Origin of the sequence: Pseudodonghicola xiamenensis DSM 18339 (assembly GCF_000429365.1) — a bacterium.
GTDB lineage: Bacteria > Pseudomonadota > Alphaproteobacteria > Rhodobacterales > Rhodobacteraceae > Pseudodonghicola > Pseudodonghicola xiamenensis.
Map to the genome: position 1 here is coordinate 1 of NZ_AUBS01000028.1, position 55632 is coordinate 55632.

At 63.7% G+C, this 55632-nt stretch carries 59 protein-coding genes (1 of these 59 only partly in view); 39 read left to right on the plus strand and 20 right to left on the minus strand.

The window, feature by feature from the left end:
• The 3 genes from G455_RS25720 to parC form a co-directional block, all read right to left on the minus strand.
• The coding region (locus tag G455_RS25720; protein ID WP_143163231.1) for a GTP-binding protein at positions 1 to 94 on the minus strand (94 nt) is incomplete at its 3' end.
• Positions 95 to 222: 128 nt separating this feature from the next.
• Complete coding sequence (locus G455_RS24480) at positions 223 to 867, minus strand: hypothetical protein (protein ID WP_229861824.1); 645 nt, start codon at positions 865 to 867, stop codon at positions 223 to 225.
• A gap of 84 nt (positions 868 to 951) precedes the next feature.
• Positions 952 to 3300, minus strand: coding sequence for a DNA topoisomerase IV subunit A (gene parC / locus G455_RS0117010; RefSeq protein ID WP_028094792.1), 2349 nt, complete (start codon positions 3298 to 3300; stop codon positions 952 to 954).
• A gap of 194 nt (positions 3301 to 3494) precedes the next feature.
• Here parC and G455_RS0117015 point away from each other — a divergent pair, with 194 nt between their 5' ends.
• The 6 genes from G455_RS0117015 to G455_RS0117040 all read left to right on the plus strand — a co-directional run bounded on the left by G455_RS0117015 (position 3495) and on the right by G455_RS0117040 (position 7814).
• Positions 3495 to 4055 carry an SH3 domain-containing protein gene (locus tag G455_RS0117015; protein ID WP_028094793.1) on the plus strand — a complete coding sequence of 187 codons (561 nt, stop codon included), beginning with the start codon at positions 3495 to 3497 and terminating at the stop codon, positions 4053 to 4055.
• A 198-nt stretch (positions 4056 to 4253) separates the two neighbouring features.
• A complete protein-coding gene (locus G455_RS0117020; RefSeq protein WP_028094794.1) occupies positions 4254 to 5081 on the plus strand; it encodes an SDR family NAD(P)-dependent oxidoreductase in 828 nt (275 codons plus the stop codon).
• A gap of 68 nt (positions 5082 to 5149) precedes the next feature.
• Entirely contained in the window at positions 5150 to 5356 is a 207-nt protein-coding gene (locus G455_RS0117025; RefSeq protein WP_028094795.1) for a twin transmembrane helix small protein, read from the plus strand.
• Positions 5357 to 5359: 3 nt separating this feature from the next.
• Positions 5360 to 5935, plus strand: coding sequence for a cob(I)yrinic acid a,c-diamide adenosyltransferase (locus G455_RS0117030; protein ID WP_028094796.1), 576 nt, complete (start codon positions 5360 to 5362; stop codon positions 5933 to 5935).
• Positions 5936 to 6129: 194 nt separating this feature from the next.
• The gene (locus G455_RS0117035) at positions 6130 to 6888 is read left to right on the plus strand and encodes an electron transfer flavoprotein subunit beta/FixA family protein (protein WP_028094797.1); all 759 of its coding nucleotides are present in this window, start codon (positions 6130 to 6132) and stop codon (positions 6886 to 6888) included.
• Positions 6888 to 7814 (plus strand): electron transfer flavoprotein subunit alpha/FixB family protein, encoded by a 927-nt coding sequence (locus tag G455_RS0117040; protein ID WP_028094798.1) that lies wholly within the window; start codon positions 6888 to 6890, stop codon positions 7812 to 7814. The genes G455_RS0117035 and G455_RS0117040 overlap by 1 nt, the downstream gene beginning before the upstream one ends.
• Before the next feature lie 97 nt (positions 7815 to 7911).
• Here G455_RS0117040 and G455_RS0117045 read toward each other — a convergent pair whose 3' ends face one another.
• Complete coding sequence (locus tag G455_RS0117045) at positions 7912 to 8742, minus strand: DUF6473 family protein (protein ID WP_028094799.1); 831 nt, start codon at positions 8740 to 8742, stop codon at positions 7912 to 7914.
• 177 nt (positions 8743 to 8919) lie between these two features.
• Between G455_RS0117045 and G455_RS0117050 the strand changes: the two genes are divergently transcribed.
• Positions 8920 to 9795 (plus strand): 3-hydroxybutyryl-CoA dehydrogenase, encoded by an 876-nt coding sequence (locus G455_RS0117050; RefSeq protein ID WP_028094800.1) that lies wholly within the window; start codon positions 8920 to 8922, stop codon positions 9793 to 9795.
• Between the two features lie 148 nt (positions 9796 to 9943).
• Here the strand turns inward: G455_RS0117050 and G455_RS0117055 are convergent, their stop codons facing one another.
• The 7 genes from G455_RS0117055 to G455_RS0117085 are packed head-to-tail and all read right to left on the minus strand — an operon-like array spanning position 9944 to position 15359.
• Entirely contained in the window at positions 9944 to 10858 is a 915-nt protein-coding gene (locus G455_RS0117055) for a lysophospholipid acyltransferase family protein (protein ID WP_028094801.1), read from the minus strand.
• 44 nt (positions 10859 to 10902) lie between these two features.
• Positions 10903 to 11172 (minus strand): HPr family phosphocarrier protein, encoded by a 270-nt coding sequence (locus G455_RS0117060; RefSeq protein ID WP_028094802.1) that lies wholly within the window; start codon positions 11170 to 11172, stop codon positions 10903 to 10905.
• An 8-nt stretch (positions 11173 to 11180) separates the two neighbouring features.
• A complete protein-coding gene (locus G455_RS0117065; RefSeq protein ID WP_028094803.1) occupies positions 11181 to 11579 on the minus strand; it encodes a PTS sugar transporter subunit IIA in 399 nt (132 codons plus the stop codon).
• Positions 11580 to 11586: 7 nt separating this feature from the next.
• Complete coding sequence (gene rapZ / locus G455_RS0117070) at positions 11587 to 12471, minus strand: RNase adapter RapZ (protein ID WP_028094804.1); 885 nt, start codon at positions 12469 to 12471, stop codon at positions 11587 to 11589.
• A complete protein-coding gene (locus G455_RS0117075; protein ID WP_028094805.1) occupies positions 12468 to 12899 on the minus strand; it encodes an HPr kinase/phosphorylase in 432 nt (143 codons plus the stop codon). Before G455_RS0117075 ends, rapZ begins: the two co-directional genes overlap by 4 nt.
• Before the next feature lie 3 nt (positions 12900 to 12902).
• Positions 12903 to 14609: a sensor histidine kinase gene (locus G455_RS0117080; protein WP_028094806.1), complete on the minus strand. Its 1707-nt coding sequence runs from the start codon at positions 14607 to 14609 to the stop codon at positions 12903 to 12905.
• Between the two features lie 48 nt (positions 14610 to 14657).
• Positions 14658 to 15359, minus strand: a complete 702-nt coding sequence (locus G455_RS0117085; RefSeq protein WP_028094807.1) for a response regulator transcription factor — start codon at positions 15357 to 15359, stop codon at positions 14658 to 14660.
• Positions 15360 to 15698: 339 nt separating this feature from the next.
• Here G455_RS0117085 and G455_RS0117090 point away from each other — a divergent pair, with 339 nt between their 5' ends.
• The gene (locus G455_RS0117090; RefSeq protein WP_028094808.1) at positions 15699 to 17297 is read left to right on the plus strand and encodes a phosphoenolpyruvate carboxykinase; all 1599 of its coding nucleotides are present in this window, start codon (positions 15699 to 15701) and stop codon (positions 17295 to 17297) included.
• 147 nt (positions 17298 to 17444) lie between these two features.
• Here G455_RS0117090 and dgt read toward each other — a convergent pair whose 3' ends face one another.
• Together dgt and G455_RS0117100 are read right to left on the minus strand one after the other, a co-directional pair.
• Positions 17445 to 18776 (minus strand): dGTP triphosphohydrolase, encoded by a 1332-nt coding sequence (dgt, locus tag G455_RS0117095; protein ID WP_028094809.1) that lies wholly within the window; start codon positions 18774 to 18776, stop codon positions 17445 to 17447.
• 683 nt (positions 18777 to 19459) lie between these two features.
• Positions 19460 to 20038 carry an NAD(P)H-dependent oxidoreductase gene (locus tag G455_RS0117100; RefSeq protein WP_028094810.1) on the minus strand — a complete coding sequence of 193 codons (579 nt, stop codon included), beginning with the start codon at positions 20036 to 20038 and terminating at the stop codon, positions 19460 to 19462.
• Between the two features lie 101 nt (positions 20039 to 20139).
• Here G455_RS0117100 and G455_RS0117105 point away from each other — a divergent pair, with 101 nt between their 5' ends.
• From G455_RS0117105 to G455_RS0117120, 4 genes are all read left to right on the plus strand, one after another.
• Positions 20140 to 20739 carry a TetR/AcrR family transcriptional regulator gene (locus G455_RS0117105; RefSeq protein WP_028094811.1) on the plus strand — a complete coding sequence of 200 codons (600 nt, stop codon included), beginning with the start codon at positions 20140 to 20142 and terminating at the stop codon, positions 20737 to 20739.
• A gap of 231 nt (positions 20740 to 20970) precedes the next feature.
• Entirely contained in the window at positions 20971 to 21357 is a 387-nt protein-coding gene (rplS, locus tag G455_RS0117110; protein ID WP_028094812.1) for a 50S ribosomal protein L19, read from the plus strand.
• An 11-nt stretch (positions 21358 to 21368) separates the two neighbouring features.
• Positions 21369 to 21590, plus strand: coding sequence for a 50S ribosomal protein L31 (gene rpmE / locus G455_RS0117115; protein WP_028094813.1), 222 nt, complete (start codon positions 21369 to 21371; stop codon positions 21588 to 21590).
• A gap of 280 nt (positions 21591 to 21870) precedes the next feature.
• The gene (locus G455_RS0117120) at positions 21871 to 22680 is read left to right on the plus strand and encodes a division plane positioning ATPase MipZ (protein WP_028094814.1); all 810 of its coding nucleotides are present in this window, start codon (positions 21871 to 21873) and stop codon (positions 22678 to 22680) included.
• A 64-nt stretch (positions 22681 to 22744) separates the two neighbouring features.
• Here G455_RS0117120 and G455_RS0117125 read toward each other — a convergent pair whose 3' ends face one another.
• Together G455_RS0117125 and G455_RS0117130 are read right to left on the minus strand one after the other, a co-directional pair.
• A complete protein-coding gene (locus tag G455_RS0117125) occupies positions 22745 to 23992 on the minus strand; it encodes an adenylate/guanylate cyclase domain-containing protein (protein ID WP_028094815.1) in 1248 nt (415 codons plus the stop codon).
• A 91-nt stretch (positions 23993 to 24083) separates the two neighbouring features.
• Positions 24084 to 24530: a MarR family winged helix-turn-helix transcriptional regulator gene (locus G455_RS0117130; protein WP_028094816.1), complete on the minus strand. Its 447-nt coding sequence runs from the start codon at positions 24528 to 24530 to the stop codon at positions 24084 to 24086.
• A 73-nt stretch (positions 24531 to 24603) separates the two neighbouring features.
• Here G455_RS0117130 and hmgA point away from each other — a divergent pair, with 73 nt between their 5' ends.
• Both hmgA and fahA read left to right on the plus strand, forming a co-directional pair.
• Positions 24604 to 25965, plus strand: a complete 1362-nt coding sequence (hmgA, locus tag G455_RS0117135) for a homogentisate 1,2-dioxygenase (RefSeq protein WP_028094817.1) — start codon at positions 24604 to 24606, stop codon at positions 25963 to 25965.
• Positions 25966 to 26044: 79 nt separating this feature from the next.
• Positions 26045 to 27304, plus strand: a complete 1260-nt coding sequence (gene fahA, locus G455_RS0117140) for a fumarylacetoacetase (protein ID WP_028094818.1) — start codon at positions 26045 to 26047, stop codon at positions 27302 to 27304.
• Positions 27305 to 27334: 30 nt separating this feature from the next.
• Here fahA and G455_RS0117145 read toward each other — a convergent pair whose 3' ends face one another.
• Positions 27335 to 27883 (minus strand): DUF2585 family protein, encoded by a 549-nt coding sequence (locus tag G455_RS0117145; protein WP_229861825.1) that lies wholly within the window; start codon positions 27881 to 27883, stop codon positions 27335 to 27337.
• Positions 27884 to 27962: 79 nt separating this feature from the next.
• Between G455_RS0117145 and G455_RS0117150 the strand changes: the two genes are divergently transcribed.
• The 5 genes from G455_RS0117150 (at position 27963) to maiA (ending at position 32336) form a co-directional block, all read left to right on the plus strand.
• The gene (locus tag G455_RS0117150; protein WP_028094820.1) at positions 27963 to 28913 is read left to right on the plus strand and encodes an MBL fold metallo-hydrolase; all 951 of its coding nucleotides are present in this window, start codon (positions 27963 to 27965) and stop codon (positions 28911 to 28913) included.
• Between the two features lie 270 nt (positions 28914 to 29183).
• The gene (locus G455_RS0117155) at positions 29184 to 30794 is read left to right on the plus strand and encodes an FAD-dependent oxidoreductase (RefSeq protein WP_028094821.1); all 1611 of its coding nucleotides are present in this window, start codon (positions 29184 to 29186) and stop codon (positions 30792 to 30794) included.
• Between the two features lie 5 nt (positions 30795 to 30799).
• Positions 30800 to 31000 carry a DUF2783 domain-containing protein gene (locus tag G455_RS0117160; protein WP_028094822.1) on the plus strand — a complete coding sequence of 67 codons (201 nt, stop codon included), beginning with the start codon at positions 30800 to 30802 and terminating at the stop codon, positions 30998 to 31000.
• Positions 31001 to 31003: 3 nt separating this feature from the next.
• Positions 31004 to 31546: a VOC family protein gene (locus G455_RS0117165; RefSeq protein ID WP_028094823.1), complete on the plus strand. Its 543-nt coding sequence runs from the start codon at positions 31004 to 31006 to the stop codon at positions 31544 to 31546.
• A gap of 151 nt (positions 31547 to 31697) precedes the next feature.
• Positions 31698 to 32336, plus strand: a complete 639-nt coding sequence (gene maiA, locus G455_RS0117170) for a maleylacetoacetate isomerase (RefSeq protein ID WP_028094824.1) — start codon at positions 31698 to 31700, stop codon at positions 32334 to 32336.
• Positions 32337 to 32355: 19 nt separating this feature from the next.
• On the opposite strand, the gene hpaR is transcribed toward maiA, so the two are convergent.
• Positions 32356 to 32814 (minus strand): homoprotocatechuate degradation operon regulator HpaR, encoded by a 459-nt coding sequence (gene hpaR / locus G455_RS24485; RefSeq protein WP_051312593.1) that lies wholly within the window; start codon positions 32812 to 32814, stop codon positions 32356 to 32358.
• Between the two features lie 120 nt (positions 32815 to 32934).
• Between hpaR and G455_RS0117180 the strand changes: the two genes are divergently transcribed.
• From G455_RS0117180 to G455_RS0117245, 13 genes are all read left to right on the plus strand, one after another.
• A complete protein-coding gene (locus tag G455_RS0117180) occupies positions 32935 to 33321 on the plus strand; it encodes a 5-carboxymethyl-2-hydroxymuconate Delta-isomerase (protein ID WP_028094825.1) in 387 nt (128 codons plus the stop codon).
• A gap of 4 nt (positions 33322 to 33325) precedes the next feature.
• Entirely contained in the window at positions 33326 to 34837 is a 1512-nt protein-coding gene (hpaE, locus tag G455_RS0117185) for a 5-carboxymethyl-2-hydroxymuconate semialdehyde dehydrogenase (protein WP_028094826.1), read from the plus strand.
• A 42-nt stretch (positions 34838 to 34879) separates the two neighbouring features.
• Entirely contained in the window at positions 34880 to 35734 is an 855-nt protein-coding gene (hpaD, locus tag G455_RS0117190) for a 3,4-dihydroxyphenylacetate 2,3-dioxygenase (protein WP_028094827.1), read from the plus strand.
• Positions 35735 to 35788: 54 nt separating this feature from the next.
• Complete coding sequence (gene hpaD, locus G455_RS0117195) at positions 35789 to 36769, plus strand: 3,4-dihydroxyphenylacetate 2,3-dioxygenase (protein ID WP_028094828.1); 981 nt, start codon at positions 35789 to 35791, stop codon at positions 36767 to 36769.
• Positions 36770 to 36920: 151 nt separating this feature from the next.
• On the plus strand, positions 36921 to 38333 hold the full coding sequence (locus tag G455_RS0117200) for a pyridoxal phosphate-dependent decarboxylase family protein (RefSeq protein ID WP_028094829.1): 1413 nt from the start codon (positions 36921 to 36923) through the stop codon (positions 38331 to 38333).
• The gene (locus G455_RS0117205) at positions 38330 to 39187 is read left to right on the plus strand and encodes a fumarylacetoacetate hydrolase family protein (protein WP_028094830.1); all 858 of its coding nucleotides are present in this window, start codon (positions 38330 to 38332) and stop codon (positions 39185 to 39187) included. The genes G455_RS0117200 and G455_RS0117205 overlap by 4 nt, the downstream gene beginning before the upstream one ends.
• Entirely contained in the window at positions 39184 to 39984 is an 801-nt protein-coding gene (hpaH, locus tag G455_RS0117210; RefSeq protein WP_028094831.1) for a 2-oxo-hept-4-ene-1,7-dioate hydratase, read from the plus strand. Before G455_RS0117205 ends, hpaH begins: the two co-directional genes overlap by 4 nt.
• 12 nt (positions 39985 to 39996) lie before the next feature.
• Complete coding sequence (locus G455_RS0117215) at positions 39997 to 40767, plus strand: HpcH/HpaI aldolase family protein (protein WP_028094832.1); 771 nt, start codon at positions 39997 to 39999, stop codon at positions 40765 to 40767.
• 154 nt (positions 40768 to 40921) lie between these two features.
• Entirely contained in the window at positions 40922 to 42097 is a 1176-nt protein-coding gene (locus G455_RS0117220; RefSeq protein WP_028094833.1) for a substrate-binding domain-containing protein, read from the plus strand.
• A 99-nt stretch (positions 42098 to 42196) separates the two neighbouring features.
• Complete coding sequence (locus G455_RS0117225; protein WP_028094834.1) at positions 42197 to 42961, plus strand: ABC transporter ATP-binding protein; 765 nt, start codon at positions 42197 to 42199, stop codon at positions 42959 to 42961.
• Positions 42954 to 43679 (plus strand): ABC transporter ATP-binding protein, encoded by a 726-nt coding sequence (locus G455_RS0117230; protein ID WP_028094835.1) that lies wholly within the window; start codon positions 42954 to 42956, stop codon positions 43677 to 43679. The genes G455_RS0117225 and G455_RS0117230 overlap by 8 nt, the downstream gene beginning before the upstream one ends.
• 126 nt (positions 43680 to 43805) lie before the next feature.
• Positions 43806 to 44840: a branched-chain amino acid ABC transporter permease gene (locus G455_RS0117240; protein WP_028094836.1), complete on the plus strand. Its 1035-nt coding sequence runs from the start codon at positions 43806 to 43808 to the stop codon at positions 44838 to 44840.
• A gap of 2 nt (positions 44841 to 44842) precedes the next feature.
• On the plus strand, positions 44843 to 45913 hold the full coding sequence (locus G455_RS0117245; protein ID WP_028094837.1) for a branched-chain amino acid ABC transporter permease: 1071 nt from the start codon (positions 44843 to 44845) through the stop codon (positions 45911 to 45913).
• Here G455_RS0117245 and G455_RS0117250 read toward each other — a convergent pair.
• Positions 45897 to 47057, minus strand: a complete 1161-nt coding sequence (locus G455_RS0117250) for a DUF3095 domain-containing protein (protein WP_028094838.1) — start codon at positions 47055 to 47057, stop codon at positions 45897 to 45899. The two genes, G455_RS0117245 and G455_RS0117250, sit on opposite strands and share 17 nt — an antisense overlap.
• Positions 47058 to 47263: 206 nt before the next feature.
• Between G455_RS0117250 and G455_RS0117255 the strand changes: the two genes are divergently transcribed.
• From G455_RS0117255 to G455_RS0117265, 3 genes are all read left to right on the plus strand, one after another.
• Complete coding sequence (locus tag G455_RS0117255) at positions 47264 to 48433, plus strand: MFS transporter (protein ID WP_035366947.1); 1170 nt, start codon at positions 47264 to 47266, stop codon at positions 48431 to 48433.
• An 80-nt stretch (positions 48434 to 48513) separates the two neighbouring features.
• Positions 48514 to 49536, plus strand: a complete 1023-nt coding sequence (locus tag G455_RS0117260; RefSeq protein ID WP_028094840.1) for an aspartate-semialdehyde dehydrogenase — start codon at positions 48514 to 48516, stop codon at positions 49534 to 49536.
• A gap of 120 nt (positions 49537 to 49656) precedes the next feature.
• Positions 49657 to 51258: a DUF4139 domain-containing protein gene (locus G455_RS0117265; RefSeq protein WP_028094841.1), complete on the plus strand. Its 1602-nt coding sequence runs from the start codon at positions 49657 to 49659 to the stop codon at positions 51256 to 51258.
• Positions 51259 to 51279: 21 nt separating this feature from the next.
• Here G455_RS0117265 and G455_RS0117270 read toward each other — a convergent pair whose 3' ends face one another.
• A complete protein-coding gene (locus tag G455_RS0117270) occupies positions 51280 to 51930 on the minus strand; it encodes a carbonic anhydrase (protein ID WP_028094842.1) in 651 nt (216 codons plus the stop codon).
• Positions 51931 to 52076: 146 nt separating this feature from the next.
• Here G455_RS0117270 and G455_RS0117275 point away from each other — a divergent pair, with 146 nt between their 5' ends.
• The 3 genes from G455_RS0117275 to G455_RS0117285 all read left to right on the plus strand — a co-directional run bounded on the left by G455_RS0117275 (position 52077) and on the right by G455_RS0117285 (position 54774).
• Positions 52077 to 52457, plus strand: a complete 381-nt coding sequence (locus G455_RS0117275; protein WP_084437117.1) for a hypothetical protein — start codon at positions 52077 to 52079, stop codon at positions 52455 to 52457.
• 89 nt (positions 52458 to 52546) lie between these two features.
• Positions 52547 to 53932, plus strand: a complete 1386-nt coding sequence (locus G455_RS0117280) for a leucyl aminopeptidase family protein (protein WP_028094844.1) — start codon at positions 52547 to 52549, stop codon at positions 53930 to 53932.
• Complete coding sequence (locus G455_RS0117285) at positions 53929 to 54774, plus strand: C40 family peptidase (RefSeq protein ID WP_028094845.1); 846 nt, start codon at positions 53929 to 53931, stop codon at positions 54772 to 54774. The genes G455_RS0117280 and G455_RS0117285 overlap by 4 nt, the downstream gene beginning before the upstream one ends.
• On the opposite strand, the gene G455_RS0117290 is transcribed toward G455_RS0117285, so the two are convergent.
• Positions 54775 to 55113 (minus strand): DUF2794 domain-containing protein, encoded by a 339-nt coding sequence (locus G455_RS0117290; protein WP_308434084.1) that lies wholly within the window; start codon positions 55111 to 55113, stop codon positions 54775 to 54777.
• 286 nt (positions 55114 to 55399) lie between these two features.
• Here G455_RS0117290 and G455_RS0117295 point away from each other — a divergent pair.
• Positions 55400 to 55632 carry part of the coding region annotated (locus G455_RS0117295; protein ID WP_028094847.1) for an alcohol dehydrogenase catalytic domain-containing protein on the plus strand (this coding region is incomplete at its 3' end). The annotated region continues 264 nt past the right edge of the window, so 233 of the 497 annotated nt are shown.

Sequence of the window (55632 nt, forward strand, 5' to 3'; positions counted from 1 at the left end):
TCGCAGCCGTCAGCGTCGTCTTGCCGTGGTCAACGTGACCAATCGTGCCGATGTTCACGTGCGGTTTCGAACGATCAAACTTTTCCTTTGCCATGTCTTAGGCGCCCTTTTGCACTGGTGGGGTCCCAATGACCCGGTTTCCTCTGCGCGCGGCACATATTGGGTTCGGCAGGGAAAATCAAGGCCTCCCGCATCCGAACTCCAGCCCGCGGCCTGCCTGCATCAGCCGCCCACAGCGGGCGCCTGCATCGCGGGCGCATCGTTGGTCGTCAAGGGCACCACGTCATTCACCGTGGCCACGCCCTGGGCATCGGTCGCCGCGCCCTCACGGCGGTCGAACCAACCATGTTCCTTATGCATCTTGACCAGCCAATCCTCGATCTGACCGACCGCGTTCCGGGCCAGCCCCTGCATCTGCTCTTCGCGGGTCCGTTCGCGCCCCGACCCCATCAGCAGGGTGTTACCGGTGGTGGTTTCGAAGATGGTGAACTGTTCGACCTCGTCATTCAGTTTCTTCGCCGCCGCATCGTCCCAGACCGTCACATTGATGATCAGCGCCGATTTCGGATTGTAGATCACCGGTACACCCTTGGGGGCCAGCATATAGCCTTCGACCGAAATCCCCAGATGATAGAGCTGGCTGCCCTGATAGCGGCCGAAACGATCGGAGACCGCGCCGGTCATCACCGTGACCCATTCCTCGGCCGTGGCGTCGCGCGAAATCGGGCCCTTCTGCGCCTTGGAGGCGACCACGATGTTGTGACCGAGCCGGAATTCCCCGAGATCCGCGAGCGGTTCGTCAGGAGAAGCGGCAGTGCAGGCCGCCAGAAGGGCGAAACCGGCGAGCAGGGCGAAGATGCGGATCATGATCTCTCCGTAGCTGAACGTCGCCTCACGGGATAGACTACCGCGCAGCCGGGTGCAAACCTTCCGCGCGGCAGCGAGCCCCAGTTAGGTGAAACGGTTGTCGCGCGGGAAGCCATGCGGCGGACGTTTGCCGACGCCGGCCCGCTTGCCCAGCCATTCGGTCATATCCGGTTCGTGCCGGGTCTTGCCGCCGCCCATCTGCCAGCGCAGCCCCTCAGCCCAGTCGAAGGTGGTGAGATCCGCCAGCCCGCCATCAAGCTCGAGCGCCCCCTGCTTGCCACGGGCCTGATTGTATTTCTGCAACCGGACCCCCTTGCCACGGGCCATCTCGGGCAGTTCCTCCAGCGGGAAGACCAGAAATTTACCGTTCTCACTGACCACTGCAACGTGATCACCGGTCACCGGCTGACAGATCAGCGCGCGATCGCTGTCCTTGACGTTCAGCACCTGCTTGCCGCTGCGGGTCTGCGCGATCACATCGTCCTCGGCCACCACGAAACCGTTACCGGCGTTCGAGGCAACGATCAGCTTGCCACCCGACTTGTGGACCAGAATATCGACGATCTCCGCCTCGTTCGGCAGATCGACCATCAGCCGCAACGGCTCGCCCAACCCGCGCCCGCCCGGCAGATTCGCCGCTGACAGCGTATAGAACCGCCCGTTGGTGGCGAAGATCAGCAGCTTGTCAGTGGTTTCGGCATGGAAGATGAATCGCGGCCCGTCGCCATCGCGGAACTTCAGCTCACGCGTCAGGTCGATATGGCCGGTCATCGCCCGGATCCAGCCCATCTTGGAACAGACCACGGTGACCGGCTCGCGCTCGATCATCGCCTCGATCGGCACATCCTCGACCACGCCCGCCTCGGCAAAGACGGTACGGCGGGCGCCGCCCTCGTAATCCTTGCCAAAGGCCTTCTTGGTATCCCTGATCTGATCGGAAATCCGTGCCCACTGCAGGCCTTCGTCCTCCAGCAGATCCTCCAGCCCGGCGCGTTCTTCCATCAGCGCATCGCGTTCGCGCACCAGTTCGATTTCTTCCAGGCGCCGCAGAGACCGCAGGCGCATGTTCAAGATCGCCTCGACCTGGACCTCGGAAAGCTCCCCCTCGCCGGGCAGCGGAGTGCGGTAATCCTTCTCCGACATCGCCCGCGGATGGTCGATCGCCCAATCCTCGCGCATCAGTGCCGATTTGGGATCATCGTCATAGCGGATGATGTCGATCACCCGGTCGAGGTTGAGGAAGGCGATGATGAACCCTTCCAGCACCTCAAGCCTATGGTCGATCTTGGCCAGCCGGTGTCGCGAGCGGCGCAAGAGCACCTCTTGCCGGTGATCGAGGAAGGCGCGCAGCACCTCCTTCATCGAACAGACCTTGGGCGTCACCCCGTCGATCAGAACGTTCATGTTCAGGCTGAATCGCACCTCGAGATCCGAGTTGCGGAACATCATGTTCATCAGCACTTCGGGATCGACGTTCTTCGACTTCGGTTCCAGCACCAGACGAATGTCATCGGCGCTCTCATCGCGGACATCGCCCAGAATCGGGATCTTCTTGGTCTGGATCAGCTCGGCGATCTTTTCGATCAGCTTGGATTTCTGAACCTGATAAGGGATTTCGGTGACCACGATCTGCCACTGACCGCGTCCCAGATCCTCGGTCTCCCACTTCGCCCGCAGACGAAAGGCGCCGCGGCCGGTACGATAGGCCTGGGCGATGCTCTCGCGCGGCTCGACAATGGTGCCGCCGGTGGGAAAATCCGGGCCGGGCACATATTTCAGCAAGGTATCGTCATCGGCGCCCGGCGACTTGATCAGATGCAGACAGGCATCGCAAAGCTCGGCGATATTGTGCGGCGGAATATTGGTCGCCATCCCCACAGCGATACCGCTGGCGCCATTGGCCAGAAGATTGGGGAAGGTCGCCGGCAGCACCACCGGTTCGCTCAGCGTGCCGTCATAGTTGTCGCGGAAATCGACCGCGTCCTCGTCCAACCCTTCCAGCAGCGCCTCGGCCACCACGGTCATCCGCGCCTCGGTGTACCGGCTGGCCGCCGGATTATCGCCGTCGATGTTGCCGAAGTTGCCCTGACCGTCGACCAGCGGGTAGCGGACGTTGAAATCCTGCGCCAGGCGCGCCATCGCGTCATAGATCGCGGCATCGCCATGCGGGTGATAGTTGCCCATCACGTCGCCGGAAATCTTGGCGGATTTGCGGAACCCCCCGGTCGCATTCAGCCGCAACTGCCGCATCGCGTAGAGGATTCGGCGGTGCACCGGCTTCAGCCCGTCTCGTGCATCGGGTAGCGCCCGGTGCATGATCGTGCTCAGCGCATAGGTCAGATAGCGATCACCAATGGCACGGCGGAGCGGCTCTGCCGTCTCCTGGCCCGCGTCTGGCGGCTGCATATTGGGGTCGTCGATAACGTCGCTCATAGATCCTGTGATACGCGTGCGCGCGGCGGGCGTAAAGCGGCCCCGACGACAAGCCGAGAAGCTATCCACAGGAATGATTGGCGAAAACCGCCGACCGGATCGTCCGGCCGCCCGATCACCACGACACCCCGGAATGGGAAAACCTCACAGAGCTTCCCGCTATCGCGAATCGGCGAATGGGGTATGTTGCCCCCATGCGGCGCTTTATCGTTCTGTCCTTTCTGTTGCTGGCCTGGGTTTTCTACGAACTCAGCGGCGGCGCGGATTTCGTGCCGCACCGGCCAGCGCCAGCAGACACGCCCCAAGCCCGCCCTCAAACCGCCCAGACCACCCAGATTGCCACCCGCGCGGAGGCGACGCCTCCGGCCACCGTCGCCGCGAAAGTCGCGCCAGCCCCGACACAGCCATCCCCACAGAGCCCTCTGCGCACCGGCCTTTCCGGCCCTCTCGGCGGCCTTGAGCTCACGTCTCTGGCCCAGGCTGCGGCCGGGCTGCGCCAGGCCCCCCCGCCGGCCGAACCTGCGCAGGTCACCCCCGACATTCAGGAGACCACCGCCGACATCCGTGAGATCACCGGGCTCCGGGTCAACATGCGGGACGGCCCGGGCACCATCTACCCTGTGATCGCACGGCTTCAGCTTGGCGAGAAGGTCGAAGTGCTGGGCGACTCCGGCACCGGTTGGCTGCGCCTGCGCGGCCCGGATCGCAGGCTCGGCTGGGTTGCGGCCTCTCTGGTCAGCCGCAAAGCGCCCTGAGCCGACCAAAGCCCCCTGGCGCATTCCATATATCGACATATAGCGACGCGGCAGCGAATTGCCGAAGAAAAGGCAGGCGAGGGCCCGAAATTCGCCCTGTCGCGCACCGTGTTCCCCTGCGGCGTGGCCCACGGATTGCCCCGGCGCGGATTTCCGCCCATAGCTTACCAGGACCACAGGATCAAAGGCGGGCAAGCGATGCAGAAAACCATCCTGATCACCGGGTGTTCGTCCGGCATCGGACACGACGCCGCGATGGGGCTGCGAGAAAGGGGCTGGCGGGTTTTCGCCTCGTGCCGCCAGCAGCGCGATTGCGACCGGCTGCGCGCCCAGGGCTTCGACAGCCCGCGCATTGACTACACGGATACCGCCAGCATCGCCGCCGGGCTGTCGCAGGTACTCGAGATCACCGGCGGCAGGCTCGACGCGCTGTTCAACAACGGCGCCCACGGGCTGAACGCCGCAGTCGAGGATTTGCCGACCGAGGGGCTGCGCGAGATCTTCGAAGCGAATTTCTTCGGCTGGCATGAACTGACCCGCCAGGTGATCCCGGTAATGCGCGCCCAGGGGCACGGGCGCATCGTGCAGTGCTCTTCGTCTCTGGGACTGGTCTATATGCATTGGCGCGGGGCCTATGCGGCGACCAAACACGCGCTGGAAGCCTTTTCCGACACCATGCGGATCGAATTACGCGACGCCGGCATCCAGGTGGTCCTGATCGAACCCGGTCCCATCGGCACCAAGTTCCGCATCAACGGTCGCGCCTATTTCGAACGCTTCATCGACTGGCAATCCTCGCCCCGCCGCAAGGATTACGAAGCCAAGCTGATCCCGCGCATGTATGAGGCCACCGGCCCCGACCGCTTTGAACTCCCCGCGCGCGCGGTCACCGGGAAATTGATTCGCGCGCTCGAGGCGAAACACCCCCATCCACGCTATTACGTGACCATTCCCACCTATCTCAGCGGCTACCTGCGACGGTTGCTGTCGACACGCGCCACCGACTGGCTGATCCGCCGGATCTGAAAAACGGTTCGCTTTTGCGCCCTCACTGGCTTACATGTCACGCCAGAGGAGAGCCAAGCGAGGGCAAAATGGGAGATCCGCTGTTTCTGATCGTACTGCTGGCCGTGCTGGCCGTTGCGGTCGTGCTGTTGCTGGGGATCGGCGGTTTCGCCAAGGGCGGCGCCTTCAACGCGAAATATTCCAACAAGCTGATGCAGCTTCGCATCGTGCTGCAGGTGATCGCGGTTCTCCTGATCCTGCTTTACATCTATCTCAAACGCCAGGGAGGGGTCTGACCCTTGGTCGTGCTCAACAAGATTTACACCCGCACCGGAGACAAGGGCGACACCGCGCTTGGCAACGGAACCCGGGTGCCCAAATATTCCCCCCGGGTCGATGCCTATGGCACCGTCGACGAACTTAACGCCTTTCTGGGCGTGGCTCGGCTGGCCGCCTCTGACACGGAAATGGATACGGCACTGGCCCGCATTCAGAACGATCTCTTCGATCTCGGCGCCGATCTGTGCCGGCCGGAGATGGAGAAGGATGCCCAGGCGGATTATCCGCCGCTGCGCATCATCGCCGCCCAGGTTGACCGGCTCGAAGCCGAAATCGACGCGATGAACGCGTCTCTTGCGCCGCTGCGCAGCTTTATCCTGCCCGGCGGGGCGCCGCTGGCGGCCCAGCTTCATGTCTGCCGCACCGTATCGCGCCGAGCCGAACGCGCGGCGGTGGAGCTTGCCGCGCACGAGACGGTGAATCCCGAGGCCGTTCGCTATCTCAACCGGCTGAGCGACTGGTTCTTCGTCGCTGCACGCACCGCCAATGGCGGCGGCGCCGATGATGTCCTCTGGATACCGGGGGCCAACCGCTGAGCTTCCCACATCGCCACCGCATCGCCGAACCGGCGTTTGCGGCATTTCCGCAATTCAACATCTAAACGCGGCGTCTCTGTACCAAATCCTGTCGATTTTCCTCTGTTTTCCACGCAACACAGAGGCTAACACATGTCGGAACCCATGAGCCGCCCTGACTGTTTTGGGCAAAACAACCAAGGAGAGCAACGCATATGAAGGTATTGGTGCCTGTCAAGCGCGTGATCGACTATAACGTGAAGGTCCGCGTCAAGGCGGACGGCGCGGGTGTCGATCTTGCGAACGTGAAAATGTCGATGAACCCGTTCGACGAAATCGCGGTTGAGGAAGCGATCCGGCTGAAGGAAGCGGGCACGGCCTCTGAGGTGGTTGCGGTTTCGATCGGTGTGAAGCAGGCCCAGGAAACCCTGCGCACCGCGCTGGCGATGGGGGCCGACCGGGCAATCTTGGTGGTTGCCGCCGATGACGTGCATCAGGACATCGAGCCGCTGGCAGTGGCCAAGATTCTGGCGAAAGTCGTCGAAGCCGAAGAGCCTGGCCTGGTTCTGGCCGGCAAGCAGGCGATCGACAACGACATGAACGCCACCGGCCAGATGCTTTCGGCGCTGCTGGGCTGGTCGCAAGCCACCTTCGCGAGCGAGCTGAAGATCGAAGGCGACAGCGCCGTCGTGACCCGCGAAGTGGACGGCGGGCTGCAGACCATCAAGGTGAAGATGCCTGCCATCGTCACTGTCGACCTGCGCCTGAACGAGCCGCGCTATGCCTCGCTGCCCAACATCATGAAGGCGAAGAAGAAACCGCTGGACGAGAAGACGGCCGCCGATTACGGCGTCGACGTCAGCCCGCGCCTTGAAATCGTCAAGACCACCGAACCGGCGGCCCGTCAGGCAGGCGAGATCGTCGCCGACGTCGACACGCTGGTGGCGAAACTGAAAGAGAAGGGGATCGTGTGATGGCCGTTCTGCTGCTTGCCGAAGTGACCGATGGCGCGCTGGCGCTGGATGCCACCGCCAAGGCGGTGAATGCCGCCAAGACTCTGGGTGATGTGACGGTGCTCTGCGCCGGAGCCTCGGCCGCCGCCGCCGGAGAGAGCGCCGCCAAGATTGACGGGGTGTCGAAAGTGCTGGTCGCCGAAGACCCCGCCCTGGGCCACCGCCTGGCCGAAGCCACCGCAGCGCTGATCGTCAGCCTGGCCGGCGATTACAGCCACATCGTGGCACCGGCGACCACTGACGCCAAGAACGTGATGCCGCGGGTCGCGGCGCTGCTGGACGTGATGGTGCTGTCGGATGTGACCGGCGTGGTCGACGCCGACACCTTCGAACGCCCGATTTATGCCGGCAACGCGATCCAGACCGTGAAGTCGAAGGACGCCAAGAAGGTGATCACCTTCCGCACCTCGACCTTCGACGCCGCTGGCGAAGGCGGTTCTGCGGCAGTCGAAGCTGTTTCCGCCCCTGGCGATCCCGGCCTGTCGGAATGGGTCGAGGACAAGGTTGCGGCCTCTGACCGGCCCGAACTGACCTCAGCCAAGATCGTGGTCTCCGGCGGTCGCGGTGTCGGCTCGGAAGAGGACTTCAAGATCATCGAAGCCCTGGCCGACAAGCTGGGCGCCGCAGTCGGCGCCTCGCGCGCGGCGGTGGATTCGGGCTTTGCCCCCAACGACTGGCAGGTCGGTCAGACCGGCAAGGTGGTCGCGCCCGAGCTTTATGTCGCGGTCGGCATTTCCGGTGCGATCCAGCACCTCGCCGGCATGAAGGATTCGAAGATCATCGTCGCGATCAACAAGGACGAAGAAGCCCCGATCTTCCAGGTTGCGGACTTCGGCCTCGTCGCCGACCTGTTCCAGGCGGTCCCCGAGCTCACCGAAAAACTCTGAGCCGCTCTTCGGCCCTGCTGGCGCTCTTCGCATGAAGGGGCGCCGGCGAAAGACACTTTGAAAGGCCCGCTCTGGCGGGCCTTTTTCATGACCGCGCTCAGCCCAGTTCGCACAAACGCTCTGCCACCCGCTCGGCAATCAGGCGATGCATTGCCGGCCCAGGCATATGTTCCGCGCTCGGCGCCTGAAGCGGGCCATAGACCATGCGCTCCATTTCCCCCGCCTGCGCGGCGGCCGCAACGACCGGCACCTCGATCAGGCCGAGACCACCGCCCACCACCTGGTCGATCATCGCCCGGGTGACCAGCAATGGATCCGCCCCCAGCCCACCGCCGACCTCCTGACTGGCCTCTTCGGGATATCGCAGCCAAAGCAACACCACCCGCCCCTGCAGCGCACGCAAAAGACGTTCCATCCTGTCGAGCCAGACATCGCGCAACGCGCTGTGGATCTGCGAGAACCGATCCGGACTGATCCGCAGCAGCGTGTTGAGCAGATGTTTGGTGAAATGGAATTCGGTGAAATCCACCTCTGGGTAAAGCGCGGCAAGCCGATCGGACGGGGCAAGGAACCGATCGTTGCGGCGCGGATGTACCCGATAATACTGATTCGACAGATTCTGCGCCCCGCAAAGCTGCAGCACCACCGTCTCTGCCGCCGCAGCCACGCGCATCACGGCGGCATCGTTCAACAGCGAGTCGAGCCCCGAATTGGCACAGCCCAGATTGACGCAAGCGCGGCCCACCAAAGGCTGTGCCAGCGCGGGAAACGGGGCCTGGACGAAACGCCCGAAGGTTTCGCTCCCCCCCAGAAAGGCAACATAAGGCGCCTTGGGCACCACACAGGGACCACGAACCCAAAGCTGCGAGCCCGACAGCCGGCAGACCTGTTGATCCAGCACACCGGCACCTGAATTCTGATAGCTCATCTCGCCCCCCGGGGAGTTTCGGCAGGCTATTACCCTGCAGCCCACAGGGTTGCGATTCGGCTAACATAAGCATTTGTAACATAAGCATTTGAAACAAATTGAAGCGTTCGCCGCCTCTTGTCCGCGCGCCCCGCCTCCCGGTATGGTCTGCACGACAACGCGATGAAAGGCAGGTTCATGAGCATTCAGACAATCGGGGTGATCGGTGCCGGGCAGATGGGCAACGGCATCGCCCATGTGATGTCCCAGGCCGGTTACGATGTGGTGATGTCGGACGTCAGCCAAGACGCGCTGAACCGGGCGATGGAGACCATCCGCAAGAACATGTCCCGTCAGGTGTCACGCGGCAAGATGGCCGAGGCGGAGATGGAGGCGGCGCTGGGGCGGATCAAGACCACGCTGGACCTGGCGGATATCGGCGCCTCGGATCTGGTGATCGAGGCCGCGACCGAGCGGGAAGCGGTGAAACAGGCGATCTTCGAGGATCTACAGCCGCATCTGAAGCCCGACACGATCCTGACCTCGAACACCTCCTCGATCTCGATCACCCGGCTAGCCAGCCGCACCGACCGACCGGAAAAGTTCATGGGCTTTCATTTCATGAACCCGGTGCCGGTGATGCAGCTGGTAGAGCTGATCCGCGGCATCGCCACCGACGAGCCGACCTACAAGGCCTGCCTGGGCGTGGTCGAGCGGATCGGCAAGACCGCGTCCTCGGCCGAGGATTTCCCTGCCTTCATCGTGAACCGCATCCTGGTGCCGATGATCAACGAAGCGGTCTATGTGCTCTATGAGGGCGTCGGCAACGTGAAGTCGATCGACGAGGCGATGAAGCTGGGCGCCAACCATCCGATGGGGCCGCTGGAGTTGGCCGATTTCATCGGGCTGGACACCTGCCTGGCGATCATGAACGTGCTGCACGACGGGCTGGCCGACACCAAGTATCGCCCCTGCCCGCTGTTGACCAAATACGTCGAAGCCGGCTGGCTGGGCCGTAAGACCAAGCGCGGCTTTTACGACTATCGCGGCGAGGAACCGGTGCCGACGCGGTGAGTACCGCCGGGGTCACAACGACATGACACAGAGGGGCCCGACGGGCCCCTTTTTCTATCGGGCGACGGGAATGGATGCGGGCGACAGGAGCGGGGCCCTGCCCCGCACCCCGGGATATTTATAGCCAGAAAAGGCCGAAACCGCCCGGTCAGAGCCGGTCGGGGTGCTGGTCCAGCTCCAGCACGTAATTCCGCAACCAGGCCATGAAGCCGCGCGGGTCCTTTTGCAGCGGCGCCATCTGGTCGTCGGTCAGCACCTTGCCGATCACCGGTGCCTGCGGCTTGTGACAGGCCCGCACGATTTCATGCAGCAAGAGGCCCTGGCGCAGGATCGGGGAGATCTGGCAGGAGATCTGATAGGCGCGCGAATTGCGGCCCGGGAAATAGATCGGCACCACCTTGGCGCCCGACTTGCGGATCATCTTGGCGGTGAAGGCATGCCATTCGCGTTCGACCGGCGGGCCCCACCAACTGTCCGAGGACATCACCACCCCCGAGGGGAACAGCGCGACCACCCCGCCTTCGGCCAGATGCGTCATCGCCTTGCCGCGCATCTCGACCATCTTGCGCTGCGCGTCGGGATCGTGCGGGAAAGGCACCGGGATCATGAAGGAGGTCGCGGCTTCGTCAAGGCCAGTCAGGACCGAGCGGGTCAGGATGCGGTAATCAAGCCGGGTGCGGCCGATCAGCTCGGCCAGGATCATACCGTCGACCATGCCATGCGGGTGATTGGCCACCACCACGACAGGTCCCTCCTTCGGGATATTGGCGATCTGTTCCGCCGGCGTCTGCAGGTCGATCCCCATCACGTCGAGCGCGCCGCGCCAGAATTTCTGACCACGGAAATCGGCGTTCAGCTTTTCGAACTTGTTGACCATCCTCAGGATGCTGGGCTTGCCCGTCACCCATTCGATCGCCTTGATCGCCAAGGAGGTCCAACGGTCATCGAAGGAACTCGAATAGGTCAGCGTACGGCGATCGTAAATCTCGCCCTCGGCCTCGACCCCGGACGCGCCTGCCTGGGCGGAAAGCCCCGAATTGCTGTTATGCGCAGTCTCGACCAATGTGCCTGTTCCCGTTTATCTAGACGCCGGGCGCGCGGGCGCGCTCAATAATCCTCGCCGAACTTGTCGGCGACCAATGTTTCCAGCGCAGCGGCCAGCGCCTCGGCGTCCGGCCCCGTCGTCTCAACGTCAATAGTCGTTCCCTTGGACGCTGCCAACATCAAAAGCCCCATGATGCTGTCACCACCCGCGGTCATCCCGTCGCGGGAGACCTCAGCCCGGGCATCGAAGCCTTCGACCACCTCGACCAGCTTGGCGGAAGCCCGGGCATGCAGCCCTTTTTCATTCACGATTTTCAATGTGCGTCGGGTCATTTGGTCCGTCAGGCGTCGTTAAGGCTGATATTGCGGCTGTTGATATACTTGCGTCCGGCTTCCATCGCACCGCGAACCGCATCCCCGATCGGCAACTGGCGGCTTTTCGCCAGCTTGATCAGCATCGGCAAGTTCGCCCCATAGAGAATGCGACGATCCGACGGCGTGCAGGCCCGCAGACTGAGGTTCGAGGGAGAGCCCCCGAACAGATCGGTCACCAGCACCACCCCGTCGCCGGTATCGACGGCGTCGGCAGCGGCACAGATCTCGCGCTGCTTGCCATCGCGGTCATGCTCCGGCTCGATGGAAATCGCGGTCATGCCCGGCTGCTTGCCGATCACATGTTCGATGGCGGCCAGATATTCCTTGGCCAACCCCCCATGCGCGACAATGACAATCCCGATCATTCAGTCCCTATCCGTTCCGCTGGCTATCCAGCTCGCGGTGCCTAATTGACACCTGCTGACCGTCCTCTGCAAGGGCCTTCACCAGCGTTTCGGCCAGCATGACCGAGCGATGTTGCCCTCCGGTACAGCCGAAAGCGATGGAAAGATGCGCCTTCCCCTCCTGAGTGTAGGCGGGCAGCAGAAAGCGGGTGAGATCCAGAACCCGGTCGAAGAAGGGTGCGAACAGCGGATCGGCGGCAACGTGGGCGGCCACCGCCGGATCGCGCCCGTCGAGCGCGCGCAACGCAGGAACCCAATAGGGATTCGACAGAAAACGGCAGTCGAATACCATGTCGATGCCCCGCGGCAGCCCGCGCTTGTAGGAAAAGCTGTGCACCGTCAGCGCCAGCGCCCGGCCGGTATCCGGAGCAAACCAGCGCTCGATCTCTTCCCTGAGCTGATGCACGTTCATGTCCGAGGTGTCGATCAGCGTATCGGCACGCTCGCGCAGCGGGGCCAGCAGCCCGAGCTCCCGGCGTATCCCGGTCTCAGGGCTCTCCGCCGGCGCCAACGGATGCCGGCGACGGGTTTCGGAAAACCGCCTGAGCAGCACCTCGTCACGGCAATCGAGATAAAGCACGGTCAATTCGGTATCAGCGCGCGATGACAGCGTCTCGATCAGCTCCAACAGGCCTTCGGCCGAGAATTCTCGGTTGCGCGGATCCATTCCCAGCGCCAGCGGGCGGGGCGGGGTCGGCCCGTCCAACAGCAGCGGCACCAGCCTGAGCGGCAGATTGTCGATCGCCTCGAAACCCAAATCCTCGAGCGCATGGATCGCCGTCGATCGTCCAGCCCCCGAGGGACCGGTGACCAGTACCAGCCGAAACGGGTTGTTGGAACTGTCCTTTGTCATACCCTGCGCTGTCCGGTCCTGAGAAACTGCATCAAAGATGCCGCAAAATGTGGTGTTTCACTGCGCAGAAGCAAGGTGACATCACATCCCAGTATCGAAATGTTGCGCATAGGTGGCAGGCGATGGTCCTCGGGCAGGTCCAGATCGACAAGTGCGAACACCGGAGCGGGCCCGGCAGGCGCCGCCCCGAGCAGGCCGAGGCCGCGCGCCTCTATCAGCCCCTCGATCGCCGCGGGAGCGGAAGCGATCAGCCCATCGCCCTGCCGGGAGAGAATGGTGCGGTCATCGCTAACCAGCCTGGCCCCCAATGCCATCAGGCTCAGGGCCAGACCGGATTTTCCGCTGCCCGAGGCGCCGCGAATCACGAGGCCGCGCCCGGAGACGACAACACAACTGGCGTGCAACGTTTCGCTGGGCGGCCCCGACATGGATCAGACCGGCAGGCCGACGACGAAGCGCGCACCCAACGGATCAGAGGTGACATCGGCCTCGGTCGGGCGGATGTTCTCGGCCCAGATCACCCCGCCATGCGCCTCGACGATCTGTTTCGAGATCGCCAGACCGAGGCCGGAGTTATTGCCGAAATGCTCCTCCGGGCGTTGCGAATAGAACCGCTTGAAGATCTTGGTCAGCGCCTCTTCCGGGATGCCCGGGCCGGTGTCCTCGACCACCACCAGCACCCGGTTCTGCCGCTTGCGGGCCCAGACGCGGATCGCGTCACCCTCTTCGCAGAAGGAAATCGCATTGGTGATCAAGTTGACGAAGACCTGTGCCAGCCGCGCCTCGAGCCCGTGAATCACGATCGGAGCCTTCGGCAGGTCGGTAATATAGTCGATCCCCTTGGTCCTCGCGTCCTCCCCCAGATACTGGTTCAGATTGCCCAGCATGGTCAGCAGATCGAAGCTTTCCTGTTCCTCCTTGACCAGCTCCGCATCAAGGCGGGAGGCATTGGAGATATCGCTGACCAGTCGGTCGAGCCGCCGCACATCGTGTTCGATGATATCAAGCAGCTTGTCGCGCTGATCCTCCCGCTTGATCATCCTGAGCGTGCCGACCGCAGATTGCAGGCTGGCCAGCGGGTTCTTGATCTCATGCGCGACGTCGGCGGCGAATTGTTCGTTACCGTCGATCCGATTGTAAAGCGCCGAGACCATGCCGCGCAGCGCCCGGCTGAGGCGACCGATTTCATCCGGCCGCGCAGTCAGATCCGGAATCCGGACGCGGCCCGGGCTCATCTTCCGGGCATTCCGGTCACGTCCCAGTTCCGCAGCCTCGGCCAGATCGGCCAACGGATTGGCGATGGTCGAGGCCAGGACCAAGCTCAATCCCACCGAAACCAAAAGCGTCACCACGAACATCTGCAGCACCCGCTCCCGTTCGCCGCGGATCAGCATCTCGATCTCTCCCGCCGGGCTGACCAGCGCCAACGCACCGACCGGAGCACCATCCTGCAAGATCGGCGTCACCGCCGCCAGTTCGGCGCCGCGGGTCCCCGGGCTCAGGGTCGCGACCCGGGTCGTGCCCTGATCCAGCGCCTCGGGCAACAGCGCCCCCAACTGCGTCTCCAGCGGGGCGGCCTGTGGCACCCGATCCGAGGCCAGCACCCCCGCCAGCCCACGCCAAAGCGCCGACAGCCCGTCACTGATCGGGGTATGCCCGGCGATGTCACCAGTCGGCGCCGACAGGCCTGCGCCGGTACCGCGGGTCTGCCCCACGATCTGGCCGGCAGGATCGAACACGACCACCGCAACGCCATCGCGCAAAGTCAGCGCCGCCAGCGTATCGGCAACGTCGACACCATCGCCCGTTGCCAGGTTGACCGGCCCATGCCTGGGAAGCTGTGCCTCGAAGACATTGGCAGTCAGGCGCGCTTCGCCCGCCAGCACATTGGCCCGCTGCGCCACCAGATTGTCACGCGAGCTGTTGAGGTACAAAAGCCCCGCCACCAACAGTGTCAGGGCGATCAGGTTGAAGACGATGATCTTGCGCGTCAGGGGAGAGCCCCGCAGCGAAAAGAACCCGCGCCGGTCACGCTTGGCGCGCAATTCCTCGGCCACGGTGCTGTGGGGCGCGACCCAGTCGTCGCCCAGCACCACATCACCGTCGTGACGCAATTCAGAAGAGCCGGTGTCGCGCACGTCACCCCTTTCGGCAAGAACACATCCGGAAACGATCCCGGACAGCCGTTATTCCTCGTTATAGCGGTAGCCAATCCCGTACAGCGTCTCAATCGCCGAAAAATCCGGATCGGCGCTGCGCATTTTCTTGCGCAGGCGTTTGATATGGCTGTCGATGGTGCGATCGTCGACATAGACCTGATCGTCATAGGCCACATCCATCAGCTGATCGCGGCTTTTGACAAACCCCGGACGCTGCGCCAGCGCCTGCAGCAGCAGGAATTCCGTAACCGTCAGCGACACATCCTTGCCCTTCCAGGTCACCGAATGGCGCAAAGGATCCATCCGCAGATTCCCGCGCTCCATCACCTTGGTCTCGGGGCTGGTTCCGACTACGTCACCCGATACCGCCTCCTGACGGCGCAGCAAGGCGCGAATCCGTTCGACCAGAAGACGCTGAGAGAAAGGCTTCTTGACGTAATCGTCAGCGCCCATGCGCAGGCCCAGTACCTCGTCGATCTCATCGTCCTTCGAGGTCAGGAAAATCACCGGCATCTGGGTCTTCTGCCGCAACCGCTGCAGCAGATCCATGCCATCCATCCGGGGCATCTTGATGTCCAGAACCGCCATATCTGGCAGTTTCTTGTTGAAGGCGTCCAGCGCCGCCTGCCCGTCGTTGTAGGTTTCGACCTCGAACCCCTCGGCTTCGAGGGTCATGGATACTGAGGTCAGGATATTCCTGTCATCGTCAACCAAAGCGATCTTTGACATCGGCGTGCACCTATCTGCTCATGACTGCCACGTTTTTTCCCATATTCTGCCCTTTTTTCGCGTTGCGAATCAATCCTTAACTGCGAATCGAGCCGCCTTTGCGTTCTCAGGACAGCAGAAATTCCTTAAGCGAGGTTGAATTGTCGCACGTCTCCGAGGCAACGCGTCGCATGGTTGCGCTAAACATCGCCATGGTGGCGCTAACTGTGCCAAAGCGTCCTGTTCAAGCCCGAAAACGTCATGCTAAGAGGCCCCGCATCGGGAATTGAGCCCGATCATCGCCCCGAACAGCGATTGAACGACACGCGACGCCAGGCGCCGCCACAGGAGAATGACAGCATGACAACTGGACGGGTCAATCCCCAATTCCGCCTCGAAGACCAAGGCATCGAGGGCCTGGGCAATGTCTATTACAACCTGATTGAGCCGGCCCTGATCGAAGCCGCGCTGAAACGCGGCGAAGGCACCTTGGGTAAAGGCGGCGCCTTCCTGGTGACCACCGGCAAATTCACTGGCCGTTCGCCCAAGGACAAGCACATCGTCAAGACCGACAGCGTTGCAGACACCATCTGGTGGGAAAACAACGCCGAAATGTCGCCCGAAGCCTTCGACGTGCTGCACGCCGACATGCTGGCCCACATGAAGGGCCGCGACTTCTTCGTCGAGGATCTGGTCGGTGGCGCCGACCCCGAGTATGCGATCAATGTCCGCATGGTGACCGAACTGGCCTGGCACGGCCTGTTCATCCGCCACCTGCTGCGCCGCCCCACCCGCGACGCGCTGAACAGCTTCATCGCCGATTTCACCATCATCAACTGCCCCAGCTTCAAGGCCGACCCGGAGCGTCACGGCTGCCGCACCGATACGGTGATCGCCCTTAACTTCGACAAGAAACTGATCCTGATCGGCAACACCGAATACGCCGGTGAAAACAAGAAATCGGTGTTCACCCTGCTGAACTACCTGCTGCCGGAAAAAGGCGTGATGCCGATGCACTGCTCGGCCAACCACGCGGTCGACAACCCGGTCGACACCGCGATCTTCTTCGGCCTGTCGGGCACCGGCAAGACCACGCTGTCGGCCGATCCGGCCCGGGTGCTGATCGGCGACGACGAACACGGCTGGTCCGATAACGGCACCTTCAACTTCGAAGGCGGCTGCTATGCCAAGACCATCAACCTGAGCGCCGAGGCCGAGCCGGAAATCTATGCCACCACGCATAAGTTCGGCACCGTGATCGAGAACATGGTGTTCGATCCGGAAACCTTCGAGCTGGACTTCAAGGACAGCTCGCTGACCGAGAACATGCGCTGCGCCTACCCGCTGGACTATATCTCCAACGCGTCGGAAACCTCGCTGGGCGGTCACCCGAAGAACATCATCCTGCTGACCTGCGACGCCTATGGCGTGCTGCCGCCGATTTCGCGGCTGACCCCGGCCCAGGCGATGTACCACTTCCTGTCCGGCTTCACCTCGAAGACCCCGGGCACCGAGCGCGGTGTGGTCGAACCCGAACCCACCTTCTCGACCTGCTTCGGCGCCCCCTTCATGCCGCGCCGGCCGGAAAGCTATGGCAAGCTCCTGCAGGAAAAGATCGCCAAGCATGGCGCCACCTGCTGGCTGGTCAACACCGGCTGGACCGGCGGCGCCTTCGGCACCGGTTCGCGGATGCCGATCAAAGCCACCCGCGCGCTGCTGACCGCCGCCCTGGAAGGGTCGCTGAACGAGGCGGAATTCCGCAAGGACGTGAACTTCGGCTTCGAGGTTCCGGTTGCGGCGTCCGGCGTCGACACCCAGCTTCTGGACCCGCGCCAGACCTGGGCCGACAAGGACGCCTATGACGCCCAGGCCGCCAAGCTGGTCAAGATGTTCGCCGCGAACTTCGAGCAATATGTCGAACATATCGACGACGACGTGAAAGCCGTCGCCATCGGCTGAGGGTTTCCTCAAGACTGAGACAACAGACCCCGGCGGCAACGCCGGGGTTTTTCTTTGCCGAAGCCCGGCCCCGGAACAGACCGCGGACGGGGGCGCGGCCCCCGCACCCCCGCCGTATTTTCACCGAGAAGAAGGGGAGCGCCGGCCTCAGCCCACCCGGCCGGCGATCATGTCGCGGGTGCGCACGGCATATCGGTCCGTCATGCCCGAGACGAAATCGGCCAGCGCATGCAGAGCCGTGTAATCGTCAACGACGCCGCGCAGGTCGATATCGGTGGCGCGGATCAACTTGCCCCAATAGCGGCTTTTCAGAGCCTCCGGCTCCCACCCCTCGGCCTTCAGCGCCTCGAACAGCCCGTGGAAATGATCCAGCAGGTCATGCAGCACCTGCCGCCCGGCGATCTCAAGTTCAGTCTTGCGCCGCGCGGTGAAGATGCGCGCGTTGGAGATATCCTTCAGCTCACCGAAGGCGCCGGCCTTGGCGGAGACCTCCATCAGCCCATCGCTGAAAGTTCCCTCCATGATCGCCTCATAGTGGTCCATGAAGGCATCGACCGCCGCGTCGATCGCGCGGCCGATCGCCAGCGCCCGACGCGATGCCACGATCTCATGCGCCGTCATCCCCTCGGCATCAGGCCAATCCGGCGCCGCGATGCTTTCGAGGATTTCGATCACCCTGCCGGTTGGCAGATCACCGATGGTGGCAGCGTCCTCGAGATCGAGGATGCGGTAGCAGATGTCATCCGCCGCCTCGACCAGGAAGGCCAGCGGGTGGCGCGCCCACCAGCGCCCCGCCCCGGACATCCGTTGCGGCAGGCCGAGCGCGGCGGCGGTTTCGGCAAAGAGCGGCTCCTCGCTCTCGCACACACCGAATTTCTTCAGCCCGACATAGGCGGCGGAGCCGCTGACGACGGCCGTGCAGGGGTATTTCATGAAGGCGCCCAGCGTCGCGTAGGACAGTCGCATACCGCCAGCCCGGCGCCCCATCTCGAGCGAGGCCGCGATGCGGAAGCCCTGTGCGTTGCCTTCGAAAGCGGTGAATTCCGCCTGCCGCGCCCCGATCGTCGCCGCCAGCGCCGGGTCTCCGGCGAAGAGCCCAGCAAACCATTCGCCGATGCTCGCCTCGCCGGAATGGCCAAAGGGCGGATTGCCGATATCATGCATCAGGCAGGCGGCCTGTACCACGCCGGCGATCACATGCTGCTGGCCATCGTCGAGCCTTGCCTCATCGACCAGCCTCTGGCCGACGGCGATCCCGAGCGACCGGCCGACGCTGGCGGTTTCCATCGAATGGATCATCCGGTGGTGCAGGTGATCGTGATGCACCAGCGGATGCACCTGCGTCTTCTGCGCCAGGCGGCGGAACGGCTGGGAAAACAGGATGCGATCGTAATCCTGCAGGTAGGCCGGCCGGCCCGCGGTTTCCTTGTAATCCGGTCGGCACAGCCGCCCCGGGTTCAGCAGCCTCTGCCATTCCATCTTCATGCTCCGACTTCTTGCAGTTCAGGCCGGCAGAAAGTCACAGATCAATGATCGGGGCAACCTAGCTGTGAACGCCGCGCCAATCTCAGAGGCTGGCCTTTGAGGACCGAGCCAGGCGGCGCATGGCAGACCCAGCCAAGCCACCTTGGCTGGTCACGGCTTCGGACATCTGGCGTTGCATAGGTCCCACTGCAGCGTCGGGACGAACCGCTCGGCCTTGGCCATGCTGCAAGAGGTGTAGGGCCGAATGCGGAGGTGGCGGGTGGCGAAGGCCCCAGACGGCAAACCAGGCCCTGACCGCCACCAAGGCGCGATAGAGGAACCGGCCACCCCAAGGCACTGAGCGATGGGACCGCCCCCGAGCCCGAGGATCAGCGCGACCCGCCCCGCCTCCAGCCGATGCAGCGATCGGAGCGGCGCGCCAGACACATTTCCGGGCGCCGCCCTGCCCTCTCACGATACCAACTGTGCCAACTGCGAATCCTGCGCACAGAGACACCAAAATCCGCAAAATCCGCGGCGATCTTTGTGACCGACCGCCGTGCCGCGCGGTGGGGCACGATCAGCTCTCGACTGTGACAGACAAGGCGAGCCCGTGGGTGTGAGGGGACATCCTTCGGGCTCCTCGGCTGGAGTATGCCCCCCCGGATCGGAGGAACACCCCATCTCGAATTCAGCGCCTAGACCGCCCGTCCTGCCAGCCTGCGGGTATCGGCCAGCCAGCCCTCCACCGCTTCGCGCGTTGGATGGCTGGCCTGCGCGAAATGACTGATGCGCACCGGCTTCAGCCCGACAAAGCCAAGAATTTGCCGCTTGAGCTGCCAGTAAAGCGGCCGGTGCAGCAACCGGAAATACCACCACGGGCTGTCAGAGGTGAGGATCACCCGCCCGCTCCGCCCCTTGAGCAGTGGCTTCGGCAACTTGCCACGGGTGTCAAAAGTCCGGCCCGGCAGAAATGAACGGTCGATCAATCCCTTGAGCTTCGCCGGCAAACCGCCCCACCACATCGGCGTCACCAGAACGAAGTGATCGCACCAGGCGAGATCAGCCAGGAATTGCTCCAGATCCGGCTCCAGCGGCTTGTGCCTCCGATAGCCACCGAAACCGAAATCGGGATCGAACGACAGACCGGCAAGATGCGTCACCCGCAAGCTGTGACCGGCCTGCTCTGCCGCCTGCGCATAGGACTGCGCGATCTGCCGCGAGATCGAGGTTTCGGCAGGGTGTCCGTTCAAAATCAGGATGCGTTTCGGGGACATGGAACCTCCATAAATTGACCGCGGTCAATTCATCTATGGGAAATTGACTACGGTCAATACTAAATTTTGACCACGGTCGAATTTTGTGAGACACATCCAGCATGATGGATGCCATTCAACCTCGTGCGGTGAAAACACGCGCCCGCCTTCTGGCCACCGCCCAGGCGGTGATCGCCGAGACCGGATATGGCGCCATGCGTGTCGATGAGGTGGTGCGCCGTGCCGGCGTGGCCAAGGGCACTTTCTTCGCGCATTTCAAGGACAAGGATGCGCTGATGGACATGCTGATCGGCGCCGAGATGAATCACTGTCTCGACGCGCTGGAAACAGGTCCAGCGCCGCGGGACACCCCGGCGCTGATTCAGGCCCTGGGTCCACTGATGGCGCTCATGACCAGTGAACGCTATGTCTTCGACGTCATCCTGCGCCATTCCGGCGCCGCCGCGCGCGAGGATATCGGCCCCATCGCTCAGGCACTGGACCGGCTGGTCCGGCAGATCGCAAGCTGGATCACCGCGGGCCAGTTTCGCCACGATGCCGACCCTGAGCTGCTTGCCGAGGGGGTGCAGGCCTTCATGGCGCAGGCGATGGCGCTAAACTTCTGCGCCCTGCGCGGCAAACAGCCGCTGGACGCACGTCTCGCCCCCTTTCTGACGCGCTGGCTCAGCCCCGAAACGGGCCTTGATCCGCAGGGGCAATAGCCCTATACACCGCACGTTCGCGACCGGAATCGGTGTGCGGACCTGTTGGGTATGGGCAAGGACGCTTCTTCGACGTCCTCAGGTGCGCACCCGGCAGTTTCACAGAAAACCGACCTGATCTCTGGCGGGCGCCCCGATTGTTCGGAGCATGGCGGACCCGATGAAGACCAAGAGCTCTGAGGGCGCGCAAACCTTCGCGGAGCAACCGCGAGCATATCAGGAGAAGATGCGATGGATCTGATCGCACAGCTTGAGGCGGAACAAATTGCCGCCCTGGGGAAAGAGATCCCCGACTTCAAAGCCGGCGACACCGTGCGCGTTGGCTACAAGGTGACCGAAGGCACCCGTACCCGTGTGCAGATGTACGAAGGCGTCTGCATCAGCCGCAAGAACGGCGTCGGCATTGCCGGGTCCTTCACTGTCCGCAAGATTTCTTTTGGCGAAGGCGTGGAACGGATGTTCCCGCTCTATTCGACCAACATCGACAGCATCGAAGTGATCCGTCGCGGCCGCGTGCGCCGTGCCAAACTCTACTATCTGCGCTCGCGCCGCGGCAAGTCGGCCCGGATCGCGGAAGTGACCAACTACAAACCCAAATCGGCTGACGCCAAGGCGTAAGGAACGGATCGATGAAAAAAGGCATTCACCCCGATTACCACATCATCGACGTCAAGATGACCGATGGCACCATCATTCAGATGAAATCCACCTGGGGCTCCGAGGGCGACCAGCTCGCTCTGGACATCGACCCCAGCGTGCACCCGGCCTGGACCGGCGGCTCCTCGCGCCTGATGGATGCCGGCGGTCGCGTGTCGAAGTTCAAGAAGAAATACGAAGGCCTGGGCTTCTGATCCAGCCGTCCTTCGGACGCAAAAAGACGCCGTCGCTGGGTTCCAGCGGCGGCGTTTTTCTTTGCGCCCCGAACCCGGTCATCCCCGGGCCGACCGCCCCGCTGCCGCGCGCAGAGCACCCGGCCAGGGCGCGAAAAGCGGCAGCCTGAATGCCGCCCCCGGGCAGATTTCTCCTCCGCAGTCGCTTTCGCTCGGGCTTTGGGGTTTTTCTTGCAGCCGCCCCCATATATTGTATCTCCCTAGGGAAATCAGAGCCTAACAAAGGCCGAGGGACGGATCGATGGCGCATATTATCGTAGTTGGAAACGAAAAGGGCGGTGCGGGAAAATCCACCGTCTCGATGCATGTGGCGACCGCGCTGGCGCGACTGGGCAAGAAGGTCAGCGTGCTGGATCTGGACCTGCGGCAGCGCAGTCTCGGCCGCTATGTCGAAAACCGGGAGGAGTTTTTGCGAAGCTCCAGGCTGAGCCTGCCCACTTTCCGGCTACAGACCCTCCCCGAGATCGACCCGGCGACGCTGAACCCGGGAGAAAACGTCTATGATCACCGCCTGTCGGCTGCGATTTCCGGGCTGGAGGGCGACGCGGATTTCATCCTGATCGACTGCCCCGGATCGCATACCCGCCTGAGCCAGGTCGCCCATTCGCTGGCCGACACGCTGATCACCCCGCTGAACGACAGCTTCATCGACTTCGATCTGCTGGCCCATACCGACGAAAGCGGCGAAAAGATCCTCGGCCCCTCGGTCTATTCCGAAATGGTCTGGAACGCCCGTCAGCTGCGTGCCCAGGCCGGGCTCAAGCCGATCGACTGGATCGTGATCCGCAACCGGGTCGGCACCCAGCGAATGGTCAACAAGGAAAAGATGGAACGCGCGGTCAAGATGCTGTCGAACCGCATCGGCTTCCGCGTCGCGCCCGGCTTTTCCGAGCGAGTGATCTTCCGCGAGCTGTTCCCGCGCGGGCTGACCCTGCTCGACCTCAAGGATATCGGCGTGCGCCAGCTCAATATCTCGAATGTCGCCGCCCGGCAGGAACTACGCGATCTGATGAAGGCGCTGAAGCTGCCCGACGTCGAGGTGAAGATCTGAGGCCGCCGCTGCCGCTTTTCGCAATCGACCGAAAGGCGGCGCTCGCCGCGTCGGCCCCGGCGGCTCAGACCCAGGTGTCCGGCCAGATCGTATAAAGCTCCTGCGGCTGGGACACCCCCCGCAGCACATACCGCCCAAGTGAAACCAGATCGTGATTGCCCTTGCGGGCAGCCTCGAACACCTGTTCCGACAGGATCACCCGGCGCCCCAGCGCCCGGTGCATATCGGCGATCCGCGCAGTCAGGTTGACTGCCGGGCCGATCACGGTGAAGTCCAGCCGGTTCTCGGCGCCGATATTGCCATAATAGATCTGCCCCGCATGCAGCGCGAAGGTACAGCGCGCCACCGGCAGGCCTTCGCGTTCACGGGCACGGTTGGTCGCCGCCACCCGATCGCTGAGCTCCGATACCATATCGAGCGCAGCGCAGGCTGCCCGCTCGGGATCGGGCTGGTCGAACATGGCCAGAAGCCCGTCCCCCATGAACTTCAGCACATTGCCGCCGCGCTCCTGAATCGCCGTCACCGCCAGCCCGTGATAGGCGTTCAGCATGGCGATCATCTCGGGTCCGGGGATTTGCTCGGCCAGGCTGGTGAAGCCGGAGAGGTCGAACAGGCAGATCACCGCATTCAGTTCCTCGACCGAACCCAGCTGGATTTCGCCCGACAGCACCCGCTCGCCGGCGTCACGCCCCAGATAGGCCTGCAGCAAATCCTGCGCCATTCGCCTGTTGGCGGTGGATTTCAACGCCAAGCCAAGCGACGGCAGCGTGCAGCGAATCAGATGAAGATCCTCCTCGGAAAACCCTTCAGGGGCATCCGAGCAATAAGAGATCAACATCCCCTGCGGCATATTTTTGACGTCGATTTTCGCAGCCTCGGGGCTTTTCTGGAACAGCAGCCCTGTTGCGAAATAATCTGTTGCCCCGGCCTCCCACAATTCGGTCAGTAGGGGAAAGCGGTTGCGTTCGACGACATCGCTCAGCCGAACCCGATACTCTGTCTCATGGGAAGACAGCAGATGATAAAGCGGGCTTTGCAGCCACTGCTGCAGCGGTTCGGCACTATGAGCATAGCGTTCCAGCGACACGCCACCGTCGACGCCGTCGCGCAGCCAGTCAAAGCCGATGCCCCCGAACCGGGGATGCAGCGCCCGCTGCGCCACATGCAGACGCATCAGCGGCACGCCATATCCGACCAGCCTTTCACAATACCCGACCAGAAGCTCTTCGCGCGCAGCTCCATCAAGCCCCCCGGCGACCAGCCAGGATGTCAGTTCGGCGACAGGGGAAAGGCAGAAATCTCGATCGGGCATCAGCGGTCTTTGCGCGTAACGGTCAGGAACTTCAACAACATATAGGCTGGTTCCAGGAAAGCGCACAGAAAATCGCGCCCGCCCGCGCGTCTTAGCGTTCCGCCAATTGCCGCAGCATTGCGCGCAGCAGGCCGGCCTCATCCTTGGAAAACATCCGGATCAGTTTGTCGTCATAGGCGCGGGCGATATCGCGCAGGCTGAGATAGGCCGCCCTGCCCGCCTGGGTCAGTTCAAGATGCTCCACCCGGCGATCCGCGGCATCCCGGGTACGGGTCAGGAAGCGACGCGCCTCCAGCCGCTGCACGGCGCGGCTGATCTTGGTCTTGTGCATACGGGCGCGGGTGCAGATCTCGGTCGCGGTCTGCCCCCCATACATGCCCAGGTGGAACAGCACCCGCCATTCCGTGCGCAGCATGCCATAGCGTCCCTTATAGACACGCTGGAACTCGAGAGAACTGGCCTCGGCCGCCTGATTCAACAGATAGGGCAGGAAATTGGCCAGATCGAAATCGTCCGCTTCCAGGTCTTGCTTTGTCAAATTTCTCTCCATCGGATATTGTTAGTTACAAAATCAACTAATAGGCAGCAAGCGACGAAAGGAGGAACGCGCGATGAATCGTCCCACACATCCTCACAAGATGGTCCAGGCAGCCACCGCCGCCGGCACCACCGAAGGGTATATGCCAGGCTTCGGAAACGACTTCGAAACCGAGGCACTGCCCGGCGCCCTGCCCCAGGGCATGAACAGCCCGCAGAAATGCAATTACGGCCTTTACGGCGAACAACTGAGCGGCACCGCCTTCACGGCGCCGAGCCATCAGAACGAACGCACCTGGTGCTATCGCATCCGGCCCTCGGTCAAGCATTCGCACCGCTATGAAAAGATCGACCTGCCCTACTGGAAATCCGCCCCTCATGTCGTCGACGATGTGGTGAGCCTGGGCCAATACCGCTGGGATCCGGTGCCGCTGTCGGATCAGCCGCTGACATGGCTGACCGGCATGCGCACCATGACCTCCGCCGGCGACGTGAACACCCAGGTCGGCATGGCGAGCCATATTTATCTGGTCACCGAGTCGATGGTGGATGATTATTTCTTCTCGGCCGATTCCGAGTTGCTGATCGTGCCGCAGGAAGGCCGGCTGCGCTTTGCCACCGAACTGGGGATCATCGACCTCGAACCGAAGGAGATCGCCATCATCCCTCGCGGTCTGGTCTATCGGGTCGAGGTTCTGGAAGGCCCCGCGCGCGGCTTTGTCTGTGAAAACTACGGCCAGAAATTCGAGCTGCCCGGTCGCGGCCCGATCGGGGCCAACTGCATGGCCAACCGCCGCGACTTCAAGACACCGGTCGCCGCCTTCGAGGATCGTGATGCGGCCTCGACCGTGACGATCAAATGGTGCGGCCAGTTCCATGTTACCCATATCGACCACAGCCCGCTGGACGTGGTGGCCTGGCATGGCAACTATGCACCGGTGAAATACGATCTGCGCAATTACTGCCCGGTGGGCTCGATCCTGTTCGACCACCCCGACCCCTCGATCTTCACCGTGCTGACCGCACCCTCGGGCGTGCCGGGCACCGCGAACATCGACTTCGTGCTGTTCCGCGAACGCTGGATGGTGATGGAAGATACCTTCCGCCCGCCCTGGTATCACAAGAACATCATGTCTGAGCTAATGGGCAACATCTATGGCCAGTATGATGCAAAGCCACAAGGTTTTGCACCCGGAGGCATGAGCCTCCATAACATGATGCTGCCTCACGGGCCGGATAAGAACGCTTTCGAGGGCGCCTCGAACGCCGATCTCAAGCCCGAGAAGCTGGACAACACCATGTCCTTCATGTTCGAGACCCGCTTCCCGCAGCACCTGACGGCCTTCGCCGCCAAGGAAGCCCCGCTGCAGGATGATTATATCGACTGCTGGGCCGATATCGAAAAGAAGTTCGATGGCACCCCCGGCCCAAAGTAAGCCGCAAGAAAATTCGAATTTTCTTGCCAAGATTCTTTAAAGAATCTTGGCAAGACCCCTGAACCTGTTGGGAGACCCCATGCCCCTGATGAAAAGCTGGGTGGACAGCGCCAATTCCGCCGACTGCCCCTTTCCGCTGAACAACCTGCCCTATGGCGTGTTCGCAACCGCCGAGACCGAGCCGCATTGCGGCGTCGCCATCGGCGATCAAATCCTGGATGTCACCGCCGCAGAGGACACCGGTCTGATCGACCTGACCGACACGCCGCTGTTCGACGTGCCGTTCTGGAACGCCCTGATGGAAGAAGGGCCCGCCGTCTGGGCCGCGCTGCGCGACCGGCTGACCTCACTGCTCGCCGAAGGCTCGGACGAGCGCGCCGCCGTCGAACCGCTGCTGGTGCCAATGGCGGATGCCGAGCTGTTGATGCCCTTCGCGGTCAGCGAATACACCGATTTCTATGCCGGCAAGAACCATGCCTTCAACGTCGGCTCTATCTTCCGCGGGCCGGAAAACGCGCTGCCGCCGAACTGGCTGCACATCCCGATCGGCTATAACGGCCGCGCCTCCTCCGTCGTGGTCTCGGGCACCGAAGTGCGCCGTCCCTGGGGGCAGCTCAAGGGCCCGAACGATCCAACGCCGCGCTTCGCCCCCTGTGCCCGCTTCGACATCGAACTCGAGATGGGCGCCATCGTCGGCACCCCCTCCGACGGGCCGATCACCGTGCAGGAGGCCGACGATCATATCTTCGGTTATGTGCTGCTGAACGACTGGTCGGCGCGCGATATCCAGGCCTGGGAATACCAGCCGCTGGGCCCGTTCCAGGCCAAGGCGACCGCCACCACCATCAGCCCCTGGATCGTGACCAAGGCGGCGCTGGAGCCCTTCCGCACCGACACGCCTGCGCGGGAGGTCGAGCTCTTGCCGCATCTGAAGGATTGCGGTCCGATGCTTTATGACATCGACCTCGAGGTCACGCTGCAACCCGAAGGCGGCACGGCAACCACCATCTCCCGTACCAATTACAGGGAGATGTATTATTCCGCCGCGCAGCAACTGGCGCATCACACCACTGCCGGATCGCCGATGAACGCGGGCGATCTCTTGGGCTCGGGCACGATTTCGGGGCCGACCAAGGACAGCCGTGGTTCGCTGCTGGAAATCAGCTGGAGCGGCAAGGAGCCGATCGACCTGCCCGGAGGCACAACCCGCAGCTTCATCGAGGACAATGATACCCTCACGCTGAAAGGCGTGGCCAAGGGTGACGGCTATACCATCGGCTTCGGCGATTGCATCGGCAAGGTGATCCCGGCGCTGGCCGATCCCTACGCGCGGGACTGATCCATGGCGCTGGCGCTTGGCATTCGCAGCTCAGACGCCCGCCTGCCACTCCACCACGGAGGGCAGCGGCCAGAGCAGCATCAGAATGTTCAGCGCCAGCCCGTCGCGGATCAGCCAAGTGGTCAGCACCTCGAACCCGATCACGATGGCAACGCTGGCCCAGACCGGCAACCGGCGCGCCAGGGCAAAGCCCAGGATCATCGCCAGAATGTCACAGGTGGAGTTGATCACGGAATCGCCGTTGTAATCGACCGACACCGTCGCGTTGCGATAGCGTTCGATCACCCAGGGCGTGTTCTCGATCACCTCCCAGGCGCATTCGACGGCCAGGGCGATGACCAGGCGCCAGCCCATCGGCATCCGCCGCGCCACCAGCCAGAGGGCGCCAAAGAACAGGATGCCGTGAATGATGTGGCTGGGTGTATACCAGTCGAACAACGACTGGCTGCTCGGCTCCGGATCGCCGGGGCTGTACCAGATCGACACATGACCACAGGGGCAGATCAGATTGCGCCCCATCAGCCAGAGGGTCAGACCGGAGGCCACCACGATGGCCACGGACAGGAGAACGGGAGACATGCGCTGCGAAATCTTCATGGCGCAACATGAACCATGGCGGCCCGAAGCCGTCCATTGAAAAACATGAAGGGAGAGAGACATGGCGAAAGCATTCGCATCTCAGGGAGACATGGCGGAAAAGAAGATCTCGTTCACCGAGGTGGGAGAAGGGCTTTATGCCTTCACCGCAGAGGGGGATCCGAACTCCGGCGTGATCATCGGCGATGACAGCGTGATGATCGTCGAGGCGCAGGCGACCCCGCGGCTGGCCAACAAGGTGATCGAATGCGTGCGGTCCGTGACCGACAAGCCGATCACCCATGTGGCCCTGACCCATTATCACGCGGTGCGCGTACTGGGCGCCTCGGCCTTCGGGGCCGGGCAGATCATCATGGGTGACACCGCCCGCGCCATGGTGGTGGAACGCGGACAAGAGGATTGGGATAGCGAATTCCAACGCTTCCCGCGTCTGTTCGAAGGGCATGAGAGCATCCCCGGCCTGACCTATCCGACCACCACCTTCAGCGACTCGATGACCGTCTATCTGGGCAACCGCCGGGTCGACCTGATGCATCTGGGCCGCGCCCATACTGCCGGCGACATCGTGATCCACGTGCCGGATCAGAACGTGATGTTCACCGGCGACATCGTCGAATACCATTCGGCCTGCTATTGCGGCGACGGCCATTTCTCGGACTGGGGCGATACGCTCGATGCGATCAAGTGGTTCGAGGTCGACGCCATCGCGCCGGGCCGCGGTGACGCGCTGGTTGGTCAGGAGATGGTCAACGAGGCGATCGAGAACACCCGCGATTTCGTCGAAAGCACCTATCGCCCGGCGGCGAAGGTGGCAGCGCGCGGCGGTTCGCTGAAAGAGGCGTGGGACGCGGTGCGCGCCGAATGCGATCCGAAGTTCGCCGATTACGCGATCTACGAACATTGCCTGCCGTTCAACGTCGCCCGCGCCTATGACGAAGCCCGCGGCATCGACACACCGCGTATCTGGACCGCCCAGCGCGATCTGGAGATGTGGGCAGCCCTGCAGGGGTGAGGCACGCCCGGGAAAAGGCCCAACAGGCCTCTTTCCACGCCGAACGGGCGGAGCCCGGGGAGATGCCAATCTGACACCCGGCCAGACCGGTAGACGCAGAACCTCCCCCTCGTGCCCAAAATCTCCGGGACCGGCTTGATCCAGATCGAGCCGCCCCACCAGGAACGACGAAGGACCGAACCAAAGTCCCGGCGGAAGGAGCCGCCGGGAGACGGAGGATTTGCGCCTGCATCCCACGCGCACTCAGGGAGGAGAGCCATGAACAAGCCCGTGAAGAAGATATTCGAAGTCCCCCTCTACCCCTATACCCGGCACGACGATCAGGACGCCGCCCGACCGCCGCGCCACAAGGTCGTGGTGATCGGCGCCGGCCCCGTGGGGCTCGCCGCCGCCATCGACCTGGCCCAGCAGGGGGTGGAGGTCGTGGTGCTGGACGAAAACGACAAGGTCAGTTTCGGCTCCCGCGCCATCTGCTTCGCCAAGCGTCCGCTGGAAATCCTCGACCGGCTCGGCTGCGGCCAACCGATGGTCGACAAGGGGGTGATCTGGAATCTTGGCAAGGTCTTCTTTGACGACCGCAAGGTCTATGACTTCAACCTGCTGCCGGAAGAGGGCCACCGCCGCCCTGCCTTCATCAACCTGCAACAGTATTATTTCGAACAATTCCTGGTCGACCGGGTGAGGGCATTGCAAGCCGAGGGCGCGCCGATCGAGATCCGCGGTCGCAACAAGGTCTCGGCCATCGGCACCCATCCCGATCACGTCACGTTGGAAATCGACACACCCGAAGGCAGCTATAACATCGAAGCCGACTGGCTGATCGCCTGCGACGGCGCCGGCTCGCCCACCCGCGCGATGCTGGGGCTGGATTTCGTCGGTCGTGTGTTCGAGGACAACTTCCTGATCGCCGATGTGGTGATGGAGGCCGATTTCCCCACCGAACGCTGGTTCTGGTTCGACCCGCCGTTCAACCGCGGCCAGTCGGCGCTGCTGCACAAGCAGCCCGATGGCGTCTGGCGGATCGACCTGCAACTGGGCTGGGACATCGACAAGGACCGCGAAAAGCGCCCCGAGAATGTCATTCCCCGCCTCAAGGCCATGCTGGGCGAGGATGTCGATTTCGAACTGGAATGGGTCAGCATCTATACCTTTCAGTGCCGCCGGATGGAGCGGTTCCGCCATGGCCGGGTGCTTTTCGCCGGCGACGCGGCGCATCAGGTCAGCCCCTTCGGCGCACGCGGCGCCAACTCCGGCCTGCAGGACACCGACAACCTGATCTGGAAACTGAAGCTGGTGATCGACGGCAAGGCCCCCGAAAACCTGCTCGACAGCTATGATCTGGAACGGGTCTATGGCGCAGATGAGAATATCCTGAACTCCTCGCGCTCGACCGATTTCATCACCCCCAAATCCGACATATCGCGGATACTGCGCGATGCGGTTCTGGACCTGAGCGAGACATATGAATTCGCCCGTCCGCTGGTGAATTCCGGTCGGCTCAGCGTGCCCAGCACCTATGACGGCTCGCCGCTCAATTCCGCCGACGCGCTGGCGGGCCCGAACCGCACTCGGCCCGGTTCGCCCTGCCCCGACGCTCCGCTGGGCGATGACTTCCTGCTGTCGAAACTGGGCAACGGGTTCACCCTGATGACCATCGACACGGAGGCCCCCGAAAGCTTTGCGGCGGAAGGGGTCACCATTCCCCGCCTCGCGCTGTCGGTCAGGGACGATCCCAGCGGTGCGCTGGCCGCGCGCTATCTGGGCGATGCGCCCTCTGCCGTCTATTTGATCCGACCCGACCAGCATGTCGCCGCGCGATGGGACAGCTTCGACGCCCCCCGCGTCACCGCCGCCCTCACCCGAGCGCTTGGCAAGGAGTAATCGCCATGACCCAGCTGATCCTGACCCCGAACATCCCCGCTGCGGATGACTTCTATGCCGAGCTGCTCAGCACCCACGAGGGGCTGAGCACAGAGGAGAGCCACAAGCTGAACGCAAGGCTTGTGCTGATCCTGGCCAATCACATCGGTGACCGCGAGGCGCTGTCCGCCGCACTGCGCGCCGCCACTCTGAAAAAGGAGGACTAACCCATGAAGATCGAGAAAATTCACCACGTCGCCTATCGCTGCAAGGACGCGAAGGAGACGGTGGAATGGTACGGCAAGATGCTGAACATGGATTTCATCCTGGCCATCGCCGAAGATCACGTGCCCTCGACCCATGAACCCGATCCTTACATGCATCTGTTCCTGGATGCCGGCGACGGCAACGTGCTGGCCTTCTTCGAACTGCCGACCAAGCCCGAGATGGGCCGTGACCCGAACACCCCCGCCTGGGTTCAGCATATCGCCTTCAAGGTGAAGGACCGCGATGAGCTGATCGCGTTCAAGGAACATCTCGAGGCCAACGGGGTCGAGGTGCTGGGCGTCACCGACCATTCCATCTTCCATTCGATCTATTTCTTCGACCCCTCCGGCCACCGGATCGAACTGGCCTGCCCGGATCCGGAGGAAGAGGCGATGCTCGCCAAGCTCGACGCGGTGAAATGGGACATGCTTGAGGAATGGTCGAAGACCAAGAAGGCCCCCAAACATGCCGAATGGCTGCACGAAAAGGAACTGAGCACAATTTGAGCACGGAAATCCGGCACGGATTTCGAACCGTTTTCCGTGCCGGAAAACGGCGGCTTTCGCCGCGCGACAATTGACATGAACCGTCGCCGGTGCTGCGACTACCCTCTACCGCCCTCCCCTCCCCGGGACATGAAATTAAAGGAACATGAATATGAGCGAGGTTGTGCTCTATGATTACTGGCGGTCCTCCGCCGCCTACCGGCTGCGGATCGCGCTGAACTTGGCCGGGCTCAGCTACACTTCGGTCCCGGTCGATCTGGTCGCGCGACAGCAAAAAACCTCCGAACACCTCGCCCGCAATCCACAAGGTCTGGTCCCCGCGATGGAAATCGACGGGCAAATGCTGACCCAGTCGCTGGCGATCCTCGATTACCTCGACACCACCCGCGACCTGCGGCTTCTGTCCAAGGAACCGGCGACCCGCGCCCGCGAACTGGCGATCGCCTATGCCATCGCGATGGACATCCACCCGATCTGCAACCTGCAGGTCATCAATTATGCCGCCGAGATCACCGGCAACCGGGAAAACGTCAAGGAAGACTGGATGCAGCAGTTTATGCGCCCGGGCCTGATCGCGGTCGAAGAGCTGCTGGCAGGATTCGAACAGGCCCCCTATGCCTGCGGCAACAAACCCGGGCTGGTCGATATCTGCATCGTGCCGCAGCTTTACAACGCGCATCGCTGGGGCGTCGATGTCTCGGACCTGCCCCGCCTCTGCGCCATCGAAACCGCCTGCGCCGCGCATCCCGCATTCTCGGCCGCCTATCCAGACAAGCACAAGCCGGCCTAAAACCGGCCCCCTGCCGCGGTCAGACGTCCTGTGCTCTGGCCGCGACACCGTCCTTTGAGGCCAGCTCGTTCAGCAGATCGAGCAGCGTTTCATATCGCTCCGCCCCCAGCCGGTCGCGCACCGCATCATTCAATGCCACGCTCGTTCCCAGATTGCGGGCGATCACTTCCGCTCCGGTCGGAGCGATTTCGACGATCTGCTTTCGTTTATCCCCGGGATCGCGATGCCGCGCGATCAACCCACGTTCCTCCAGCTTCTGCAGGATACGCGTCAGGCTCGGCAACAGCAGGCAAGCCTCCTCGGCGATGCGAGTCGGCTCCATCGCGCCGCCCTCGTCCAGAACCCTGAGCACCCGCCATTGCTGTTCGGTGATGCCGACATCCGCCAGCATGGCGCGGATCGGCCCCATCACCTCCTCACGGGCGCGCAATAACGCGATGGGCAATGAACGGGCGGTCAAGGGCAGTTTTCGGGTCATGCGACAGTCTTGCCGATCCGCCCCCAGCCACGCAATGCGAGAATGGCGCCGGGGTTGACGAACCCCCTTCATTTAGTAAACATGTTAATTACAAAAGGCTCGGGCGGAGGGAGGAACGTCATGGCGCATCTGATGGTGGATTATTCCGCCAATGTCGAAGACTGGGTCGACATGGTCCGCTTCTGCGACGCCCTGCGCCGCACCGCCATCGAGACCGGCGCGCTGCCGATGCCCGGGATCCGGGTGCGGGCGATGCGGGCCGATCATGTCTCGATCGCCGATGGCGACCCGGATCACGGCTATATCGACATCTCGGTCCGGCTGCGCGGTGGCCGCGACCTAGACACCCGCAAGGCGGCGACCGCCCTGATCTTCGCCGCCGCAGAAGATTTCCTGAAACCGGTGATGGAAAACCGCTCGCTCGCCCTGTCGCTGGAGATGCGCGACATCGACCCGGAGCTTGCGCCCAAGACCGGCACCATCCGCGACCATCTGAAGAAGGCCTGAGCCGATGACCACCTTGACCGACAACCTGACCAAGCTCGACGGTTATCTCACCCGCTTCCGCCCGCATGGCATCCAGAACCTGATCGGTGGGGAAACCCGCCCCGCCGCCTCGGGCGCTGTGTTTGACACTGCATCGCCTGTCGATGAAAGCGTGATCTGCCCGGTCGCTCGTGGCGGGGCAGAGGATATCGACGCCGCCGCCAAGGCCGCCGCAGCCGCCTTTCCGGCCTGGCGCGACATGCCCGCGGCCAAGCGCAAGAAGATCCTGATCCGCATCGCCGATCTGATCGAGGCACGGGCCGAGGAGATCGCACTGTGTGAATGCTGGGACACCGGCCAGGCGCTGCGCTTCATGTCGAAGGCAGCACTGCGCGGCGCCGAAAACTTCCGCTTCTTCGCCGACAAGGTCGCCTCGGCCCGCGACGGGCAGAACCTGCGCTCACCGACACTGATGAACGTGACAACACGGGTGCCGATCGGCCCGGTGGGGGTGATCACGCCGTGGAACACCCCCTTCATGCTGTCGACCTGGAAGATCGCCCCCGCGCTCGCCGCCGGCTGCACCATCGTGCATAAACCGGCCGAATTCAGCCCGCTGACCGCCCGCATCCTGGCCGAGATCGCGCAGGAGGCCGGCCTGCCCGATGGCGTCTGGAACCTGGTCAACGGGTTGGGCGAGGATGCCGGCCGCGCCCTGACCGAACACCCGGCGATCAAGGCCATCGCCTTTGTCGGCGAAAGCCGCACCGGGTCGATGATCATGAAACAGGGTGCCGACACGCTGAAGCGGGTGCATTTCGAGCTGGGCGGCAAGAACCCGGTGGTCGTCTTCGATGATGCCGATCTGGACCGCGCGCTCGATGCCGCGATCTTCATGATCTATTCGCTGAACGGGGAACGCTGCACCTCCTCTTCGCGCCTGCTGGTGCAGGAGACGATCGCAGACCATTTTGAGGCGAAGTTGATCGAACGGGTCAACCGGATCAAGGTCGGCCATCCGCTGGATCCGGAAACCGAGGTCGGCCCGCTGATCCACAAGGTGCATTTCGACAAGGTGACATCCTATTTCGACACCGCGAAACAGGACGGCGCCACCCTGGCCGCCGGCGGCTGCCGGGAGGGCGATCAGGGCTGGTTCGTGCGCCCCACCCTCTTCACCGGAGCAACGACGCGCATGCGCGTGGCACAGGAAGAGATCTTCGGCCCGGTCCTGACCGCGATCCGCTTCTCGACCGAGGCCGAGGCGCTCAGGATCGCCAATGATACCCAATATGGGCTGACGGCCTATGTCTGGACCAATGATCTGACCCGCGCGCTGCGCTTTACCGACGCGCTCGAGGCCGGGATGATCTGGGTGAATTCGGAAAACGTCCGCCACCTGCCCACGCCCTTCGGCGGGGTCAAGGCCTCAGGCATCGGGCGGGACGGCGGCGACTGGTCGTTCGACTTCTACATGGAGCAAAAACACATCGGCTTTGCTCTGGGACAACACAAGATCCCCCGTCTGGGAGCATAATCACCCCCAAGGAAACGCGCGAGGTTTCAGGAGGAGGAGACCATGGGCGAAATCGTTCTTGCCGCAAAATGCACCCACGTTCCGACCATGCTGATGTCGGAACAGCCCGGCCCGGTCGAGGGCAAGCGCCAGCCCGCCATCGACGGCCATAGGGAGATCGCCCGACGCGCCAAGGCGTTGGGGGCGGATACAGTGGTGATCTGTGACACCCATTGGGTGATCAACGCGGGCTTTCACATCAACGCCAACAGCCGGTTCAAGGGGCTCTTTACCTCGAACGAATTTCCGCAGTTCATCCAGGATTTGCCCTATGATTATCAGGGCAACCCAGAGCTGGGCGACGCCATCGCCAAGGTGGCCTGCGATCTGGGCGTGCATACGCTGTCGCATCATCTGGACGGTCTGGAACTGGAATACGGCACCCTGGTGCCGATGCGCTTCATGGCCCGCGAACATGAGATAAAGGTCGTCTCGGTCGCTGCCTGGCGCACGGTGCACGACCATCAGGAAAGCCGTGTGGTGGGCGAGGCGATCCGCAAGGCGGTAGAGGCGAGCGACAGCAAGGTGCTGCTGGAGGCCTCCGGCTCGCTCTCCCACAAGTTCTGGGCAAACAAGGATTACGCGGCCAATAACGGCACCTTCACCATCAGTTCCGAATTCAACCGGCAGATGGAACTGCATGTGCTGGATATGTGGCAGGCCGGCGATCACGCCACCTTCCTCAAGATGCTGCCGGAATATGCGCGATACTGCTGCGGCGAAGGGGCGATGCACGACACCGCCATGCTCTACGGCGCGCTCGGATGGGATTGCTACGGCGCGAAATGCGAGGTGGTGGCCCCCTATTTCCCCTCTTCCGGCACCGGCCAGACCAACGTGATCTTTCCATTCCAGTAGCCGACTGACACCCCAGTCCCATTTCGGCGCCCCGATCCGACAAGGACCAGACAGATGCCCATTCCCGCACCGAACCTCTATCCGCCCTTCAACATCCTCCGTCTCAGTCATGTGGAACTGGCGGTCACCGATCTCGCACGGTCCCGCGCCTTTTATGTCGACACCCTGGGCCTTCAGGTCACCGACGAGGATGACCAGGCGATCTATCTGCGCGCGATGGAGGAGCGCGGCCATCACTGCATCGTCCTGCGCAAGGCGGATGCGCCCTGCGCCCGCGATCTGGGGTTCAAACTGTTCAGCGAAGAGGATCTGGAGCGCGCCGCCGCCTTCTTCCGCGCCCGCGACCTGCCGGTGGACTGGGTCGATCGCCCCTATCAGTCGCGCACCTTCCGCACCCGCGATCCCCTGGGCATTCCCCTGGAATTCTACGCCCGGATGGACCGGCTGCCGCCGATCCACCAGAAATACGCGCTCTATCGCGGGGTCAAACCGCTCAGGATCGACCATTTCAACTGCTTCTCGCCCGACGTCGATGCCAGCGTCGCCTTTTATAACGAGATCGGCTTTCGGGTGACCGAATATACCGAGGACGAGGAAAGCGGCCGGCTCTGGGCCGCCTGGACCCATCGCAAGGGTGGCGTGCACGATCTGGCCTTTACCAACGGCACCGGGCCGCGGCTGCATCACACCGCCTTCTGGGTGCCGACGCCGCTGAATATCATTGATCTTCTGGACCTGATGTCGACCACCGGCTGGGTCGACAACATCGAACGCGGCCCGGGCCGGCATGGGATTTCCAATGCCTTCTTCCTTTATATCCGCGACCCGGATGGGCACCGGATCGAGATCTATTGTTCCGACTATCAGACCGTCGATCCGGATCTGGAGCCGATCAAATGGGACCTGAAGGATCCGCAGCGTCAGACCCTCTGGGGCGCGCCGGCGCCGCGGTCGTGGTTCGAGGAAGGCAGCCTGTTCGAAGGACAGGCGCCGGTTCCGGCCCGGTTGAATGCCCAGCCGATCATTGCGCCGTGAGTGGTGCTTGCATAACAAAGAATTGCGCCCGGCGTGATGGTGGGCGCAATCGCGCCCGCCATCACGCCGCAGGCGTGCATTTCTCAGAGTGGGGGGCGGGTCGGGCGCGATCCGGTGAGCTGCGCTCCCCGGAACAGGATCGGATGCTTCGATGAAATGGACTGAATTCGCCGGCTGGGGCCGCCGCGTGGCCGACTGGGCGCAGGACTATCACCTGACGGTGGGCGACCGCCCGGTGCGTGCGCAAACCAGGCCGGGCGCGGTGCTGAACGCCTTGCCCGCAACCCCGCCAGAGACGCCCGAGGACATGGAGCAGGTGTTCCGCGATTTCGAGGACATCGTGATGCCCGGAATCACCCATTGGCAGCACCCCCGGTTCTTCGCCTATTTCGCCTCGAACGCCGCAGCGCCCTCGGTTCTGGCGGAATTCCTCGTCGCCGCCATCGCGCCGCAATGCATGCTCTGGCAGACCTCTCCGGCCGCGACCGAGATGGAAACCCGGATGATGGACTGGCTGCGCCAGGCGCTGGGTCTGCCTGATGGCTTTGCCGGGGTGATCCAGGACAGCGCCTCGACCGCGACGCTGGCCGCCGTGCTGACCATGCGCGAACGCGCGCTGAACTGGCAGGGCAATATCGCCGGGCTGCCGGGGCAAAACCCCTTGCGCATCTATGCGACGTCCGAGGTTCACACCTCGATCGACCGGGCGATCTGGATTTCCGGCATCGGCCAGCAGAACCTTGTCCGCATTCCCATCAAGGGCGACTGGCGCGGCATGGACCCTGAGGCGCTGGAGGCGGCGATCAAATCCGATCTGGCCGCGGGGCTGACCCCGGCGGGGCTGATCCTCTGCGTTGGCGGCACCGGCGTGGGGGCCACCGATCCGATTGCCGCCTGTCTGGCGGTGGCGAAGAAATATGATCTCTATACCCATGTCGATGCCGCCTGGTCCGGCAGCGCCATGATCTGCCCGGAGTTCCGCCATTACTGGGCTGGCATCGAAGACGCCGACAGCATCGTCTTCAACCCGCACAAATGGCTGGGCGCGCAATTCGACTGTTCGGCGCATTTCCTGAAGAACCCCGACGATCTGGTGAAGACGCTGGCGATCAGCCCCGAATACCTCAAGACCCACGGCGCCGAGGGCATCATCAACTATTCCGAATGGTCGGTGCCGCTGGGCCGCCGGTTCCGCGCGCTCAAGCTCTGGTTCCTGATCCGCGCCTATGGGCTCGAAGGGCTGCGGGAACGGCTGCGCAACCATGTGAAATGGTCGGTCCAGCTTCACGACAAGCTCGCCACCCACCCGCAGATCGAGATCGTGACCAAACCGATGTGGTCGCTGTTCTCCTTCCGCTATGCGCCCGAAGGGACCGCGGACCTCGACGATCTCAACATCCGTCTGGTCAACGCGATCAACGATGACGGGCGGATTTACCTGACGCAGACCCGGGTCGACGGGCGGATCGCCATCCGCTTTCAGGCCGGGCAGTTCGAAACCACCGAAGAGGATGTGATGATGACCTATGACGTGATCACCGAAATCGCCGGAACGCTCGGATGAAGGGCTTTGCGAGTTACACCGCCGGCGGGCAGAGCTTCTATGGTCTGGCTACCGATCAGGGAATGATCGCCCTGTCGCCCGACTTCCCGCAATACCCCACCCTGCGCGAGGTGATCGCGGCGGGCGCGCTGCACGATCTCTGGCTTGCCGCGCGCGGGCGCGAGGTCACCCATCCAACGGGGACGTTCGACTATGACATTCCGATCCCCGCGCCGGAAAAGATCATCTGCGTCGGCGTCAACTTCCCCGACCGCAATGCCGAATATAAGGACGGGCAGGAGGTGCCGACGAATATGTCGCTGTTCATCCGCTTCCCGCGCAGCTTTACCGGCCACGACCGGCCGCTGATCCGCCCGCCGGAAACGCCGCAGCTGGATTACGAGGGCGAGATCGCCGTGGTGATCGGCAAGGGTGGCCGGCGGATTTCGCAGGCCGATGCCTATGACCATATCGCCGCCATCACGCTCTGCAACGAGGGCACGCTGCGCGACTGGGTGCGGCACGCCAAGTTCAACGTGACCCAAGGCAAGAACTGGGACAGCTCCGGCGCCATGGGGCCCTGGCTGGTGCCTTTCACCTCTCCCTCACAGCTTGACGACGTGCGGCTGACCACCCGCGTGAACGGAGAGCTGCGGCAGGACGATCGCACCAGCCGCATGCTGTTCCCGATCCGGCGGCAGATCGAATATATCTCGACCTTCACCACATTGGTTCCGGGCGACATCATCGTCACCGGCACCCCCACAGGTGCCGGCGCCCGGTTCGATCCGCCGAAATATCTGGTCCCCGGCGATGTGATCGAGGTCGAGGCCGAAGGCATCGGCAAGCTGACGAGCAGCGTGGAGGAGGAATGACCCCCGATCAATATGACGAGGCCGCCGAAACCCTGGTCACTGCCGAGGAGACCGGCCAGCAATGCGGCCTGCTTTCGCGGACCTATCCGGGCATGACGCTGGACGATGCCTATGCCGTCCAGTCGCGGCTGATCGCGCGCAAGCTGGCCTCGGGACGGCGCAAGATCGGCTGGAAGATCGGCCTGACCAGCCGGGCGATGCAGGATGCGCTGAAGATCGACACGCCGGACAGCGGCGTGCTGCTGGACGACATGCTCTTCGCCACCGGCGCCACGGTGCCCGCCGGCCGTTTCATCCAGCCCCGGATCGAGGCCGAGATCGCCTTTGTCATGAAGGCGCCGCTGTCGGGCGCCGACTGCAGCCGCCACGATGTGCTCACCGCGACCGATTACGTCGCACCGGCGCTGGAGATCCTCGATACCCGCGTGCAGCGCGTCGATCCCGCCACCGGCAAGGCCCGGGTGATCGTCGATACCATCAGCGACAATGCCGCCAACGCCGGGCTGGTGCTGGGCACCGCGCGCCATGCCCCCGAGACCGTCGATCTGCGCTGGATCGGTGCCATCCTGACCCGCGATGATATCGTCGAGGAAACCGGCCTGGGCGCCGGGGTGCTGAACGATCCGGTCACCTCGGTCCTGTGGCTGGCGCGGCGGATGGCAGAGTATGGTCAAACGATCGAGGCCGGGGATATCATCCTCTCAGGTTCCTTCATCCGTCCGGTCGAGGCGCCGCCGGGATCGCACATCCATGCCGATTTCGGGCCTTTCGGATCGGTCGATATCACTTTCGCATAAGAGAGGTCTTTCATGCCCGCCCCCACGAATAGCTTCAAACAGGCGCTGGCCGACGGCCAGAAGCTGATCGGCTGCTGGATGAGCTTTGCCGAAGGCCAGGTGGCCGAGATCATGGGCACCGCCGGCTTCGACTGGCTGGTGATCGACGGCGAACATGCGCCGAACGATCTGCGTTCGATCCGCGATCAGTTGATCGCGCTGGCGGCCAGCGACAGCCACCCGGTGGTGCGGGTGCCAATCGGCGAGGCCTGGATGATAAAGCAGGTGCTGGATGCCGGCGCCCAGACCGTGCTGGTGCCGATGGTCGAAACCGGCGATCAGGCGCGCGAACTGGTAAGCGCCTGCCGTTATCCCCCCGAGGGCATGCGCGGGGTCGGCGCCATGGGTGGGCGAGCCACCATGTTCGGCTCGATCCCCGATTACATCGCCACCGCCAACGATCAGATCTGCCTGCTGGTGCAGGTGGAAAGCCGCGCCGGCCTCGCCGCGCTGGATGATATCCTCTCGGTCGAAGGCGTCGACGGTGTGTTCATCGGGCCAGCCGACCTGTCGACCGATATGGGCTATCAGGGCGACAGCGCCGCCCCTGAAGTCCGCGCCGCCATCGCCGATGCCTTTTCCCGCATCCGCGCTGCCGGCAAGGCCCCCGGCATCCTCGGCACCGGCGAGGACACGATCCAAGCCTTTTCCGACATGGGGGCGCAGTTCCTGGCCGTCGGCATCGACGTGCTGGTTCTGGCCCAGGCCGCCCGGGCCCTGTCGGCCCGCTGGAAACAGGGCTGAGGCCATTCTGACGCCCCCCGTTCATTACAGTGGGGGGCCGATTTCACCTTCGTGCGTATTTCCACGCAATTGACCCAAACGTGATCCAGACGCTAGCCTTCCCGGACCGGAACGTTTTGCGCCGAAATCGTGGCGCGCACGAGGGAGAGAGAACGTGAAACGCACATTTGCTGCGGCAATGGTGTCTGCGCTTGCGCTGGCCACCACCGCTTCCGCCGAAATCAAGATCGCCCATGTCTACGGCAAGACCGGCCCGCTCGAGGCCTATGCCAAGCAATCGCATGACGGGCTGATGCTGGGGCTGGAATATGCCACCGGCGGCACCATGGAGATCAATGGCGAAAAGATCGTCGTGATCGAGAAGGACACCCAGCTCAAGCCCGAGAACGGCCGTGCCCTGCTGGAAGAGGCCTATGGCGACGATGAGGTCGATCTGGCCGTCGGCCCCGTCAGCTCGGGCGTGGCGCTGGCCATGCTGCCGGTCGCCGAGGAATATGAGAAGATCCTGCTGGTTGAACCCGCAGTTGCGGATTCGATCACCGGCGAGAACTGGAACCGCTATATCTTCCGCACCGGGCGCAACTCCTCGCAAGATGCTGTGGCGAACGCCATCGCTCTGGCCGGGCCGGACGTGCATATCGCCACCCTGGCACAGGATTACGCCTTTGGCCGCGACGGTATCGCCGCCTTCAAGGAAGCGCTGGAAACCGTCGGCAGCAAGGTGGATTACGAAGAATACGTGCCCACCGACACCACCGATTTCACCGCCGCGGCCGAGCGTATCTTCAACGCGATGAAGGATCTGGACGGCAAGAAAAAGCTCTTTGTCATCTGGGCCGGCGGCGGCAACCCGATGACAAAGATCAATGCCATGGATCCGGGCCGTTTCGGCATCGAGATCGCCACCGGCGGCAACATCCTGGCGGCGATGAAGGCCTATAAGGACTTCCCCGGCATGGAAGGCGCCACCTATTATTATTACGACATCCCGAAGAACCCGGTGAACGACTGGCTGGTTAAGGAACACGAGGCCCGCTTTGGCACCCCGCCCGATTTCTTCACCGCAGGCGGCATGGCGGCGGGCATCGCGGTGGTCGAGGCGATCAAGAAGGCCGGCTCCACCGATACCGAGGATCTGATCAGCACCATGGAAGGCATGGAGTGGGAGACGCCTAAGGGCAAGATGGTGTTCCGCCCCGAGGATCACCAGGCGCTGCAATCCATGTATCACTTCAAGATCAAGGTCGATCCGAACGTCGAATGGGCGATCCCAGAACTGGTGCGCGAACTGACAATCGAAGATCTGCCGATCCCGATCCGTAACCAGTGATCCGGTAACCCAGCGGCGGGGGCGGATCGGCAGGACCGGCCCGCCCCCGTCGCCCATTTGACGCCCCCCCTCCACGACGCCCGAAAAGGACCGAGCAGCGTGACAGACCCCATTCTCAGAACCCAGGACCTGACCGTCCGCTTCGGCGGCCATGTGGCGGTGGATGCCGTCTCCTGCGCCTTTCAGGCCGGAGAGCTGACCGCCATCGTCGGCCCCAACGGCGCCGGCAAGACCACCTATTTCAACCTGATCTCTGGCCAGATCCCAGCGACCTCCGGCAAGGTCTTTTTGCGCGGGCGCGACATCTCGGGTCAGGGCGTGTCGCAGCGCACCAAGGCCGGCATCGGGCGCGCCTTCCAGCTGACCAACCTGTTTCCCGATCTGACCGTGCTGGAGAATGTCCGCCTGGTGGTGCAATCGCACTCGGGCCGGGGCTTCAACATGTGGTCGATGGCCGCCAAACATCGCGAGATGGTCGAGGCAGCCGAAGCGATCCTGAAGCGCGTGCGACTGATCGACCAGCGCGAGCAGGTGGTGTCGGAACTGTCCCACGGCAACCAGCGCAAGCTTGAGGTGGCGCTGCTGATCGCGCTCGATCCGGCCGTCTACATGTTCGACGAACCCACCGCCGGGATGAGCGTCGACGAGGCACCGGTGGTCCTCGACCTGATCGCCGAGCTGAAATCCCAGGCCGATCGCACCATCCTGCTGGTCGAACACAAGATGGACGTGATCCGCACGCTCGCCGACCGGATCATCGTGCTGCACAACGGCGCGCTGGCCGCCGATGGCCCCCCGGCCGAAGTAATGGCGTCCGACGTGGTGCAAGAGGCCTATATGGGCAAGGAACTGGAAGATGTCTGAGCCGATCCTGAAACTGGAGGGCGTCTATACCAACATCGCCCAGTATCACATCCTGCAAGGCGTCGATCTCGAGGTGCCGAAGGGCGCGGTGACCATGCTCCTTGGTCGCAACGGCGTCGGCAAGACCACCACGCTCAGGACCGTGATCGGCCACTGGCGCGCCCACAAGGGCCGCGTTCTGTTCGATGGCGAGGACATCACTGCCCTGCCGACACCGCTGATCGCCCGCGCGGGCCTGGGGTTCGTGCCCGAAGACATGGGCATCTTTTCCGACCTCACGGTCGAAGAAAACATGGTCCTGGCGGCCATTCACGGCCCGATCAACAGCGCCCGGCTCGACTGGATTTTCACCGCCTTCCCGCCGCTCAAGACCTTCTGGAAATCCGAGGCCGGCAACCTCTCGGGCGGGCAGAAACAGATGCTTTCGATCGCGCGTGCCATGGTGGAGGAGCGCAAGCTCTATCTGATCGATGAACCGACCAAGGGGCTGGCGCCGGCGATCGTTTCGACCATGGCGCGGGCGCTGAGGGAGCTAAAGGAACAGGGCGCCTCGATCCTGCTGGTGGAACAGAACTTCGCCGTCGCACGCGCCCTGGGCGATACCGCCAACGTGATGGACGACGGCCGGATGATCTGGTCCGGCGCCATGGCGGAACTGTCGGGCGATGCGACACTGCAGGAGCGGCTGATGGGGCTGAGCCTCGATGCCCATCACTGAGGTGGCACGACCGATGGCGGATTTGAGTATTTGGACAGGGAAGACGCAACAGGGTGCCGCATGCGGCCCCGGGCTTCTGACAAGGGAAGAGGCGCAGGACATGACGATCATGCGGGAGGGGCGGCAATGACGACAGCGGCGCCAAAACATACGCCGAAGATGGCGGAACTGAGCCTGGGCCAGCGGCTGGCCCCCTGGATGCCGGTGCTGCTGGTGCCGGTTCTTGTCGCGCTGGGGGCTCTGGCGATCCCGCAGACCTCAAGCTGGCTGACGCTGACCGTTTCCGGCCTGGCGATGGGGATGATGATCTTCATCATGGCCTCGGGGCTGACGCTGGTCTTCGGGCTGATGGACGTGATCAACTTCGGTCATGGCGCCTTCGTTTCGATCGGCGCCTTTGTCGGGGTGTCGGTCCTGCTGATGCTGGGGCAGATGACCGGCGCGCCGTCGCTGGGGTTGAACCTGATCGCGCTGATGCTGGCGGTGGTCGGCGCCATGGCCGCCACCGGCGCCGTCGGCTGGGCCTTCGAGAAGGTGATCGTGATGCCCGTCTACGGCCATCACCTGAAGCAGATCCTGGTCACCATGGGCGGGCTGATCGTGATCGAACAGCTGATCATCGTCCTCTGGGGCCCGGAAGAGATTTACATCACCCGCCCCGAGGCGCTGAAAGGCGCGATCACCTTCGCCGGTGCCGCGCTGGAGAAATACCGGCTGGTCGCCGTTGTGGTGGGGCTGATCGTCTTCGCCGCCATGCGCTTCGTGCTGCGCCGCACCAAGATCGGGCTGATCGTGCGCGCTGGCGTGCAGAACGGCGAGATGGTCGAGGCCCTGGGATACCGGCTGCGCCGGGTCTTCGTCGGAGTCTTCATCGCCGGTTCGGCGCTCGCCGGTCTTGGCGGGGTGATGTGGGGCCTCTATCAGGAGGTGATCACCGCCCATATGGGCAATGACGCGATGATCCTGATCTTCATCGTGGTGATCATCGGCGGGCTCGGCTCGGTCGAGGGTTGCTTCATCGGCGCGCTGCTGGTCGGGCTGATGCAGAATTATGTCGCCTATATAGAACCGAAGGCGGCGCTGATCTCCAATATCGCCCTGATGGTGCTAATCCTGATGTGGCGCCCGATGGGGATGATCCCCGTGGTGAAGGCGAAATGACGATGTTCCGATCCATTCTTTCCGGCGACATGCCGCGGTCTGCCGTGCTGTCGATCCTGCTGGCGGTGATCTTCGCCTGCCTGGCGCTGGCACCCTTCCTGTTCCCGGGTGTGCGCAGCATCGACACCGCGGCGCGGATCTGCGTCTTCATCGCCCTGGTCGCCAGCTATGACCTGCTGTTGGGCTATGGCGGCATCGTCAGCTTCGCCCATACGATGTTCTTCGGTATCGGCGCCTATGGCGTGGCACTGGCGCTGACGCACATGGGACGCGGCTTTGACGCGATTATCGTGGGCTCCGTCGCCGGCGCGGTGGTGGCGGCACTCCTGGCGCTGCTGATCGGCCTGTTTTCCCTGCGGGTGCGGGCGATCTTCTTCGCCATGATCACCCTGGCCGTCGCCTCCGCCGTGGCGGTGCTGGCCAGCCAACTGTCCGGCCTGACCGGAGGGGAGGACGGGCTGACCTTCAAGCTGCCGCGTGAACTGGGCCCGGCCTTCAAGTTCGGCACCGAGATGTTCGGAGGTGAGCTGTTCGGGGTAAAGCTGAACGGCAAACTGCTGGCCTATTACCTGGTCTTCGCCGGCGCGCTGGTCCTGTTCCTGCTACTGCTGCGCATCGTCAATTCCCCTTTCGGGCGGGTGCTGCAGGCGATCCGCGAGAATGATTTCCGCGCCGAGGCGATCGGCTACCGCGTGGTCTATTACCGGGTGGCGGCGACCTGCCTGTCGGCAGCAGCGGCGGCGCTGGCCGGATCGCTCTATGCGATCTGGCTGCGCTATGTCGGGCCCGACACCACCCTGTCGATGGAGTTGATGATCGACATCCTGCTGATGGTGGTGATTGGGGGCATGGGCACGATGTATGGCGCAGTGATCGGGGCCACGCTTTTCGTGCTGGCGCAGAATTACCTGCAGAACCTGATGGGGGCGGCCTCGGGCCTGGTCGAGGGCATTCCGGTACTGCCGCAACTGCTCAGCGCCGACCGCTGGCTGTTGTGGCTGGGCGTTCTGTTCATCCTCAGCGTCTATTTCTTCCCCACCGGCATCGTCGGCAGGCTCAGGTCCGGTCGCTGAGTTTGGAATCGAGTCTGCGGGCGGCACTGGCATAGCCGCCCGCGGCACCATCGACGAAATGCACATGATCGTCGCGCAGGGCCGAGGGCACGAAACAGGTAATCAGCGCTTCTTCCTGCTCGACCATACCATAGCGGATCAGGCCGGCCTCGGCCCCGATACTCAGCACCGCCTCGATCCGGTCGCGGGTCGCGGGATCGCAATCCAGCGTCATTTTCAGCCCATCGTCGAATTTGCGAAAATCTGCATTCAGGCTGATCGCAGCCCGATAGCGTGCAGGATCGAACCGACCGACCCGGGCACCGGTGCGCATCAACCCCGAAATCGCCAGATGGCTGAGCAGCAGCCTGAGCCGGTGCCGCCAGAGCGGCCGCCCGTCGCGGCGCGCGCGGGCTTCGAAATCGAGCGTTCCCGGTGCCCAATGCGGCGCCGGGCCCTGCGGTGGCACCGGATGACCGCCACGCGACAATCCGCTGGCCAGATCCACCACCTGCGCGGCCACCGCCCGAAACCCCGCCGGGTCGGCTCCGGTGACCGGCCGCACCACCAGCGACAGGATCAGCCCGTTGCGCGACTTGAGGTTGTCCCAGCGGCACGACAGCCCGGTCAGATCCGGGGCGACGCCTTCGGCCGCTTGCGGCACGCTGTACTCTCCGGCCTTCATCCGAGCCTCGGCCCAGGCCAGTCCGCCCCCGGAGAACATCGCATAATCGGCCCCCCCCGAGGGCGCGAAACGCGCCACTTGAAGATCGAGACCGGCGGCCCGGATATCGCCGATCGGGATCAGCGCGGCGCGTAGCGTGATGCCGAATTCCGCATCCGCCCAGCGGCGCAGCGCGGCAAGCTGGGCCCGCACCGTCTCCTCTGCCCGGGAGGGCACCGCGAACAAGGCCCCATCGCCTTCGAAAACGAAGGGAAAGGCCTCTCCCCCCAACCCGTTGGCCACCGCGGCAATGACCGCCGCGCCGATCATGTTGACGGTCTTGTAACGCCCCGCCGCGATCTCGGCGGTCGAACTCACGATATCGGCGGCCCCCACCACCCAATCGTCTGGCAAGGGGGTAAAACTGTCATCGGCCAAAAGCGCAGCGAAATCCGTCCGCGGCACGATCTGACCGTAAAACCCATTTTGATCCTGTACCATCGCGCAGCCCTCCACCCATGGTTAAAAATAGTGCCGCAGGGCATCTCTTCCAGCCCTTGGGGCCTCTTCGGCACGGCCCCGGCGCGCCCCGGAACGCCGCCGGCCAGTCAGGGGGGCACTGCCATCTGCGCGTGCTCGCTTGCCCTTGTCACGCGAACATGCGACCCATTGCCGTCGGTAACGATTGCGTGGGGAGGCGCGATGCGATGATCGGCCTGATCTGGTTATGTCTGGCCTATGTGCTGAGCCAGTTTTTCCGTGCCTTTCTGGCGGTACTCAGCACCGTGCTGGAACAGGATGTGGGCGCCAGCGCGCAGACCCTGGCCACCGCGTCGAGCATGTGGTTTCTATCCTTCGCAATCATGCAGCTGCCGGTCGGCTGGGCGCTGGACCGGATCGGACCGCGCCGCACGGTGTCGGTGCTGCTGCTGATCGGCTGCGGTGGCGGCGCGGCAGTCTTCGCGCTGGCCCAGGCCCCCTGGCAGATCAGCGCGGCGATGTTCCTGATCGGCATCGGCTGCGCCCCCGCGCTGATGAGCTCCTATTACATCTTCGCCCGTGAATACCCGCCGGCGCGCTTCGCCACGCTGGCGGCACTGATGCTGGGAATGGGATCGGTGGGCAACCTCGTGGCCTCCTACCCTACAGCGGTGGCCGCTGAGCTTATCGGCTGGCGCGGGACGCTGGCGACGCTGGCCGGCCTGTCGCTGGTGGTGGCGGTGGGGCTGTTCTTCACCGTACGCGATCCCGAACGACATTCCAGCGATCTGAAGGGATCGGTGCTCGACCTGCTGAAAATGCCGGTGATGTGGCTGATTCTGCCGATGATGGCGGTCAGCTATGCACCCTCGGGCGCGATCCGGGGGCTGTGGATCGGCCCCTACCTGCGCGACGTCTTCGGGCTCGAAACCAACCAGATCGGCCAGGCGACCCTGATGATGGGGGTGGCGATGATCGCCGGCACTCTGGTCTACGGTCCGCTCGACCGGATCGTGAAATCGCGCAAATGGCCGATCGCGGCGGGCGGTGTCGGTACGGCGGCGGCGCTGACGGCCATCATCCTGCGCATCGACATGAGCCCGGCGCTCTCCACCCTGCTGATGGCGGCGATCGGCTTTCTCGGCGGGTACTTTCCCGTCATCATCGCCCATGGCCGTGCCTTCTTCCCCACCCATCTGGTGGGCCGCGGGGTGACGATGATGAATCTGTTCGGAATCGGAGGCGTCGGACTGACGCAATTCGCCACCGGAGAGGTCTATGGCAGCCTGTCCCCCTCTGGCGCCGGCGGCGCCTATGCGATGATTTTCCTGTTTCTGGCGATCACAACCGCGCTCGGCACCACGATTTACCTCTTCAGCCGCGACAGCCTAGATTAGATCCCCTTTTTTCTTTGGTGCAATACCTGTAGAAGGCCGCAGCCGGTCCTTGGCCGGCAGAAACCGTATGAGAGGACAACATGGGTTATCGCGTCGTCGTCGCAGGCGCCACGGGCAACGTGGGTCGCGAAATGCTGAATATCCTGGCCGAGCGCCAGTTCCCGGTGGATGAGATTGCTGCTCTGGCCAGCCGCAAATCTCTCGGCACTGAGGTGAGCTTCGGCGACAAGACTATCAAGACCCAGGATTTGGATACCTTCGATTTCACCGGATGGGACATCGCGCTGTTCGCGGTGGGCTCCGGCCCGACGAAGGAATACGCGCCGAAGGCCGCCGCCGCCGGCTGTGTCGTGATCGACAACAGCTCACTCTACCGTTACGATCCGGACGTCCCACTGATCGTGCCGGAGTGCAACCCGCAGGCGATCCACGGCTATTCCAAGAAAAACATCATCGCCAACCCCAACTGCTCGACCGCGCAAATGGTGGTGGCCCTGAAGCCGCTGCACGACCGCGCCAAGATCAAGCGGGTGGTGGTATCGACCTATCAGTCGGTGTCCGGCGCCGGCAAGGAAGGCATGGACGAGCTTTGGGATCAGACCAAGGCCGTCTACAACCCGACTTCCGAGATCGAGCACAAGAAATTCACCAAGCAGATCGCCTTCAACGTGATTCCGCATATCGACGTCTTCCTGGATGACGGCTCGACCAAGGAAGAATGGAAGATGGTCGCCGAAACCAAGAAGATCATCGACCCCTCGATCAAGGTCACCGCGACCTGCGTGCGGGTTCCGGTCTTCGTCGGCCACTCCGAAGCGGTGAACATCGAATTCGAGGATTTCCTCGACGAGGACGAAGCCCGCGACATCCTGCGCGAAAGCCCTGGCGTCATGGTCATCGACAAGCGCGAGGACGGAGGCTACGTCACCCCGGTGGAATGCGTCGGCGATTTCGCCACCTTCATCAGCCGCATCCGTCAGGATTCGACCATCGACAACGGTCTGAACCTGTGGTGCGTCTCGGACAACCTGCGCAAGGGCGCGGCGCTGAACGCAGTTCAGATTGCCGAACTGCTGGGCCGCGAGGTTCTGAAGAAGGGCTGATCGACGCCCCCGGAAAGATTTCACGAGAGGGCGCCCCATGGCCGATGCCGGGGGCGCCCTCTTGTTCTTTTGACGGGGCCGGGCGATGCTTCGGACGTTTGCGTCCACAGGTGTTTCCCGATGCGTGCTTTGCTTTTCCTGGCTGTCTGCCTGCCCTCCGCTGCCCTGGCAGAGGATTTCGTCCTGTCCGCCCCGGTGACCGGCGTGACGCTCTATCCCTCGGGCGCCAGTATCGAACGGCGGGTGCCGTTTTCTATCCCCGCCGGCCAGCACCGGCTCATCCTGCGCGGCGCGGGCCCCCATGTGCCACTGCCCAAGCTACGGGTCGTGCTCGAGGGTGCAACGCTGGAAACCGTGACCGCCCGCACCAGTGCCCTGCCCCCGCGCGGGATCGAGGAGAGCGAGACGATCAAGACGGCCCGGGCCGAAGTCGCGCGGCTGGAGGCCGAATTTGCCGCCACCCGAGACAAGCAGGCGGCGGAACGGGCCAAGGCCGCGGCTGCCCGCGCGCAGATCGGTTTTCTAGACGGTCTGGGTGCAGCGCAGGATCTGGGCGGTCAGGGCGTGGCGGTGCTGCGCGATCTGTCCCGCATGATCGCCGAGGAAGGCATCGCCGCCCGCACCACCCGGCATCAGGCCGAAAGCGCAGCACACGCCTATGACCAGCCGCTGGCGGAGCTGGAAAAGACGCTGGCCGCCGCCCGCGCGCATCTGGCCGCTCTTGCCCCGGCAGAGGACGATCAGCAGGAATACACCCTCGCCGTCACGACCGATGTGCCGGCGGAGGGGCTGGTGACGCTCAGCTATATCACCCCTGAGGCACAATGGACGCCGGGCTATGAGGCGCATCTGAGCCGCGGAGAACACGCCGAGTTGCGGCTGTCCCGGGTGGCCTGGGTTGCGCAACAGACCGGAACCCCCTGGACCGGCGTGGAGCTGAAACTGTCCACCACGATGCCCAGCGGTCGCACCGATCCTGCGCCGCTCTATCCCGACCGGCGCAGGATCGAGAAACCACAGCCGCCGGCGCCGATGCGGCTGATGGATGCCGCCGGGGGCGCCATGCCCGAACCGATCCTGGCCGCCGCTCCGGAAATGCTCGACGGGATCAGCGTCACCTATGATTATCCGCTGCCAGCGACCGTGCTGTCGGGGGGAGAGATGCTGCGCCTGCCGCTCGATCAGATCGCCCTGCCGGCCGAGGTCTTCGCCCGCGCCACGCCCGAGTTCGACCAGACCGCCTATGTCACCGCCGCCTTCACCAACGTTTCAGGCGAGATCCTCCTGCCCTCGGACGACGTCCAGCTTTATATCGACGGCCATTTCGCCGGGGTCGGCACCCTGCCGATGATCGCCAGCGGCCAGTCGGCGGAACTGGGCTTTGGCCCTATCGAGGGGCTGCGGCTGGGGTATGACGAGCTGGACCGCACCCGGGGAGATCGCGGCGTGCTGAGCAAATCGAACCAGATGACCGAGGCCGAGGAATACCGCATCAGCAACCTGACCGGCACCGGCTGGCCGGTGCGGATGCGTAGCCGGGTGCCCTATTCAGAACAGGAGGATCTCCAGATCGGCTGGACCGCGACACCGATGCCCGACCTGCAAGAGGTCGACAACCAACGCGGTCTGCTGGAATGGCGGCTTGACCTGGGCCCCGGAGAGACCCGGACCGTCCGTGTCGACCAGAAACTGAGCTGGCCCGAGGGGTACGAGCTGCGCTGAGGCGCAGCTCGTAAAAAGGCATCAGACCGGAAGGAACTTCTCGAGCTTGGGGTCGTAATATTCCAGCCCGCCCTCGCCGATATCGGTCCAGAGGCCGTGCAGGGTCAGCTCTCCCTTGTCGACTGCGTCCTTCACGAAGGGGAAGCTCATCAGATTGGAGAGCGAGGCCAAGACCGATTGCCGTTCCAGCGCGCGGGCTTGCTGCTGCGCATCCTCGATGTCGGCGACCAGATCGTATTTCGGACGCAGGATGTCCATCCAACGCCCAACGAAGCTTTCCTTCGCTTCCAGCTCAGGCGCATGGCCCTTGCACATGTCGATGCAGCCCTGCACCCCACCGCATTGCGAATGCCCCAGAACCATCAGATGCGCCACCTTCAGCGCGGTGACCGCATATTCAATGGTGGCCGAGGTGCCGTGGTGATCGCCATCGGGCTCGTAGGGGGGCACCAGATTGGCGATATTGCGGTGAATGAAGAATTCACCCTGATCGGCTCCGAAGATGGAAGTCACGTGAACCCGGCTGTCACAGCAGGAAATCACCATCGCGCGCGGATGCTGCCCATCGCTGGCAAGGCGGCGATACCAGCTTTGGTTCTCCGAATATGTCGTTGCCTTCCAGCCCTGATAGCGGTGCACCAGATAGCTCGGCAAAGGTTTGGCGAACTGCATGCAACTTTCCTCGCTTGGTTACGTCAGGGCACCAGATAGCCCTGATTCCAACAAAATTCGAGAGATTAAGCGCATCTGATCGAAACCTTTTGAAAACCTGTCCGGCCGATGATGGGGCCGCGGGCGAGGCAAGACTGGAGAAGACCGTGACACTTCTATGTTCCCTGACGCAGGCAGAAAGCGTGCACCTGGACCACGGGCGGTTGCGGATACTGTACAGGCAAATGGGCGAAACCGGCGCTGAAACGGTGATCACACGGGCCAGCCGGGAACTGGCCTCACGACTGAAGCGCTGTGACCGGCTGTGGCAGATGGAAGATTTTCCGGCGCTGCGCAAATGCGCCCGCTCTACCATCGCAATAGCCGAACAGATCGGGATGGATGCGCTTGCCCGGGTCGCTCGCGACGTCACCACAACCGCAGATCGGCGCGACCCCGTCGCCACCGCCGCGACCCTGGCGCGCCTGCAACGGGTCGGGTATGAATCCCTGCGCGCGGTCTGGCATCTGCGCGGCGTGGTGATCTGATCCGGCCCTCCCCTCTTGCAGCCGCAGAGCTGAGGGATAGTCTGGCGTGAAATCACCGCAAGGACGCCTTTCAGATGACCCCCTCCAGCATGACCCCGCAATTCGCAGCCGCCGGCAGCGCCGCAATCCCCCTGCATGTGATCGAAACCGAAGCTCTCGCCGACTGGCTCACCGGCCAGGCGGATCATGTCCGCCGCTGGGTCGACGCCAACGGGTTCACCGCCGCCCGCGGTCAGGCGCTGCTGATCCCCGGGCAGGACGGCGCGCCCGAAATGGCGCTGGCCGGATATGCCGATGCCGCCCAGCGGGCCCGCCATCGCCACGTGCTGGCCGGCGCCGTGCAGACGCTGCCGGCCGGCACCTACGCCATTGCCTCGGGCCTCGAAGGTCAGGCGCTGGCCAATGAATGTTTCGGCTGGCTGATCTCCAGCTACAACTTCAGCCGTTACCGCGACACCCCAACGCCGGAGGCACGCGCGCTTATCGCGCCCAGTGGCATCGACACCGCCCGGATCGAGGCGTTGGCCGCCGCCGAATGCCTGACCCGCGATCTGATCAACACACCCTCCTCCGATATGGGACCCGCTGAACTTGAGGGCGCCGCCCGCGCCCTGGCCCGGGAGTTCGACGCTGAGATCACGGTGATCGAAGGCGATGCGCTGCTGGAACAGAACTTTCCGATGATCCACGCCGTTGGTCGCGCCTCACCCCGGGCACCGCGGCTGATCGACCTGCACTGGGGCGACACCGGCCCCAAGCTGACGCTGGTCGGCAAGGGGGTCTGCTTCGATACCGGCGGGCTCGATCTGAAACCGGCGGCCAGCATGGCGCTGATGAAGAAGGACATGGGCGGTGCCGCCACCGTGCTGGGGCTGGCGCGCTCGATCATGGCGCTGGGGCTGCCGCTGCAACTGCGCGTGCTGATCCCGGCGGTCGAGAACGCGGTCGCCGGCAATGCCTTCCGCCCCGGCGATATCCTGACCTCGCGCAAGGGGCTGACGGTCGAGATCAACAATACAGATGCCGAGGGCCGGCTGGTACTGGCCGACGCGCTGGCGCTGGCAGCCGAGGGGCGGCCAGATCTGATCGTCTCCATGGCCACGCTGACCGGTGCCGCCCGCGTCGCTGTCGGCGCCGATATCGCCCCCTTCTTCACCGATGACGAAATCGCCGCCGGCGCATTGGCGCAGGCTGGCCCCGCCGTGGCCGATCCGGTCTGGCGGTTGCCATTTCATGAGCCTTACGAACTGAAGATCGAACCGGGCATCGCCGATCTGGACAACGCACCGGGCGGCGGCTTCGGGGGGGCGATCACCGCCGCGCTGTTCCTGCGCCGCTTCGCAGGCCCTGGCCGCTATGTTCATTTCGACATCTACGCCTGGAGCCAGGCCAGCACCCCGGCCCGGCCCAAGGGCGCGCTGGTGCAGGGCGCCCGCGCGGTGCTGGATGCGCTGCCCGCGATGTTGTCGCTGTGACCGACCGGCGCCGTCTGCGCTTCAACGGCCGTATCGCGCATGACAGCCTGCGCGGTGCGGTCGCGGCGGAAAGCTTCACCGCCGGCAGCGACTGGCGCGTAACCGCGCCACGCGCCACGCTCTTTCCATCTGAGGCGGCTGCGGCACGCGACCGCGAACTGATCCTGGGCGAGGTTTTCACCGTGCTGGAACGTCGTGGGCCGCTGGTCTTCGGCTTCGCCGCCCGCGACGGCCATGTCGGCTGGATGGAGGTTGCGGCGCTCAGCGCAACGGCGCCCGTTCCCAGCCACAGGATCACCACGCGCCACAGTTATGCCAAGGCGAGCCCCAGCCTGAAGACGATGGACGACAGCGTACTGCTGCCGCATGGCGCCCGTGTCGCGGTGCTGGCCGAAGACGGCCCCTGGCGACAAATCGCGTTGGGAGCCGATCGTTTGTGGATGCCCGCCGCCCATCTGACCCCGGTGGATAGACCCGACACCGACCCGATCGAGGTGGCCGAGCTTTATCTCGGAACCCCCTATCTCTGGGGCGGCAATTCCGCGTTCGGGATCGACTGTTCAGGACTGGTGCAGACGGCGCTGCTGGCCTGCGGTCTGCCCTGTCCCGGCGACAGCGACCAGCAGGAACGGGAGCTGGGCGCAGCGCTGCCTGCGGAAACGCCGGCACGGCGCGGCGATCTGTTCTTCTGGACGGGTCATGTTGCGATGGCCTTGGACACGACGACCCTGATCCACGCCAACGCCCATCATATGGCCGTGGCCCATGAACTGATCGCCGACGCCATGTCCCGCATCCTGGATCAGGGCGGCGGGCCGATCACCGCCCACAAGCGGCTCTGATCACTCCACCGCGCGGATCAGCTTGCGCTCCAGCACCCGCAGCACCATGCGCAGGTCATGGCCGCGCTTGAAGATTTGTCCATCCATGCCGACAACGGCGTATTGCCCTTGCCGATTGCGCAACTTGGGACGCTTCTCGATCCGGTAGAGCGGGAATTCAGCGGTCCGGCGAAAGACCGAAAACACCGCGACCTCGCGCAGGCAGGAAATACCGTAATCGCGCCATTCGCCAGCCGCCACCATGCGTCCGTAGAGCGAGAGGATCACTGACAGCTCACGCCGGTCGAAGGCGACCTGCTCCATCATCGGGCTATAAGGCGTGCCGCTGGAGGTTTGCATATTCATATCGTAAGAGTTGCGCTTTCCTGCGGTCAAATCAAGCCCGCTACCGACCGCGCCGGGCCCGGGCCGCGAAAATCGCGCCGCAGCCGCGGCACGATGCCTCCGGCGGGGATATTTGGACCAGATCGAAGCGGAGGGAGCGCCCGGCCGCCCGGGCCCATGGTCGGGGCGGGAAGCGGGCCCCTCGCTGGCCCCGCCGAGGACGCTGGGCACCACGGAATGGACGTTGAAAATCGGCCTGCTTTATCGCAGGCTCCGGGAAACCAAAGAAAGGACCTGCCCAATGCGCACCCGAGCCGCCGTAGCCCTTGAGGCCGGCAAGCCGCTGGAAATCATGGAGGTGAACCTTGAGGGCCCGAAGGCGGGCGAGGTTCTGATCGAAATCAAGGCCACCGGCCTGTGCCACACCGACGAATTCACCCGCTCGGGCGCCGACCCGGAAGGCATCTTCCCCTGCATCCTCGGCCATGAGGGCGCCGGCGTGGTGATCGAGGTGGGCGAGGGCGTGACCACGCT

What these genes read in the sequence shown, in the direction of transcription:
- G455_RS24480 (WP_229861824.1), bottom strand. Translation starts at nt 867, where the DNA reads ATGATCCGCATCTTCGCCCTGCTCGCCGGTTTCGCCCTTCTGGCGGCC.
- parC (WP_028094792.1), bottom strand. Translation starts at nt 3,300, where the DNA reads ATGAGCGACGTTATCGACGACCCCAATATGCAGCCGCCAGACGCGGGC.
- G455_RS0117015 (WP_028094793.1), top strand. Translation starts at nt 3,495, where the DNA reads ATGCGGCGCTTTATCGTTCTGTCCTTTCTGTTGCTGGCCTGGGTTTTC.
- G455_RS0117020 (WP_028094794.1), top strand. Translation starts at nt 4,254, where the DNA reads ATGCAGAAAACCATCCTGATCACCGGGTGTTCGTCCGGCATCGGACAC.
- G455_RS0117025 (WP_028094795.1), top strand. Translation starts at nt 5,150, where the DNA reads ATGGGAGATCCGCTGTTTCTGATCGTACTGCTGGCCGTGCTGGCCGTT.
- G455_RS0117035 (WP_028094797.1), top strand. Translation starts at nt 6,130, where the DNA reads ATGAAGGTATTGGTGCCTGTCAAGCGCGTGATCGACTATAACGTGAAG.
- G455_RS0117040 (WP_028094798.1), top strand. Translation starts at nt 6,888, where the DNA reads ATGGCCGTTCTGCTGCTTGCCGAAGTGACCGATGGCGCGCTGGCGCTG.
- G455_RS0117045 (WP_028094799.1), bottom strand. Translation starts at nt 8,742, where the DNA reads ATGAGCTATCAGAATTCAGGTGCCGGTGTGCTGGATCAACAGGTCTGC.
- G455_RS0117050 (WP_028094800.1), top strand. Translation starts at nt 8,920, where the DNA reads ATGAGCATTCAGACAATCGGGGTGATCGGTGCCGGGCAGATGGGCAAC.
- G455_RS0117060 (WP_028094802.1), bottom strand. Translation starts at nt 11,172, where the DNA reads ATGACCCGACGCACATTGAAAATCGTGAATGAAAAAGGGCTGCATGCC.
- G455_RS0117065 (WP_028094803.1), bottom strand. Translation starts at nt 11,579, where the DNA reads ATGATCGGGATTGTCATTGTCGCGCATGGGGGGTTGGCCAAGGAATAT.
- rapZ (WP_028094804.1), bottom strand. Translation starts at nt 12,471, where the DNA reads ATGACAAAGGACAGTTCCAACAACCCGTTTCGGCTGGTACTGGTCACC.
- G455_RS0117075 (WP_028094805.1), bottom strand. Translation starts at nt 12,899, where the DNA reads ATGTCGGGGCCGCCCAGCGAAACGTTGCACGCCAGTTGTGTTGTCGTC.
- G455_RS0117085 (WP_028094807.1), bottom strand. Translation starts at nt 15,359, where the DNA reads ATGTCAAAGATCGCTTTGGTTGACGATGACAGGAATATCCTGACCTCA.
- G455_RS0117090 (WP_028094808.1), top strand. Translation starts at nt 15,699, where the DNA reads ATGACAACTGGACGGGTCAATCCCCAATTCCGCCTCGAAGACCAAGGC.
- dgt (WP_028094809.1), bottom strand. Translation starts at nt 18,776, where the DNA reads ATGGAATGGCAGAGGCTGCTGAACCCGGGGCGGCTGTGCCGACCGGAT.
- G455_RS0117100 (WP_028094810.1), bottom strand. Translation starts at nt 20,038, where the DNA reads ATGTCCCCGAAACGCATCCTGATTTTGAACGGACACCCTGCCGAAACC.
- G455_RS0117105 (WP_028094811.1), top strand. Translation starts at nt 20,140, where the DNA reads ATGATGGATGCCATTCAACCTCGTGCGGTGAAAACACGCGCCCGCCTT.
- rplS (WP_028094812.1), top strand. Translation starts at nt 20,971, where the DNA reads ATGGATCTGATCGCACAGCTTGAGGCGGAACAAATTGCCGCCCTGGGG.
- rpmE (WP_028094813.1), top strand. Translation starts at nt 21,369, where the DNA reads ATGAAAAAAGGCATTCACCCCGATTACCACATCATCGACGTCAAGATG.
- G455_RS0117120 (WP_028094814.1), top strand. Translation starts at nt 21,871, where the DNA reads ATGGCGCATATTATCGTAGTTGGAAACGAAAAGGGCGGTGCGGGAAAA.
- G455_RS0117125 (WP_028094815.1), bottom strand. Translation starts at nt 23,992, where the DNA reads ATGCCCGATCGAGATTTCTGCCTTTCCCCTGTCGCCGAACTGACATCC.
- hmgA (WP_028094817.1), top strand. Translation starts at nt 24,604, where the DNA reads ATGAATCGTCCCACACATCCTCACAAGATGGTCCAGGCAGCCACCGCC.
- fahA (WP_028094818.1), top strand. Translation starts at nt 26,045, where the DNA reads ATGCCCCTGATGAAAAGCTGGGTGGACAGCGCCAATTCCGCCGACTGC.
- G455_RS0117145 (WP_229861825.1), bottom strand. Translation starts at nt 27,883, where the DNA reads ATGTCTCCCGTTCTCCTGTCCGTGGCCATCGTGGTGGCCTCCGGTCTG.
- G455_RS0117150 (WP_028094820.1), top strand. Translation starts at nt 27,963, where the DNA reads ATGGCGAAAGCATTCGCATCTCAGGGAGACATGGCGGAAAAGAAGATC.
- G455_RS0117160 (WP_028094822.1), top strand. Translation starts at nt 30,800, where the DNA reads ATGACCCAGCTGATCCTGACCCCGAACATCCCCGCTGCGGATGACTTC.
- G455_RS0117165 (WP_028094823.1), top strand. Translation starts at nt 31,004, where the DNA reads ATGAAGATCGAGAAAATTCACCACGTCGCCTATCGCTGCAAGGACGCG.
- maiA (WP_028094824.1), top strand. Translation starts at nt 31,698, where the DNA reads ATGAGCGAGGTTGTGCTCTATGATTACTGGCGGTCCTCCGCCGCCTAC.
- hpaR (WP_051312593.1), bottom strand. Translation starts at nt 32,814, where the DNA reads ATGACCCGAAAACTGCCCTTGACCGCCCGTTCATTGCCCATCGCGTTA.
- G455_RS0117180 (WP_028094825.1), top strand. Translation starts at nt 32,935, where the DNA reads ATGGCGCATCTGATGGTGGATTATTCCGCCAATGTCGAAGACTGGGTC.
- hpaE (WP_028094826.1), top strand. Translation starts at nt 33,326, where the DNA reads ATGACCACCTTGACCGACAACCTGACCAAGCTCGACGGTTATCTCACC.
- hpaD (WP_028094827.1), top strand. Translation starts at nt 34,880, where the DNA reads ATGGGCGAAATCGTTCTTGCCGCAAAATGCACCCACGTTCCGACCATG.
- hpaD (WP_028094828.1), top strand. Translation starts at nt 35,789, where the DNA reads ATGCCCATTCCCGCACCGAACCTCTATCCGCCCTTCAACATCCTCCGT.
- G455_RS0117200 (WP_028094829.1), top strand. Translation starts at nt 36,921, where the DNA reads ATGAAATGGACTGAATTCGCCGGCTGGGGCCGCCGCGTGGCCGACTGG.
- G455_RS0117205 (WP_028094830.1), top strand. Translation starts at nt 38,330, where the DNA reads ATGAAGGGCTTTGCGAGTTACACCGCCGGCGGGCAGAGCTTCTATGGT.
- hpaH (WP_028094831.1), top strand. Translation starts at nt 39,184, where the DNA reads ATGACCCCCGATCAATATGACGAGGCCGCCGAAACCCTGGTCACTGCC.
- G455_RS0117215 (WP_028094832.1), top strand. Translation starts at nt 39,997, where the DNA reads ATGCCCGCCCCCACGAATAGCTTCAAACAGGCGCTGGCCGACGGCCAG.
- G455_RS0117230 (WP_028094835.1), top strand. Translation starts at nt 42,954, where the DNA reads ATGTCTGAGCCGATCCTGAAACTGGAGGGCGTCTATACCAACATCGCC.
- G455_RS0117240 (WP_028094836.1), top strand. Translation starts at nt 43,806, where the DNA reads ATGACGACAGCGGCGCCAAAACATACGCCGAAGATGGCGGAACTGAGC.
- G455_RS0117245 (WP_028094837.1), top strand. Translation starts at nt 44,843, where the DNA reads ATGTTCCGATCCATTCTTTCCGGCGACATGCCGCGGTCTGCCGTGCTG.
- G455_RS0117250 (WP_028094838.1), bottom strand. Translation starts at nt 47,057, where the DNA reads ATGGTACAGGATCAAAATGGGTTTTACGGTCAGATCGTGCCGCGGACG.
- G455_RS0117255 (WP_035366947.1), top strand. Translation starts at nt 47,264, where the DNA reads ATGATCGGCCTGATCTGGTTATGTCTGGCCTATGTGCTGAGCCAGTTT.
- G455_RS0117260 (WP_028094840.1), top strand. Translation starts at nt 48,514, where the DNA reads ATGGGTTATCGCGTCGTCGTCGCAGGCGCCACGGGCAACGTGGGTCGC.
- G455_RS0117265 (WP_028094841.1), top strand. Translation starts at nt 49,657, where the DNA reads ATGCGTGCTTTGCTTTTCCTGGCTGTCTGCCTGCCCTCCGCTGCCCTG.
- G455_RS0117270 (WP_028094842.1), bottom strand. Translation starts at nt 51,930, where the DNA reads ATGCAGTTCGCCAAACCTTTGCCGAGCTATCTGGTGCACCGCTATCAG.
- G455_RS0117280 (WP_028094844.1), top strand. Translation starts at nt 52,547, where the DNA reads ATGACCCCGCAATTCGCAGCCGCCGGCAGCGCCGCAATCCCCCTGCAT.
- G455_RS0117290 (WP_308434084.1), bottom strand. Translation starts at nt 55,113, where the DNA reads ATGCAAACCTCCAGCGGCACGCCTTATAGCCCGATGATGGAGCAGGTC.